56 protein-coding genes are annotated in these 54587 nt (G+C 46.0%); 20 read left to right on the top strand and 36 right to left on the bottom strand.

All coding sequences use genetic code 11. The annotated features are described in order from the left end of the window. Positions 1 to 49 precede the first annotated feature (49 nt). From ACEVG1_RS18635 to ACEVG1_RS18560, 16 genes are all read right to left on the bottom strand, one after another. Positions 50 to 427 (bottom strand): hypothetical protein, encoded by a 378-nt coding sequence (locus ACEVG1_RS18635; protein WP_374745238.1) that lies wholly within the window; start codon positions 425 to 427, stop codon positions 50 to 52. A 194-nt stretch (positions 428 to 621) separates the two neighbouring features. Further along, positions 622 to 1272: an alpha/beta hydrolase gene (locus ACEVG1_RS18630; RefSeq protein ID WP_374745237.1), complete on the bottom strand. Its 651-nt coding sequence runs from the start codon at positions 1270 to 1272 to the stop codon at positions 622 to 624. Between the two features lie 107 nt (positions 1273 to 1379). Then, positions 1380 to 1958, bottom strand: a complete 579-nt coding sequence (locus ACEVG1_RS18625) for a hypothetical protein (protein ID WP_374745236.1) — start codon at positions 1956 to 1958, stop codon at positions 1380 to 1382. Next, the gene (locus ACEVG1_RS18620; RefSeq protein ID WP_374745235.1) at positions 1955 to 2674 is read right to left on the bottom strand and encodes a phytanoyl-CoA dioxygenase family protein; all 720 of its coding nucleotides are present in this window, start codon (positions 2672 to 2674) and stop codon (positions 1955 to 1957) included. The genes ACEVG1_RS18625 and ACEVG1_RS18620 overlap by 4 nt, the downstream gene beginning before the upstream one ends. Beyond that, complete coding sequence (locus ACEVG1_RS18615) at positions 2646 to 3197, bottom strand: hypothetical protein (RefSeq protein WP_374745234.1); 552 nt, start codon at positions 3195 to 3197, stop codon at positions 2646 to 2648. The genes ACEVG1_RS18620 and ACEVG1_RS18615 overlap by 29 nt, the downstream gene beginning before the upstream one ends. Positions 3198 to 3264: 67 nt before the next feature. Further along, the gene (locus tag ACEVG1_RS18610; protein WP_374745233.1) at positions 3265 to 4065 is read right to left on the bottom strand and encodes a hypothetical protein; all 801 of its coding nucleotides are present in this window, start codon (positions 4063 to 4065) and stop codon (positions 3265 to 3267) included. A gap of 22 nt (positions 4066 to 4087) precedes the next feature. Beyond that, positions 4088 to 4492 carry a hypothetical protein gene (locus ACEVG1_RS18605; RefSeq protein WP_374745232.1) on the bottom strand — a complete coding sequence of 135 codons (405 nt, stop codon included), beginning with the start codon at positions 4490 to 4492 and terminating at the stop codon, positions 4088 to 4090. A 24-nt stretch (positions 4493 to 4516) separates the two neighbouring features. Further along, positions 4517 to 5020 (bottom strand): hypothetical protein, encoded by a 504-nt coding sequence (locus ACEVG1_RS18600; RefSeq protein ID WP_374745231.1) that lies wholly within the window; start codon positions 5018 to 5020, stop codon positions 4517 to 4519. 701 nt (positions 5021 to 5721) lie between these two features. Beyond that, on the bottom strand, positions 5722 to 5997 hold the full coding sequence (locus tag ACEVG1_RS18595; protein WP_374745230.1) for a hypothetical protein: 276 nt from the start codon (positions 5995 to 5997) through the stop codon (positions 5722 to 5724). Positions 5998 to 6154: 157 nt separating this feature from the next. After that, a complete protein-coding gene (locus tag ACEVG1_RS18590) occupies positions 6155 to 6673 on the bottom strand; it encodes a hypothetical protein (RefSeq protein ID WP_374745229.1) in 519 nt (172 codons plus the stop codon). A 168-nt stretch (positions 6674 to 6841) separates the two neighbouring features. Next, positions 6842 to 7372, bottom strand: a complete 531-nt coding sequence (locus tag ACEVG1_RS18585) for a hypothetical protein (protein ID WP_374745228.1) — start codon at positions 7370 to 7372, stop codon at positions 6842 to 6844. Between the two features lie 912 nt (positions 7373 to 8284). Then, positions 8285 to 8596 (bottom strand): hypothetical protein, encoded by a 312-nt coding sequence (locus ACEVG1_RS18580; protein ID WP_374745227.1) that lies wholly within the window; start codon positions 8594 to 8596, stop codon positions 8285 to 8287. Between the two features lie 189 nt (positions 8597 to 8785). Then, positions 8786 to 10405: an AAA family ATPase gene (locus ACEVG1_RS18575; protein WP_374745226.1), complete on the bottom strand. Its 1620-nt coding sequence runs from the start codon at positions 10403 to 10405 to the stop codon at positions 8786 to 8788. A 680-nt stretch (positions 10406 to 11085) separates the two neighbouring features. Further along, a complete protein-coding gene (locus ACEVG1_RS18570) occupies positions 11086 to 11613 on the bottom strand; it encodes a hypothetical protein (protein WP_374745225.1) in 528 nt (175 codons plus the stop codon). A gap of 201 nt (positions 11614 to 11814) precedes the next feature. Continuing rightward, positions 11815 to 12693 carry a TIR domain-containing protein gene (locus tag ACEVG1_RS18565; protein WP_374745224.1) on the bottom strand — a complete coding sequence of 293 codons (879 nt, stop codon included), beginning with the start codon at positions 12691 to 12693 and terminating at the stop codon, positions 11815 to 11817. Between the two features lie 138 nt (positions 12694 to 12831). Continuing rightward, positions 12832 to 13212 carry a helix-turn-helix domain-containing protein gene (locus ACEVG1_RS18560; protein ID WP_374745223.1) on the bottom strand — a complete coding sequence of 127 codons (381 nt, stop codon included), beginning with the start codon at positions 13210 to 13212 and terminating at the stop codon, positions 12832 to 12834. Positions 13213 to 13398: 186 nt separating this feature from the next. On the opposite strand from ACEVG1_RS18560, the gene ACEVG1_RS18555 reads away from it, so the two are divergent. The 4 genes from ACEVG1_RS18555 (at position 13399) to ACEVG1_RS18540 (ending at position 20032) form a co-directional block, all read left to right on the top strand. Next, positions 13399 to 13536 carry a hypothetical protein gene (locus tag ACEVG1_RS18555; protein WP_374745222.1) on the top strand — a complete coding sequence of 46 codons (138 nt, stop codon included), beginning with the start codon at positions 13399 to 13401 and terminating at the stop codon, positions 13534 to 13536. 538 nt (positions 13537 to 14074) lie between these two features. Further along, on the top strand, positions 14075 to 17332 hold the full coding sequence (locus ACEVG1_RS18550) for a SusC/RagA family TonB-linked outer membrane protein (RefSeq protein WP_374745221.1): 3258 nt from the start codon (positions 14075 to 14077) through the stop codon (positions 17330 to 17332). 17 nt (positions 17333 to 17349) lie between these two features. Continuing rightward, a complete protein-coding gene (locus ACEVG1_RS18545; protein ID WP_374745220.1) occupies positions 17350 to 18702 on the top strand; it encodes a RagB/SusD family nutrient uptake outer membrane protein in 1353 nt (450 codons plus the stop codon). Between the two features lie 4 nt (positions 18703 to 18706). Beyond that, on the top strand, positions 18707 to 20032 hold the full coding sequence (locus tag ACEVG1_RS18540) for a TlpA family protein disulfide reductase (RefSeq protein WP_374745219.1): 1326 nt from the start codon (positions 18707 to 18709) through the stop codon (positions 20030 to 20032). A 63-nt stretch (positions 20033 to 20095) separates the two neighbouring features. Here the strand turns inward: ACEVG1_RS18540 and ACEVG1_RS18535 are convergent, their stop codons facing one another. Together ACEVG1_RS18535 and ACEVG1_RS18530 are read right to left on the bottom strand one after the other, a co-directional pair. Continuing rightward, positions 20096 to 20329, bottom strand: coding sequence for a hypothetical protein (locus ACEVG1_RS18535; protein WP_374745218.1), 234 nt, complete (start codon positions 20327 to 20329; stop codon positions 20096 to 20098). 352 nt (positions 20330 to 20681) lie between these two features. Next, the gene (locus ACEVG1_RS18530; protein WP_374745217.1) at positions 20682 to 21623 is read right to left on the bottom strand and encodes a helix-turn-helix transcriptional regulator; all 942 of its coding nucleotides are present in this window, start codon (positions 21621 to 21623) and stop codon (positions 20682 to 20684) included. A 307-nt stretch (positions 21624 to 21930) separates the two neighbouring features. On the opposite strand from ACEVG1_RS18530, the gene ACEVG1_RS18525 reads away from it, so the two are divergent. The 4 genes from ACEVG1_RS18525 (at position 21931) to ACEVG1_RS18510 (ending at position 25024) form a co-directional block, all read left to right on the top strand. Continuing rightward, entirely contained in the window at positions 21931 to 22101 is a 171-nt protein-coding gene (locus tag ACEVG1_RS18525) for a hypothetical protein (RefSeq protein WP_374745216.1), read from the top strand. Between the two features lie 114 nt (positions 22102 to 22215). Next, positions 22216 to 23070 carry a hypothetical protein gene (locus ACEVG1_RS18520; protein ID WP_374745215.1) on the top strand — a complete coding sequence of 285 codons (855 nt, stop codon included), beginning with the start codon at positions 22216 to 22218 and terminating at the stop codon, positions 23068 to 23070. Positions 23071 to 23129: 59 nt separating this feature from the next. After that, the gene (locus tag ACEVG1_RS18515; RefSeq protein WP_374745214.1) at positions 23130 to 24230 is read left to right on the top strand and encodes a sensor histidine kinase; all 1101 of its coding nucleotides are present in this window, start codon (positions 23130 to 23132) and stop codon (positions 24228 to 24230) included. Positions 24231 to 24265: 35 nt separating this feature from the next. Beyond that, the gene (locus ACEVG1_RS18510; RefSeq protein ID WP_374745213.1) at positions 24266 to 25024 is read left to right on the top strand and encodes a LytR/AlgR family response regulator transcription factor; all 759 of its coding nucleotides are present in this window, start codon (positions 24266 to 24268) and stop codon (positions 25022 to 25024) included. Here the strand turns inward: ACEVG1_RS18510 and ACEVG1_RS18505 are convergent. After that, entirely contained in the window at positions 25008 to 25256 is a 249-nt protein-coding gene (locus tag ACEVG1_RS18505) for a hypothetical protein (protein WP_374745212.1), read from the bottom strand. The two genes, ACEVG1_RS18510 and ACEVG1_RS18505, sit on opposite strands and share 17 nt — an antisense overlap. Positions 25257 to 25763: 507 nt before the next feature. On the opposite strand from ACEVG1_RS18505, the gene ACEVG1_RS18500 reads away from it, so the two are divergent. The 5 genes from ACEVG1_RS18500 to ACEVG1_RS18480 all read left to right on the top strand — a co-directional run bounded on the left by ACEVG1_RS18500 (position 25764) and on the right by ACEVG1_RS18480 (position 29629). Next, a complete protein-coding gene (locus ACEVG1_RS18500) occupies positions 25764 to 26114 on the top strand; it encodes a helix-turn-helix domain-containing protein (protein WP_374745211.1) in 351 nt (116 codons plus the stop codon). A gap of 193 nt (positions 26115 to 26307) precedes the next feature. Continuing rightward, positions 26308 to 27627, top strand: coding sequence for an ATP-binding protein (locus ACEVG1_RS18495; protein ID WP_374745210.1), 1320 nt, complete (start codon positions 26308 to 26310; stop codon positions 27625 to 27627). A 164-nt stretch (positions 27628 to 27791) separates the two neighbouring features. Further along, on the top strand, positions 27792 to 28217 hold the full coding sequence (locus ACEVG1_RS18490) for a hypothetical protein (RefSeq protein ID WP_374745209.1): 426 nt from the start codon (positions 27792 to 27794) through the stop codon (positions 28215 to 28217). A gap of 38 nt (positions 28218 to 28255) precedes the next feature. Then, positions 28256 to 28882, top strand: coding sequence for a CHAP domain-containing protein (locus ACEVG1_RS18485; RefSeq protein ID WP_374745208.1), 627 nt, complete (start codon positions 28256 to 28258; stop codon positions 28880 to 28882). A gap of 108 nt (positions 28883 to 28990) precedes the next feature. Continuing rightward, positions 28991 to 29629, top strand: a complete 639-nt coding sequence (locus ACEVG1_RS18480) for a hypothetical protein (protein ID WP_374745207.1) — start codon at positions 28991 to 28993, stop codon at positions 29627 to 29629. A 1615-nt stretch (positions 29630 to 31244) separates the two neighbouring features. Here the strand turns inward: ACEVG1_RS18480 and ACEVG1_RS18475 are convergent. The 3 genes from ACEVG1_RS18475 to ACEVG1_RS18465 all read right to left on the bottom strand — a co-directional run bounded on the left by ACEVG1_RS18475 (position 31245) and on the right by ACEVG1_RS18465 (position 34792). Continuing rightward, the gene (locus ACEVG1_RS18475) at positions 31245 to 31607 is read right to left on the bottom strand and encodes a PleD family two-component system response regulator (protein WP_374745206.1); all 363 of its coding nucleotides are present in this window, start codon (positions 31605 to 31607) and stop codon (positions 31245 to 31247) included. Positions 31608 to 31610: 3 nt separating this feature from the next. Further along, entirely contained in the window at positions 31611 to 32738 is a 1128-nt protein-coding gene (locus tag ACEVG1_RS18470; protein ID WP_374745239.1) for an ATP-binding protein, read from the bottom strand. Positions 32739 to 33205: 467 nt separating this feature from the next. Continuing rightward, positions 33206 to 34792 carry a chemotaxis protein CheB gene (locus ACEVG1_RS18465; protein WP_374745205.1) on the bottom strand — a complete coding sequence of 529 codons (1587 nt, stop codon included), beginning with the start codon at positions 34790 to 34792 and terminating at the stop codon, positions 33206 to 33208. 385 nt (positions 34793 to 35177) lie between these two features. On the opposite strand from ACEVG1_RS18465, the gene ACEVG1_RS18460 reads away from it, so the two are divergent. Then, entirely contained in the window at positions 35178 to 35753 is a 576-nt protein-coding gene (locus ACEVG1_RS18460) for a ferritin-like domain-containing protein (RefSeq protein WP_188748960.1), read from the top strand. Between the two features lie 222 nt (positions 35754 to 35975). On the opposite strand, the gene ACEVG1_RS18455 is transcribed toward ACEVG1_RS18460, so the two are convergent. The 3 genes from ACEVG1_RS18455 to ACEVG1_RS18445 all read right to left on the bottom strand — a co-directional run bounded on the left by ACEVG1_RS18455 (position 35976) and on the right by ACEVG1_RS18445 (position 38914). Then, positions 35976 to 37100 carry a fatty acid desaturase gene (locus tag ACEVG1_RS18455; protein WP_374745204.1) on the bottom strand — a complete coding sequence of 375 codons (1125 nt, stop codon included), beginning with the start codon at positions 37098 to 37100 and terminating at the stop codon, positions 35976 to 35978. Positions 37101 to 37162: 62 nt separating this feature from the next. After that, the gene (locus ACEVG1_RS18450) at positions 37163 to 37672 is read right to left on the bottom strand and encodes an RNA polymerase sigma factor (RefSeq protein WP_188748953.1); all 510 of its coding nucleotides are present in this window, start codon (positions 37670 to 37672) and stop codon (positions 37163 to 37165) included. A 177-nt stretch (positions 37673 to 37849) separates the two neighbouring features. After that, positions 37850 to 38914, bottom strand: a complete 1065-nt coding sequence (locus tag ACEVG1_RS18445) for a response regulator (RefSeq protein WP_374745203.1) — start codon at positions 38912 to 38914, stop codon at positions 37850 to 37852. A 326-nt stretch (positions 38915 to 39240) separates the two neighbouring features. Here ACEVG1_RS18445 and ACEVG1_RS18440 point away from each other — a divergent pair, with 326 nt between their 5' ends. Further along, a complete protein-coding gene (locus ACEVG1_RS18440; RefSeq protein ID WP_374745202.1) occupies positions 39241 to 39777 on the top strand; it encodes a hypothetical protein in 537 nt (178 codons plus the stop codon). Positions 39778 to 39865: 88 nt separating this feature from the next. Then, positions 39866 to 40078 carry an SHOCT domain-containing protein gene (locus ACEVG1_RS18435; RefSeq protein ID WP_188748947.1) on the top strand — a complete coding sequence of 71 codons (213 nt, stop codon included), beginning with the start codon at positions 39866 to 39868 and terminating at the stop codon, positions 40076 to 40078. Positions 40079 to 40273: 195 nt separating this feature from the next. On the opposite strand, the gene ACEVG1_RS18430 is transcribed toward ACEVG1_RS18435, so the two are convergent. The 5 genes from ACEVG1_RS18430 to ACEVG1_RS18410 all read right to left on the bottom strand — a co-directional run bounded on the left by ACEVG1_RS18430 (position 40274) and on the right by ACEVG1_RS18410 (position 46725). Beyond that, entirely contained in the window at positions 40274 to 41761 is a 1488-nt protein-coding gene (locus tag ACEVG1_RS18430) for an alpha-amylase (RefSeq protein WP_374745201.1), read from the bottom strand. Beyond that, a complete protein-coding gene (locus ACEVG1_RS18425; RefSeq protein WP_374745200.1) occupies positions 41761 to 42540 on the bottom strand; it encodes an acyl-CoA desaturase in 780 nt (259 codons plus the stop codon). Before ACEVG1_RS18425 ends, ACEVG1_RS18430 begins: the two co-directional genes overlap by 1 nt. Positions 42541 to 42727: 187 nt before the next feature. Further along, positions 42728 to 44956, bottom strand: a complete 2229-nt coding sequence (locus tag ACEVG1_RS18420) for a glycosyltransferase (RefSeq protein WP_374745199.1) — start codon at positions 44954 to 44956, stop codon at positions 42728 to 42730. A gap of 411 nt (positions 44957 to 45367) precedes the next feature. Next, on the bottom strand, positions 45368 to 46228 hold the full coding sequence (locus ACEVG1_RS18415; RefSeq protein ID WP_374745198.1) for an RNA polymerase sigma factor RpoD/SigA: 861 nt from the start codon (positions 46226 to 46228) through the stop codon (positions 45368 to 45370). A 305-nt stretch (positions 46229 to 46533) separates the two neighbouring features. Next, positions 46534 to 46725: a cold-shock protein gene (locus ACEVG1_RS18410; RefSeq protein WP_188505341.1), complete on the bottom strand. Its 192-nt coding sequence runs from the start codon at positions 46723 to 46725 to the stop codon at positions 46534 to 46536. A 96-nt stretch (positions 46726 to 46821) separates the two neighbouring features. On the opposite strand from ACEVG1_RS18410, the gene ACEVG1_RS18405 reads away from it, so the two are divergent. Next, positions 46822 to 47322, top strand: a complete 501-nt coding sequence (locus ACEVG1_RS18405) for a hypothetical protein (RefSeq protein ID WP_374745197.1) — start codon at positions 46822 to 46824, stop codon at positions 47320 to 47322. Positions 47323 to 47746: 424 nt separating this feature from the next. Here ACEVG1_RS18405 and ACEVG1_RS18400 read toward each other — a convergent pair whose 3' ends face one another. The 4 genes from ACEVG1_RS18400 to ACEVG1_RS18385 form a co-directional block, all read right to left on the bottom strand. Then, positions 47747 to 48349, bottom strand: a complete 603-nt coding sequence (locus tag ACEVG1_RS18400; RefSeq protein ID WP_374745196.1) for a hypothetical protein — start codon at positions 48347 to 48349, stop codon at positions 47747 to 47749. Continuing rightward, the gene (locus ACEVG1_RS18395) at positions 48321 to 48719 is read right to left on the bottom strand and encodes a DUF6508 domain-containing protein (protein WP_374745195.1); all 399 of its coding nucleotides are present in this window, start codon (positions 48717 to 48719) and stop codon (positions 48321 to 48323) included. Before ACEVG1_RS18395 ends, ACEVG1_RS18400 begins: the two co-directional genes overlap by 29 nt. Positions 48720 to 48725: 6 nt before the next feature. Further along, positions 48726 to 49046, bottom strand: coding sequence for a hypothetical protein (locus ACEVG1_RS18390; protein ID WP_374745194.1), 321 nt, complete (start codon positions 49044 to 49046; stop codon positions 48726 to 48728). 76 nt (positions 49047 to 49122) lie between these two features. Continuing rightward, positions 49123 to 49803, bottom strand: coding sequence for a uracil-DNA glycosylase family protein (locus tag ACEVG1_RS18385; protein ID WP_374745193.1), 681 nt, complete (start codon positions 49801 to 49803; stop codon positions 49123 to 49125). 481 nt (positions 49804 to 50284) lie between these two features. On the opposite strand from ACEVG1_RS18385, the gene ACEVG1_RS18380 reads away from it, so the two are divergent. The 3 genes from ACEVG1_RS18380 (at position 50285) to ACEVG1_RS18370 (ending at position 53318) form a co-directional block, all read left to right on the top strand. Further along, entirely contained in the window at positions 50285 to 51394 is a 1110-nt protein-coding gene (locus ACEVG1_RS18380; protein WP_374745192.1) for a hypothetical protein, read from the top strand. Between the two features lie 157 nt (positions 51395 to 51551). Next, the gene (locus tag ACEVG1_RS18375; RefSeq protein ID WP_374745191.1) at positions 51552 to 52700 is read left to right on the top strand and encodes a tyrosine-type recombinase/integrase; all 1149 of its coding nucleotides are present in this window, start codon (positions 51552 to 51554) and stop codon (positions 52698 to 52700) included. A 78-nt stretch (positions 52701 to 52778) separates the two neighbouring features. Further along, positions 52779 to 53318 (top strand): hypothetical protein, encoded by a 540-nt coding sequence (locus tag ACEVG1_RS18370; RefSeq protein WP_374745190.1) that lies wholly within the window; start codon positions 52779 to 52781, stop codon positions 53316 to 53318. Between the two features lie 272 nt (positions 53319 to 53590). On the opposite strand, the gene ACEVG1_RS18365 is transcribed toward ACEVG1_RS18370, so the two are convergent. Then, positions 53591 to 54160 (bottom strand): hypothetical protein, encoded by a 570-nt coding sequence (locus ACEVG1_RS18365; RefSeq protein WP_374745189.1) that lies wholly within the window; start codon positions 54158 to 54160, stop codon positions 53591 to 53593. A gap of 93 nt (positions 54161 to 54253) precedes the next feature. Further along, entirely contained in the window at positions 54254 to 54547 is a 294-nt protein-coding gene (locus tag ACEVG1_RS18360) for a hypothetical protein (protein WP_374745188.1), read from the bottom strand. Positions 54548 to 54587 lie beyond the last annotated feature (40 nt).

Here is a 54587-nt window from a genome sequence, read left to right as displayed (position 1 = left end):
AAACCTGAAAGACCTATACCCACAGAACTATAAAAATAATCTTCAGGAATCAAACCTGTAGTTGGTCGGGCGGATACAGATAACCGCCCAGTGTACCGCCAAGGGAAGCGGCGATGAGGAACACCGGCAGAATCATTACCAGGCAAGGCCAGCCCTCGATCGCGAGAACGAAAGTGATCAGGAAAAACACCAATACCGGAATCCAAGGAGCGAATATTCGATATACCAGTTTGCCGGCTGACCGATCTCTTGAAAAATAGACTGTCAACATCCCCACTATACACGGCAATAAGAAGAGGAAAGTCACAGACATCATTTTGAAAGCACCTTCCCAGTCTTTCACACCGAAAACAAAACGCATAATAAGTGCATAGGCTGTCGGAATCGCTATGATTTTTAAGCTATTTATGGTTTTCTTATTATTCATTCCGTGCATCTTCTTGTTTTACTTCCAAATCTCCGCATCCAGCGGTCGATCCGGTAAGGCTGATTTCTTGAAACGTCCGAACATCATCAAGGTTATGGAGTAAAGATAAGCAAACCAATTTATTATGCCGCCAAAAGCGTATATTTGATTCATGAAGCCATTCCTTAAGTCGCATGTCAGTTTTTTCGAACTGGTCACCTTCCAGCTGTTTGTCCTAATCCAGCTATGATATCACTGATTTCCTTTGCCCGGTTTACTGCCATAAAGTGCGAGCCGCCGGGTATCACATAGTCTGCCTTTACAAAACGGTAGGGGAGTATACGGTCAGCGATGCCGTGTATATGTATGGTATTAGCCGGTACAGCGGTGTTATTCCAGGTGGCGATGCTATTCACTGCCCATCGGAAGAACGTCGGATCCGTATCGGCAAGTATGTCCGCCAGCAGTGACTTTTCCTCGGGTGTCTCTGCTCCGAACAGCCAATAGAGCCACCGATTCGCTTTAGTTATCTGCGAAGCAGGGATCAGTCGGTGCAGGCTCAAGCCACCCAGCCATCGATAATAGCAAGGTATTTCGGCCTTACTTTTAGCGGATGATATCAGAATTACCTGTTCAGCCTGCACGTGTTTACCTACTTCCAAGGCCATCATACCGCCAAAAGAAAGCCCCACCAGTATCGGTGAGGGCGATGTAATCTGAGCAGCGATTCGCTCAGCATATCCAGCTATTGATTCGTTTGGCAATGGAGGTACCCAGCTAATATGGCGGGTTTCGCCAGGGAATTCCATCCCCTGAAATGCCCGGTGGTCTGCGCCTAGTCCGCTAAAAAGATAGTAGGTTCTCATTTGAATTTACGAAATACTCAAGCATATTCCGAAGGCTATGATATGTTTTTCAAAGATAAAAACAAAAGCCCTTCGACTCATCGCTCAAGGAATCAAGCCTTCATAGTTCATCTGTTGTCTATGGTCACCTTGAATGAAACGCTATCCAAAACAGCGCCATCATCCGATAATAAGTAAAGCCATTTGGAGCCATGCCTATCACTTCGTTGCCGAATCTCAAAGTAAGGCGTCGTAATGATCCGGCCAAATGTTTTGTCCAATGTAATCCGGTTGCCATCGATTGTGTAATTGCCGTAACTGTAATCGCTAGAACCGATCACGTGGTTATTCAATACATAAGACCCATCGATTTTAAAATCGATCGAGACCCCATTGATGTCGCCATCATAATCTGCGCGTACCCAGGTGGCTTTATTAAAACGCGCTTGCACGCGATATTCAATAGCTAAAATCGTTATTAGAAAGGCGATGCCCAGAAGCGCAGGAAACAAAGCTCCTATTTCCCGTGTAAAACGGTAATTTCTGATGTCGGCAATAAGCGTCCAAATCAGTACGATCGTCCCCGCAATTAGCAAGAAAAACCAAATTAACGCATCGTCGACAAACTGCTCGTATTGAAATTTAATGGTGTAATGTACCAGTGGTATCCCAATAAGGCAGATCAGTGCCAGCCGAATTGCTTTCATAGTTTAACGCGTTCTGACCACCTCAGTCCTGCCGGTAGCTCACCATTGGAAAACTCAATATGAATCACCCGCCTTTTCTTTCCGTTGGTTGTTCTGCTCGAGCTATGCAAGAGTAGCGGCTTCATGATCATCACTCCACCTTTCGGTACATCGCAAACCGACTCCCGTTCGTTAGACCAATCGATGTTTTCCGGCCGGTAAATACCCTTCAGGTGGGAGCCGGTGACGACTTTCAGCGCCCCATTATCTGCATCCGTGTCGTCCAGATGTATCCGGATGGTGAAATTGTTTTCCAGCATATCAAGTGGCGGTTGCACCGCAAACTGGTTCTGCTTAACCGTCCAAGGGCCGAAGCCGGGAATATCCAGTCTTCTATCAACGGAGATTGTCAGGTCTTGGTGATAAGCCACATACCAATTTGACCCTTCCGGCTTATCGAAATAAATGCTCTTCACCACGAAGTAATCCGGTCCGAACATGGTCGAAATGAATTTCCGTAAACGGATATTGAAAACGAGGTCCATGGCTTCCGGCAGTTCCTTTAGGAATTGGCGGATCGCAAACAGGTCGGCTGATTTCCGGAAAGTCTCCTTTTCCGTATCCGCACGGTTAATCAAGTCAATCATTGCATCAACCTCTTCCGATGTGTATACACCCGGTATTGTTGTGAATCCCTGCGTTTCGATATCATTGTGGAATGTCTGATACGGTCTCACGTTGCTTTTTTAAATTATTCATGAATATTTTGATGTTGTGTCTGTTCCAGCCGTAGGAAATAACCGATGGGATGGTATCCGGATCACAGATACTGTTGATCAATATTTTGTCCTTTTTCCGTTTGATTGTTATCAATTCACCCCAACTTGAAGAGCAATTCCAATACCTCCCCGCTCTCACATAGGTCTTCCGTTTTGTAAGGATTCTCCACTTTAAGTCCTCGCTTGTCTTTTCCAATGCGTTATCGAATTGCTCATCAGTGCATTCGATATTGAATACCTTAAAGCGGAGCCTCGCTCGCTGTATGAAGAAAGAGATAAGTGCCGTTCCAATAAATATCACGGCGCTCCAAAGCAGTTCCTCTTTTGTGCGAACCAGTTTATAACTGTCACCCAGATACATTCTGATGGTATCGATAACAATAAAGACGGGTGGGATGAGTAAAAATGGCACCACAGAAAAATGCCAGAAAAGCTGCTGCTTCGTTAGCAGTATCCGATCGGCTGCCTTTTTTTTGTTCATGTTTTTTTCCAATTCAGTCCAAAATATCCTAGTTTCCGAAGGTTTTGTCCTGCACAAACTCATTTGCCTACGGACATGGTTCGTTATGCAAATCGCCAGACACGCCCATTATTCCTGCATTCGAATGATATGCATACTCCAGCCGGATGATTTTGTGGCAGTGTACTTGAAGCAAAAAAGTAAAGCCTGGCATTGTTTGCGAAGTATTTCCCTCACCATCACCGAAGGAATTGAAATATCCCGGCAGTGCCCGAGTCAACGGCTCGAAATCATCTCCAGCGTTAAACTGTGGAATGGTCTCCACGACGATGTCCCGCCGAACACCATCGGGCATCCATCGAAACGCTGCAGCAGGCCAGATATTGGGAAACACATAAAAAAATGCTGCTAAAAATAAGGCAGGGTAGAGTAGAACCAACCATCTCGAAGGGTTAGTGCCACAAAAGAATACCACTATTTTTTTGCTTTTAATCAATGTGATATAGGTAAGGCCAAAGGAAAAACCCACCAAAGCGGCGATACCAAATACCGCGTGGAAATCCGATTGCAGAAACAACCATCCGATTATGATCATGAATACCGCCATACCATATGCCATGGTAACAAAGGGGAATACCCACCTGTTAAATACCCACGTATCATGCCGCAGTTTCGTCATTGGCCACCGGACGAAAATAGCCCAAGCTAGCAGCTCTGCAATGCCAGACCAGAAAATGATGACCTCGAATTCTTCAACGTATCCTTTTTCAATTACGCTCGATACAGCATGGCCGATCAGTCCGACAGAATACGCAATGGCCATCGATAAAAAGGAAATAAGTGCTATCCCTTTCTTTAATGCGTTTTCATTGACTGCTTGAGGTTCCATTCCGTTTTACATCGCTAACTTTTTACTCAATTTCGTTACGACGACACTCCACCACCTGTACCGTCCTATTGACACAAATAACTAATACAATACCGATCAGACCGGTTACCAATTTTGTCAAATAGTGTTGCCAGTCCACATCCGGAAAGCCGTTTACAGCATCTTCCAGCAATCTCCCGAAAAATTGCAATCCAGACGCTATAGCAAGAAATACGATTGCCCAAATTTTTATCCCGATTCTGGCGTATTGATGTTTCATGAAAATAAGCCCTAATAAAATCGACTGAATTGTTATCGGTAGTAGACCAACCAATCGTCCGGTAGTTACGGTTGCATAAAGATTCCAAAGGAGCAATCCGCCGATTATTGAGATAACTGCCCAGTATGCCGTTTTGTCAGTAAAATGTGATTGTTTTATCCTACTCATGCGTTTACCATTTTTAAATTTGATTCAATTTTCAAAAACGCTCAGTTCCCGTTCCAATTGCCGTTCAAATCGGTCCACGTAAATGAATGCCAAAAGGGCAATGACGTTAATTCCTATCGTTAAATCATCGTTTCCGCCATTTAACACTATTGAAAAACTAGGGATGTTTGTGGAGAATGTCGGAGTATAGGTGTTAAAATCATACCCGAAGATTACTCCGAGCCCCGCGCAAACCTCCCAAGTGTATCCCATGACTGAAAATTGGAGCGTTTGAAGAATCAAATTAAGTTTAGTGTTCCATAGGCCTTTTTCAAGGGATCCTTTGAGCAGTAGCCGTGCGCAGAAGATGTTGTAGACACAAAATCCGAAAATAAGGGTATACAACAGTAAAATCCCACCGGTCAGTTGAATAATATGTGAAAAGGACCATATGGCGACTCCCAGGCCTACTACTCCACCCAATAATAGATAATAACCTAACCATCTAAGCCGAATCGCTTGATTTTGAATAACTCTTTGGCTACCCATATTTCAATTTAAAAATGATTAAGGTTCCCTTTCGACCTCACTTGTTTCCTTGTAATTAAATTACGGATTATCTTAGGTCCGGCTACATAATCGACTTTTATAAAGGTACAGGGTTTGAACAAAATATCCAAATTCGACGCTGGCTTGTTTTCAAAATCTCCGTATCCAACTAATCAAGCGCTGGATCTTTATCATTGCTTGCAAAGTGACGGTTTTCGATAAACAGGCAATATAATGAAATTCACTATATTTATCGCTAGTAAGTTCAATCATGTCCACTCCGAGAAAGGTCAAACGCTATGGTCGAAGGCATAGCTTTAAAGCTAATGTAAGACAGAAGGGTTCGACATCTTTTTTAATACGAATCCTCATTTTTTTCGCAATAGGCTTATTTCTATACCTGTTAGCTACCCGCGGAGGTAACGGCGCCAGTTGGTATCCAGGTCAACCATTTAATTTACGTTGATTCTTTTGGACATTAAGTCTGTCAATAGTTTTTAATTCAATCTACAATTAAAGAATCTTTTCAATGCTCGGCTTTGGAATGCCTGGTAAGCATGTCTCTGCTGGCAATCTTCGCATCCACAGTCATCCGCTGGATGTACGCAATGGCAGCCGCCTCTACAACCATTGGGATATCTGTCATACAACATTTTGATTTCCCAATTTGGCTTATTAACCTGTTTCATAACCATTATGATTTACTCTTGGTTTATATCGGATCTTTTCGAAAGTACATAAAAGAGGTACCTCGTCTTATACGGTTGGTCAATTGCGATCTCAATTTTGTCAAACTCCGAAATGTATTTATTACCGGTAAGTATATTGTAGTCACGGAAAGGCCGGTCATAAACCTCTTCCCAATCGTCATAGCTCGCAATATATTTAGACAGCCTATTCCTGGGTTTTATCCCCCACGTATCATCAAATGCATTTTTCTCTCCGGTGTTCCAGCTTGCTACAATCAATATAAACATATCCGATTCTCTTGCTGCATAGTCATTATCAATGAAGTATGTGTAATTTGTCAACGTAATGGTTTAGGTCTTTCATTTTAAAATATTCTGTCAAAGTTCCTTCTTTTGTTTGTCGGTCTGCTCAACTTGCGCCAAACGCCTGTTATGTGCCGCCTTTCTATCGTCCACACATTTCATATAAGGTGTTTAATCCAAGTCCTTCGTTGTCGTGTTCTGTCCAAAAGTCTGTAATCTTATAAATTATTTCGGTCTTTGCATTTTCAGGTCCAAATTGATAGTCTGTTAGAAAATATATTTTTTTGATCGGTGAGTTGTCAAGGGCAATTTTTAGCAACTTGTCAATGTCGGGTTTGAATTGTTCCAAGAACTTAAATCTAAATTGCTGGTTTGCTCCACTATGGTATGTCGGGTCATTTTCGTCATATTCAGGAATAATTATGTCGCCTGGCTCAAAACTCCAGTCAACAATTGCTCCTGCAAAATAGCCCGCGTTTTCATCGTGTTTACAATCAGGATTACCAATGTGCAGAATTACACCGTTTTGTTGTCGAAGCAAGTCATCAAATAGTCCACGATGACTTTCGAGTTTGTCTTCTTCGATAATTGCAAAGTCAAAGTCCGCTTGGTTAAGCCCAAGTCTTTTTGAGTTGATTGATGCTATTTCTATTGTCGGCATTATATCCGTTTGCTGTTAGTTTGTCGGTTCTTTTAAGGTTGTGCATAACGCTTCGGGTATTGCCGCAGTGGGGGATTTTTTGCACAAATGTTCAATAGATAGACTGCCGTTCGTTTATGCACAAAAATTTCATAGAAGCACGTCAGCCCCCATTGCGGTAATACCATGTTAGCGGCTGCCTTGTTGTTGTGCAGATATTTCTTCAAACCTTTTTCCTAACGATGTCAAATTATTAAACCAATTCGTATAAGATTGAGATTTTTCATCCAAGGTTAGCTTTTTAATTAATCTATCATACCACATTTTATACACTCGTCCAAAGAGTTTATAGGCAAGTTCGGTATCAACCATATTTCGTTCGCAGTAATACTCTAAACTCTCAAAGAAATGTAGAACGATTGAAACTTTATTATCATAGTCAGTTGAATGCAATAAATCATGAACAGTTGTTATGCTGTCAAACTTTCCCTCATCAAGTTTTCTCCATGCCTCATATCTACAGGCAAACATTTCAGGCAAGTCAAGTTGCTTTTTCAGTTCCAAACAAAAATTTCGTTTGATATCATCTCTCTGAATACTTAGAACTTTAAGAGAAGTTCGTGCTGCAATAATTGCTCCTATGAGGGCTGCTGTTAATGTTACAAATTGAGCAATAATCTGAATTTTGTCTCCTGTTGTCAGGTCTGAAAGTAGTATCATAATATTTTGAATTATCTGTGTTGTTTGTTCGGAGTTTTAAGGTTGCCGCTAACGCCCGGAGGGATTTCGTCACATCGCCTTATTATGCGCAATTGACATTATTTAAGGTATTGATCATTCGCTTGCTATTGTGTTTAAATCAGCAAGATGTGTTTCGTTTCCCTATTGCACATTCCGTATTAGTTTTTCATGCGCTGCCTCTTCGGTTATCCAGTATGCGCACTGCGCATACTGGATAATTCTCCCATACCAGCCCGCCAAAGCTAATTAAGCCCAAGGGGAGCCCTATACGGTTTCCCGTAAGCTAAAGTGGGCGGTTACACTTGTGCCCTTTCGGCATTACCCTGGCCGCGTATTCGTTATTATTTTGTTAATGTCCGGTTTATCATCTTGGTTCGGTTACATTTTTAACTAGTTGATTACCACAATCCCGATAAAGGTAATTTATTCCGTCCGAATTATCAATAGCCGGTCAACCCGGTCAGCGTTAACGGAAAATCCCACACCCACAGCATTTAAATAAGCCAAGAGGCAACAGCATTTATAGGTAGCCGATGTGTACGGAAATCTTTTTTTTAAAGCAAGTTTCCAATAAAACAAATGGGGGATTTCGACGTTTAGATACTAGGTTTAGGTTGATAGCCCCTAACCCCATTGGGGCGGACCCGTTATCTCACAAAGGTAACGGGTTTCTTTTTATCACCCCATTGTCTTTTTAACATATCTTAACAATCCCGCTGTAACAAATCGGGGCCACTATGCGTTATATAGTCAGTTAATAAAATTTATAAAATTGTCTTTTCATAATTTAGGTTTATAATTGGTTAGTTAACAAGCCCCGATTCTCCCCGTTTCGGGGTTTTGCCTTTTGGGATTTTATAGCGAATGCAGATTACCTGCAATGTTGGCTGCTTACTCTATTATCTCAAAGTGATTCAGCCACTCTTTTTCGACGTCAAACCCACCGTCTTTGTTTTTATTGATGAAAATCGCATGCTGAGTCTTATCCAAAAGGACGGTAGCCGGAATGAAGTCGTTGTCGTAAGGTCTTTTGCTGAAAACGATTAAACTGTCTTTCAGCTTATACCGGCCATGGTAGGTTGTAGCGTATCCAAACATGCCATAAACATGGTTTTCCACCCGGCCGTTTTTGCGGAATACGAGTTTATAATGAAAAAGGTCATCTTTCAGAATAGCCGTCATCACCCGTTTGGACTTCAGCAAATCCGATTCGGCAACGTTTAATAGGATAACGAGTGAGCCATATCCAATCCGGGTGTGGTTTTTCTTTTTTCAGAAAACTTAACACCGTACGGCCTTTGTCTGTGATGGAAAATCACGAGAGACGCTGCGCTTAACTCTCGCGCTAGTGGGGGCTGTAATTACTTATCAATTAGGTTGATGTTAAGCAGGTTAAAAAATGACGCTTTCTAGTTCTTTATAAATGACCATGTCTGGCGTAATGACTTTGGATAGGTTAAGTTTGAATTTCTCGTTGCCGATACTCGTTTTTATCCTGCAAAAATTTCTAAAATGAGAAATACTATCCTTAACGTTTTGATCAATTATGCTTTTCACGAAGTTATCGAAGGCTGTCTCATCAAACGTGTAACCTAAAGCAGAGTTGACTTTACAATATTTCTGGAGTACCTCCTTGTCAAATAAGTAATTCTCTAGTTCCCATCTTTTTAGCATTCTATAAAAATCTGGGTTTTCCTGTAAGTAAGCTGCTCTACCGCTATCGTCAATATATTTTCCAGAGCCCGTATCGCGGTCTTTCAAAACTAGGATTTCCACATCTTTAAACACTTTAGAGAGAATAGCAATGCCAATATCACTCCTCTGATCCAATTCAGTGTTGCCGCCGCTGGATATAAAGAGCGTGTCTGGATACTTTTCAGAAAATATGTTATTAAGCACGTTTGCGTCAAATCCTTTTTCCGTTCCACCTTTGCCCGGTTGTCCAATGCCTTCACAATATACAATCCTTTTAGGTGCAACTAATTCCGTTAAATCATCAAGCGCTGTAGAGAATATTGCTTGCCAATTTGCTCTCGTCATTTCCATTGGCTTGAGCGTTATCGATTCCGACGCCCATTTGATATCACTTTTAAAGTGAATAATTTGGCTTTGGTCCCCATAATCTTCTTGTAGGGACCTCAAAAATCCAATACTGTGTGTAGCTATCCACACTTGGCAGGTCGGACCAATTAGTCTATTAATCTCGATCAAAAGCCTTCGTTGTACGGCCGTGTTTAAATGTAATTCCGGTTCGTCGATTAGAAATATAGTATCGGTGTAGTCATCTCGTCTCAGGTATAAGTCTAAAATGATATCCACTACTTCTTTTTCCCCAGCTGAAAGGACATTGTACTCAAATTCGTCACTGTGGTCGGGTTTACGGAAGAACAATGTTCCTTTATCAGCTTCTATTTTTCCAATGCTCGAAATTTCCAAATTTAAGCAATTCGTCAATGATGAATTTAAGTCTCCTATTATCTTTTCTTTTGTAGAATTATAAGTGGCTGTATTAGGATTATCCTCTAAGTAGGTATTAAATGCAACATATAATCGTCTATAGTTTTCAACCATTCTGTCATCTAAATCCGCAGTAGTGCTTGCACCGATTTGATTTAGTTTTAAGTCTTTTAAGGATTTTGATTCTGCTATTTTAAGATCGCTATTGTACCTGTAAGGGCTTCTAAAGGAGAATATTGTGGTTAAGCTTCCCGCTTTTTCTCTCTCTTGAAGTAAAGAATTAAATTCCCCATCAACAAACTCAATCTTTATGTCCTCTGGGGTAATATGCTTCCCATTCTTATTCGAATGATATTCTTCTCCTTTTTTACTACCCACTCCGATTCGACCAACAAACATGGTGTTTAGCTTGAGCATACTATCTAATACACTGCTTTTGCCGCATCCATTTGGTCCGACTAGCGCTATAATTCTTTTTGGAGAGTCCCCGAGATCTATTGTTAAGTCGTGGAATCTTTTGTATCCGTTTTTGAGTTGTAATTTGCGTATTCTCATAAAAGATGTGTTGAGGAACCGTAATTGGTCTATGCTTACAAGGAAGTGATTAAAAATGAGTATAGAATAAAGTATTGTCTATAAATTAATGTTTTTTGGTAGTTACAGTATACCTTTGGCCTATTAGCATATTATCTTGTCATTGTATATAACTCTGTTCTTCTTTTATATATTTGTCAATTACCTTGATTAGCCACCCTGCATTACCCAATTCATGATGTTGCAATACTATAGGGGTTGTCTATTTTTATTTCTGCTTTTTATTGGAATAGGTCTCCCTTCAAGTTCATTATAAATTGCAAATAGTGATGTGTTTTTTGCGCCAATTGATTTTTAATTTTTTAATTCTTGTAATACATAGGACTTTCCTTTTTCTGAAAAAGGGATAGCTTTAATTTATATTTCCTTGGAAGCAATTGTTCAATGCTGTTTAGCCCCCTTAACCTAGTCTCAAAGTTCCCTCGATTTACTGTATGATTTCTTTCCAGTTCATTTTAAGGCTAATTTGACTTTAAATAAGCTCCACTTTTACCATCCCACGTTTCTTCTTACGGGGCTCCATCTTTCTTTATCTTCGGCGTAACTTTTAGTGTAAGCAGAGCCATTTCATGGTAAAGAACGTCAAAAGCCTTCGAGGAAAGGAATTGCTCAATTTCTCATAGTAAAGAATTGATTATTAATTAACTTTCTGAATATTTGGCGTGATCAATTTTGATAGTTTTCTCGGCCGCGTGTTCACTACGTTTTCTTCCGATGTAATTGAATCTCGAATGTAACATAAGAAAATTTGTTTCTATGGGAACTTTAAATATATAGGAGTATTTTGCCTCTGTTCCTGGATCAACAAAGAAATGCCCTCGGCCAGCTGGTAAGTATGAAGCTGTCAACAAATGATTTGGAAAATTAATTTGCCCTCCCCATTCCTCGCTTGTCTCAACGCCGTCGTTAACGAAAACAGCATCTAGGTCAAGCTTCAGCTCCTCCATTTTGTGTTGCGATTTCCCCCTATTTTCAACTATTGCTATCAGTTCCACAATATAGAAATCATTCTGCTTTCCAATAACATTAATACCGGCAGAAAAGTTAAGATTTGGAAAACGTTCTTTTTGTAATACAAAACGATATATTACCCAAAAACCGACAGCAATAAAAGATAATGCCGAAATAATGTTATAAATAATTTCTGTCCATGTTTTAATAATTTCCATGATGTAATTAGATTATATCTTCTTCTTATATTCCTCCAATGTCGAACTGTTTAGCTTTCTTCTCCTTGGTTATTAATTAAGTAAATAAATACTATTAATAGTTGTTGTTACTTAATCCCTATTATTCAGTATCAGTTCTCGTATTCGTTACGGTTTTTGTCTTAACCTATACAACCTCTCGCCCCCTCTTCATTGAAATACCTAGAACTGATCAACCACGCCTTTCATGTCAACATATATTCCAACAGCTTGCATTTCTTTCAATAGTTTTATCTTCCAACTGCCGCTTGCCTCGTATTTTTCATATAGAATTCCCTGCAAATCAGAGGGTACCTCAACCCCGTCTTTTACAATAAGCCTAATCCTCTCTTTTCCTAACAATCCAATAAAATAACCTATTTCTAATATAACATTTTGACGCGCTCGCTTTGCTTCATTCTCCAAAATATCATCCGGCGTAAGAAGAGCAATGGCATATCCGGCTTTATTTGTTTCGTCCAAAAGCTTGTCTATAATAGTTCTGCCCCTGTCGGCCTGCTCGTGCAAAACAATACTGTTTACCGCAGCACGATTTAACAATAACTGAACCTCCATTTTTAATGTATTGTCGTGTCCATGTATTATGAAAACCGTATCGTTGTTAGTCTTTTTTGCCGTTTTTGCTTCAATTTCGGGATTTGCTTCGATGATATCTTCTAACGCTTTGCCAAGATAGTCTATGAACGAATTATTGAATTTGTAAATCGAATCGTTAAAATTCCTTTCCTGAAATAGTTCGGTTGAAAAATTAATAAGCCAATCCTGATCATTTTGCGCAATGCATCTGTAGACGTTGTAGATTAACGATTTAGTATCATCTATGTTCTTTGGCAAACTCCAATCGTAACTATTTTCTTCAATCCCTTCAATCCATTCAGACCATTTAGACCATTCTGATTCATATTTGTCAAAAACAGGATTATCCTTCACCTCCAAGTCTAAATAGCCAAAAAGCTGTGATACAACACTGTTATATGTTCTGAGTTCTGATTTCGCTATTTGCTGAAAAAGAAACTTGACATTTTCTGGATTAAGAGCCATTATGTATAACTTTTGCTGCCGTTTCCTGTTAAGAATTAGTCGATTGTATCCTCGTTATTTTGGTTTACGGCGCTTACCTTTTTTGATGCTATTTTAATTAATTTCATTTCCGAATCATATCGAGCACGCCCATCTGCATTATTCCACTCCCGATTTTTCGATGGGCTCTATCTTGATCACTTCCACATCTTTCCCTTTGGACGGTGTGCCGTCTTTTTTCTTCTTAGGCGCAACTTTCAACGTCAGCCTAATCATATCATGTTCTGGCGTAGGAAAATCAAAAAGTTTCGACATCGACTTGAATTTAAAGACTTTTGCCAAAAGTGTCAAATGGCGGATACCGTATTTGTGTCGTTGGATGAATGATTCTACATTGCCTACAAAACTTAGCGTTACCCCCATTTTCTTGCTTAAATCCTGTTGGCTCCATCCTTTGGCTTCTCGCAGTTTCTTAATATGAAGAGTAAATAGATAATCCAAGTGGGACATTTCTTTGAATACAATCTTTTCGACAGCCATTATTTTTATTTTTTTAAACCAACATGTTGGTTTATTGAAAACTATTTATTACGTTTGCATTGTTAACTAATTCAAATAGTTGCATATGGTATTACTGCATAGAACAATGAGATAGAAGCGGGTCTTATCAGCCCAAAATATTGTCCACTCCCTTCGTGGGAGCGAACAAACGAAGTCGCTCGTTTGATGAAAAGACCAAGCCATCCGTGCGAGTTGACCGTAGGTTCGTCCGACATTGCCAGAAATAGGTATCTTTGCGATGCCATCTGGCAGGACGTCCCCTACGTGATGCTTTCGGACGGAAGTCGTTACCTTTCGGGGTAATGGCGGGGTTGGCTTGGTCGCTATTCCCTTCAGACGAAAGTGTAGGGGGCGTTTCTTTTTGTTTCCTATCCTTTCAGTACTTCGTTTTCAACACCAAAAATTATGAAAACGATTATCACTAAACCATTCAGGCGTCCGTATCGCAGCTTATTTGCGACAGAAATCGCAATTTGCGATACCAAAGAGGTAAGCTTCCAATCCCTTAAAAATCTATATAAGAACGTCAAGCGCAGCCCTATATAGGACAACCGAAAATATTGCAGCCAACGGAAGCGCATAGGGAGAGGTGTATTAAAAGACCCAATCCCCGAAAGCACGGCCAACCAAAAGGCTCAGCTTCTCTGCTGCTACCGACCCCAATGCTGATAGAAAAACCCATTATCGTTCAGGTTGGTGAAGGTGTTTATTTTCGGTTACTATGCAATAGCTAAAAGTAGACGCTTTTTTCCATACTTGCAAATAATGACGTAAGATTTCTTCGCATTGGGTGTCGGTTCTGAGAATGAAATTTTCTTAAACAACTAATTATCAATGCTCAATGAAATTAATTTTACGTATAGGGGAGGGGTATGCCCTTTCAAAAATATATAGCAGCCTCCTGGCTGTAGCAATGATCATGTGTTTGTATGCCCGCGCACAGCGCCCCGACACTTCGGGGCCTGTGCTGTCGGGTATTGTCGTAGACACCGCAGGTGTAGCTATCCCCGGTGCCACGGTAGCGATTAAAGGCACATCTCTCAAGAGTTTGACGAATGATAACGGTCGGTTTACTCTCCGGGCATCGGGGCTATCGGGCACGTTGGTGGTCTCTTACCTGGGGCATCAAACCGTACGCGAAAAATTTGATGCAGAACAGGGTAGGGAGTTCCAATTCGTCCTCGTACCTACGGAAAACATGTTGGAAGAAGTGGAGGTGTCCACTGGCTACCAGACCATCCCGAAGGAACGCGCCACCGGGTCATTCGATCATATAAGCAGTTCGAAATTCAACCACAGGACTTCCGCCAATATCATTGCCAGAATAGAAGGCTTAACCCCCGGCACGAACTACCTGGACCGGAGCGGAGCGATTGTAAACCATGGGGCTTCCACCGTTATATTGGTTCGGGGGCAAGCGGGCTTTACCGCAAACAGCCGACCGCTTATCGTGCTGGATAATTTTCCATATGAGGGAGATATCAATAATATCAATCCGAACGACGTACAGGATATCACCATCCTGAAGGACGCCGCGGCCGCGTCTATCTGGGGAGCGAGGGCAGGCGGCGGCGTTATTGTCATCACCACTAAGAAAGCCCGTTATGGGCGTCCCATGGGTATTTCGGTTACCGCGGGCATCAGTGCGGCGGCAAAGCCCGATCTCTATTATAGGCCCATGATGGATGCCGGTGCATTCATTGAGTTCGAACAATTCCTGTTTCAGAATGGATATTATAACTCCAGATTGACCAATACCCGTACTTATCCCTATGTAAGCCCCGTTGTGGAATTGCTGGATAGCCATCGGAGTGGGGATATTGGAGACGAAGAGCTGGAAGCGCAGCTGGATTTTTACCGTACGCGGGATATACGGGCTGACTACCTGAACCACATCTACCGGCCGGAAACGAAACAGCAATACGGCATTTCGATAAGCGGCGGTAGTGAGCGGATGTCGGTCACCTTGGCCGCCGGTTACAACAAAGACATCCACCATAAGGTGACCTCGGGATATCAACGGATCAACACCCGGGTTGCGGTCAATGTTAAGCCGATTAACAGGCTCGAAGTGGCCGGAAGCGTGCTTTTGACAAACTCACAACGGCGGGATATAGGAACGGGTTCGAATATCACCTACGAACATACCGCTCCATTCCTCCCTACGTATCTGAGTCTTTTCACCGAAGACGGGGAGCTTGCTAATGTGGGGCGTTCATTCCGGCCTTCGTACGTACAAGCGGAGCAACAGCGGGGTATTTACCTTTATCGTGGCTTCAATCCCATCGAGGAGATAGGGGAGAGCGAGTTGCGCATCGGGGCCAATGACCTCACGGCGAATATCGGTGTCAAGTATAATTTCCTCCCGAACCTTTCGGCAGCGATTCACTATCAATATGATTATAACAACACCGAAATGGATGACATAATGGGTGAAAATTCATTTTTCATGCGTGAAATGATCAACAGATTTACGGTGCCGGATGAGGATGGGATACCGATCCATTACCTTCCTGTGGGCGACCGGTTAGGTGCCACCCGGGAGAAGAGGCGAAACAACCAATGGAGGGGCCAACTCAACTACGGTTTCGAGCGCGGTGACCATGCTGTCAGTGCGTTGGCGGCGGTCGAATCACGCGATAACTATACATTTAGCCACTACGACCTATATTACGGGTATGATAGGGATGCCAAGACACGTGCGGTGGTAGATGTGGTGAACCCCCAACCAACCGAGCGGGGAACCAGCCAGCGTATCGAATACTTCAACTCGGTAAGGGAAGAAATTCCCAGATATACTTCCATACTGGCAAATGCAGGTTACAGTTTCCGTAAGAAATATGACCTTACCGCCAGCGTGCGTAAGGACGCCTCAAACCAATTCGGCGTCCGCACCAACCGGCGCGGTACGCCGTTCTGGTCGATCGGCGCGGCATGGACCGCTTCAAGTGAAGAGGCGTTCCGGCACCTCCCCCTATCCCATCTCCGTTTGCGCGCAACATACGGTTACAATGGCAACACCAATAACAGTATACCTGCAATACCCGTGATCAGTAGGCGGGGTTTGGGTTCTGTTAACCTCCTTCCGTATGCAACGGCAGGGGTGCCACCCAACCCATCGCTGCGATGGGAGGAAGTGCGGACCATCAATTTGGGAGTGGATTTTGCAATTTTGGACGAAAGGTTGTCAGGAACTTTCGAATATTACTTCAAATCATTCAATGACTTGATATCCTCCGCTCCGATAGACCCAACAACGGGTTACCTGTCATACAACGGCAATAACGCCGATGTGTCGGGGCGGGGCTTTGACCTGTCACTAAATTCAGTGAATGTAAAAAACAGGCAGTTTCAATGGGGAAGTGAACTGATACTGAATTACAACAGGCAGGAAATAGAGCGGTATTACAATAATTCGCTTACGGCGTCAAACCTTATCCAATCGAGCTTCCCGTTCGTAGCGGGTATGGACCGGTTTGCACTATTTGCCTATCCGTTTGCTGGCCTCGATCCGGCAAACGGGGATCCGCAGGGATATCTGGATGGGGAGGTCACAAAGGATTACTCGGCGCTGTTGCGGGCAGACATTGAAGACATCAAATATATGGGGCCTTCACAGCCACGTTACGTCGGCTCTTTCGGAAACCATTTTAGGTTCAAGGACCTTGAACTGGCTATCCGTCTGCTCTACAAATTCGACTATGTCTTTTTTAGGCAGGGACTGTCTTACCAGTTCTTGAGGGACCAGAACTATGGTAATCCGGATTTTGATAAGAGATGGCGGGTTTCCGGAGATGAATTGCATACCCATGTACCATCGATGGTATATCCCATCAACATCCGCCGCGATCAATTCTACAACCAATCGGAGGCACTGGTGGAAAGGGGCGACTTCATATCGATCCAGGAAGTATTCCTGGCTTATAAACTACCGCCATTGGGAGGCAGCTCGGCGAGAATACGGTTGCACGCAACGGCCAGTAACCTCGGTATCCTATGGCGGGCAAACAAGCTGGGCATCGATCCACGGATCGCCGATGGGCCCGGAGCGCTTCCGTTCCCGCTTCAGATCGCCGTGGGCGCAACATTGGATTTTTAACGCTAAATGAACCAACAATGAAAACTAACATCGTTATTGCCGTTTTAACGGCGGGCCTGCTGTTCTTTTCGGCATGTGAAAATTTCTTGGCCAAGAAGCCGAAAAGCGATCTTGTGACCCCAGAGAGCATAGACGATTGCCAGTTGCTGCTTGACGACTATTCCACGATGAACACAGGATATCCCAGTGATGGGCAAGCCTCTTCGGATGATTATTACCTGTCGGAAGCGTCTTGGCAGTCGTTATCGGAAAATGCAAGATCAACCTATACCTGGAATCCGTTGGGCGATCATGACCTGCCCCAATGGTATTACCCCTATCGGGTTGTTTACAATGCGAACCTCGCATTGCAAACACTGGCAAAGATAAAGCCGCTACCTAGTGAAGTGTATCGATATAACCATGCCAGGGGTGGGGCACTCTTTTTCCGGTCATATGCGTTTTATTTGACCGCCGAAATCTTCTCCCTGCCTTACCAGCCATCGGGCGATAATTCCGCACCGGCCATTCCGCTGAGGCTGACGCCCAATGTGAACGAGGCATCGGTTCGTGCAACGGTCCAGCAAACTTACGATAGGATCGTTGGCGATCTGTTGGAAGCTGCTGAACTTCTGCCGGAGAAGACCACGGTCGCATCCAGACCCGGCAAACCCGCCGCTTATGCGGCATTGGCTCGCGTATTTCTGTCTATGGGTAGATTTGAAAAGGCGTTGGAAATGGCAGACAAAAGCCTAAGCGTTTATTCCGAGTTGCTGGATTACAGGAATGTAGATGCCAATGCTGCTATTCCCTTCAATCGGTTCAACGAAGAAGTGTTGTTTCAAGCGACTAGCACCATGGGTGTGCAATTCGGTTCGAACCGGGCGCTGATAGGCGAAGATCTGCTTTCGCGCTATGAGGCCGGGGATTTGCGATCCACATTGTTCTTCAACCGGAATAGCGACGGCACATACGTTTTCCGGGGTAATTATGACGGCGGCAGCGGACAGCCTTTCTTTATTGGAATAACGACACCGGAGGTGTACTTGATACGGGCGGAATGCCATGCCAGGCTTGGCCATGTGGCTGCCGCTACGGAAGATTTGGAAACGCTGCTGAACAAACGGTATGCAACCGATGTCCAACTGGGCTTAACGGATCGTGAAGAAGTGCTTAAACGCGTACTTGAGGAGAGACGTAAGGAACTGGTGTTCCGCGGCACACGCTGGTCGGACCTGCGGCGATTGAATCGGGAGGAAGCCCATAAGTTGACCCTTCGAAGGACGGTAGGCAATCAGGAGTATATGCTATCTCCGGATGACGCCAGGTATGCGTTGCGTATACCGTTGGAAGTCATAGAACATTCATCTTTGGCACAAAATAAACGATAGGGATATGGTTAGGTTAATATGGATTATGTTATTACTGGCAGGGGGTACACCCGTATGTTTCGGCCAGCTTACAGCGCACCGGGTGCAATTGGGGCAAAAGGTGCCGGATTATGTGGTGTCAAATATCCTGAATAACGGAGTACCCAATGTAGGGAACGTAAACCTCAACAACGATCAATTGCTTATCCTCGATTTCTGGGACACGGCCTGTGCGGCGTGTATCAAAGCAATGCCGAAAATGGAGGCGTTGCAAAATCAGTTTGCCGGATCGGTTAGGGTATTGGCGGTAACGCACGAAAGCCGGAGCAAGATTGAGAAATTTTGGAAAGCCAATTCTTTCCTGAGTAAAATCCGTATCCCTACGGTGGTGGAGGACAGCGTACTGTCTCGACTGTTTCCATATGTTGCACGGCCGCATCTGGTCTGGATCCGGAACGGTATTTTTGTCGCCCAAACAAATGGTGACTACGCAACTGGCGAGTATATAGAGGAAGTTTTGCGGGGAGGTCGATTGGATTGGGCGATGAAGAATGAAATACCGGACTTCGACTATTCGCAACCGTTGGTATTTGCGCGGACCCACGCCGGGGATACGCCTGATTTCAAAGAATATGATGTGTTACTGGGCCATCAAAGCGGTGTGCGCGGGCATTTGGGTATTTATCGCGATACGGTATCCGGTACAATACGGGGAGTTGTGTTAAATATGCCAATTGCCCATGTATATTTTCAGCTACTGAGAAAATCAATGGGTTGGGATGCCTTCTCCTCGCTGAAGAGGCCGGCAACCTTCATCACACCGAATCAACTGATGGATTGTGACGATATCCCATATCACCATCTTTTTTATGATCGGCAAGTGGATAGGAACAAGCCTGAATGGGATAGGGACAATGAAATCTCATTTGAAACCATGTTTGTGGATTCGGGCCAGACCGACAGTGCCGTCTATCGCCGAATGCTGTCTGAACTGGATCGGCGATTGGGGTTCGGTATCCGTTTCGAAAGGAAGCGTATCAAGTGCCTCGTATTGCGCGACTATGCGGACGGAGGATATGGGGGCACTCAATTCGACATGTGTGGCGTTGGCGATACCGCGGCATTTAGTGGGCCAATAACTAACCTCATTTATGAACTGAATCAATGCAGGTTGGTTCCACCTGTTTTCAATGAAAGTGACCGGCTATCCGGCCAATCCAACGTTGAACTCGTGCTGGCACCGGATAGCGATATTGCAAGTATCAATAGGCAATTGGAACGCTATAAGGTGCAATTTGTGTTGGCGGAAAGAGAGGTGGATATGATGGTTGTGGTAAAACCAACCTCCTAAAATAAGAAAGGGCACCGGCAGCTGATAACCAGCCCGTAGGTGCCCTTTCTTAACCAATGAACGTCAGTCGCGTGTTCCGATTAGCAGCACATTGGTGTCGGGAGCACCCTGAGCGATCGCATCCAACATTTCATCCTTCAATGCCTGTGTGAGCACGGGATGTCCAGTGGTATCATCTTCTGCAAAAATAGCGCAGAGCAAATCATCTCCCCCGCAGGATGGCGTACCGGTTTGCTCGGTATAGCTCGCTGGATTGGTGGCCGGGCCACTATTGTATTTGAACCATTTGTCAGCCATGGTATTGGGAGCTTTTATACATCAAAAAGCAACAAAAACTTTAAGTAAATAAAAAGTAACAATGCGTTAGTCGGTCACCGGCTGACCAAGCCGCGGATGCCCCGGTATCTGGTACGGAAGCACCCGAAATATTACCCCACGGCCCTACGCCGGAATAGGGCAAATCGACGATTACCAATGGATATGTGATAGATCGGCCTACTGGCCGGTCTGCGTAGCGTTTTAGTGAAGAAGTTTATATGAGTCATATTGTTAACCATCAACTTGCACTTGCAAAAATACCCGCTATCGAACGTTGCTGTTGGTAGATATCCGCTAGATCGGTGGTAAATATCCGCACGGGCGCGGCGCATCATCCATTCCTTACTTCGCTCGGCGCCACGCCAAAGTATTTCCGGAATAGTTTATTGAACGCCTGCACGTCTGAAAACCCCAGTTGGTACGCTACCGACGATACGCTTGCTCCTTCTTCGCTGAGCAGTCGGTAAGCGGTATCCAGCCGCTGCCGCATGAGGTAAGCCTGCAGGGGCTGCCCATAATGCTTCTTGTGTGCGCGGCTGAGGCGATCGGCCGTTACCCCGAAATGGTCGGCGATTTCCGCTACCGTGAGCGGATTACCGTCTAACCGCAAGCTGTCTTTAATATGGTTCCGTGCCGAGCGGGCCAATTCGAGCGTCTCCGAACTTGCTTCGCGTTCCTCATAGAGTTGCCGGGTAACGTGGGTGATCCGCGCAATGGGCCAATAGATTTCGGCATCCATCAGCATCCCTTCCTTAACGGAAAGGTGGGCCAGTGTAAGCAGGTGCCCGCGGATAGCTGGGATAATGGGTGCCGGAAAGGGCTGCCTGAGATACCCCAATGCGCCGCGGGCATACCGGCGGGTCCACCCCCAATCCAATACGAATGCAAATAGCAGGTGCCGGCCCGGTTGCACGATTACCACATAGTTGCCCGACCCGGAAAGCACACGGATATGCTCATCGGCCGTGAGCTGCAATGCCTTTCGCCCGCCCTGGTCGTGGATGGCGAATGCACCCTGCAACGGGTAAAGCCAGCGCAGGTCGCGCCGTAGGCATTCCAGCCCAAACCGGAGTGGCCGTTTGGTGAATACCTCAACGAGATAGACATAGGCGTGGCGGGCATCGTAGGTCTGCAAACTTACCCACCAACCATCACCCTGCCAACCTCGCTTATGCGAATAGGGTACGTTGTGGCTGGTGCCGGCCGGGAGCCGGGCCGAGGCGATAGCTCGCGGATGGTGATCGGAAAGGTATATGCGCAAAGAAGGTAACATGGTAATACGCTCGGCCGATTGGCTGCTCAAACAGGTCAAAACTAACGCCTTAAAAGCGCCTATCCTTGTGAAATCGACGGAATAACCGTCCCTTCCGATGAAGCTGCCGAACCGGCCGTTGAACGCTAAGCCGTACGAATAGCGGGCTCGAACACCCGATAGGTCGATTCCATCGAAATTCGTTGGAATACCATCCTACCTGTTGCAAGTTTGAGAAGTCGACATCGCGTTTTCAACCGTGGGCCCACGGTTGCAGGGGATTCCGAAAACCTGGAAAAGAGTAGGATGGTTCATAAACAATGTTCAAATGAAAACGAATATGCCCGACCAAGAGGTCAACGGAAAGCAAGGGTTTTTTGCAAAGCCGTTCTATCACAAGGAACAGCAGGATGGCGTGCAGCGCATCGTGCCGTTTCCGCCGTTCCCCGATAAGTGCCCCTTCCTGGCTTGGGGTCCGCCAGACCTAATCGGTACCTGATGATGCCAAGGGCGCCCTCAGGTTTTCCGTCGGCGTTATCGGCAGGCTTGCAGGGCGCCCTTTTTAACCCGTGTGTGAGGCCAGGTTTTATAACAATCGAAAAATATATCCAATATGAACAACTATATACAAACCCGTAAGATGATCCACGACGAAGTCGAGCAACTACCCATCATTGATTCCGTTCAATGGCACTATAAATTTTCGGCATTCAGCGCCAGCCTACGGTGGCTCATGCCCTATATCCCCCAAGAACAGCACGAGGCGCTGTTCCGCCAGACCTTGCTCAACCAGCGGCTGGCCAATCTAGACGAATATTATTTCAACGAGTTATCCATACAGCTGCAAGCTGACAACGCCGTAGACCTTGCGGGCCTTACCAGCCGGCCATCCATCGTGTGTACCTACCACCTGGGCTCGTATCGGCTGCTGCCGCATTGGCTGATGGCCCGGGGTGTTTCTATCTGCACGTTGCTGGCCACCGACGTACTGGAGGCACAGGGTGAGGGTATGCTAGCCCTGGCGGCAAATACCTGCCTGCGCAATGGCGCCACGTGCACCTTGATAGATGCCCAGCGCCCCAAGGCCGGCCTGCAGATGCGGACCGCCCTGCGCCAAGGCAAAACGATCGTTGCTTACCTGGATGGCAATACGGGCACATTGCCGAATAATAGGAGCACAAATGCCATCACCATCCCGTTCCTCCACGGCGAAATGCGCGTGCGTACCGGTTTAGCGACCTTGGCAAACATTGCGCGGGTACCGTTGTATAGCATGGTTAGCGAGCCCGTAGTGGGTAGGGAAGCAACCATCCGGTGCTTGCAAGTCATCGCCCCACCCAAGGGAAAGGAACGGCCAATTTTTGCGTATACGGCAACGGACGAGCTGTATGGCGATCTGCAAAGTGTGGTGAAACGACACCCGTGGTGGTGGGATGGCTGGCTGTCTGTGCACGAACAGTTATACTAGCGATGTTTGCATACTTAGGCGATAATTCGTATTATCCGGCGAAAAAACAGCTACTCTTTATGCCGTCAATACAATGGTCGCGATCTAGCGCGACAGCTAAAGACCATATTAAGCCATGGATAGCGTATTATGTTTTTGCGCTGGTTTTCAACGAAATTGGTCCTTACCCTGTCAATTTGCTGGGTTATAGCGCATACTTTCTCCTGGTAATTGGTTGCTTCTATCTATTGGTGTGGCTGCTGTACAAATACAAGGCTCCCACCGAGACGCTGCGGCTGGCCAGCATTGTTATATTCATTTTCTTTGTGGCTAGTGCAGCGGCTTGCGGCCTGATATACGGCCTGTTGCCCCGGGCCGATATCTATTTATACAACCCCGACGTGCCATTCCATTTCGGTGCGCTGGTACAGAATGCTTGCCGTAATTACCTGCCGCTGTTGGTAGCTGCCATAGCCTACCACCAAAGCCGGATGAAAGCGATAAAAAACGGGCAGTTGCTGGCGGCGCAACGTAAGCACGCGGAGACCGTGGAAGAGCAATTACGGCTGGAGCGTGCGCAGCGCAAAATACTCGAAGAGAACCTCTCCATGCAGAGCTCCTTGATCACCAACCAACGGGGCTCACACTGGCTACATAGCATATTCAACCACGTGAAGGCCAGCTTAGTGCACAACGATTATGCTTCACGGATCGTAAGCGCCTACATCAGCTCGCTTCGCTATTTATACGAACACGGCGGAAGCAAAACGGTGATGGTGCTGCTGGACGTAGAAATAGATTTCATCCGCAAAATGCTCTTCCTCAATAAGGTGGCCATACCCGATGCCACGGACGTGGTGCTCACCGTTGGCCGCCATCTGGTAGCCCGCGAAATACCGCAATTGCTATTTGCCACGTTGGTTGAGAATGCCCTCCGCTATGCAGACCAGCACGACCCCGACCAGCCTATACGCATGGAAATCTACAGCGATCCGGAATGTCTCCGTTTCAATTGTTGGAACAAGAAAAAGGATCCATCGCTGCGCCCGGTGGAATCAAGCTCCGTAGGGCTGGCAAACATCCAGCGGCAGCTGGACCTGAATTTCCCAGACCGCCATGCACTGGACATCGATGATAAACCCACTTACTTCGATATAGAAGTGCGCATATACTACCGATAAGAATAAATGAACACTACCAAAAAAACCGTATGATGATGGAGACGATAAGATGTACGATTGTAGACAACGATCCGGATTCCATTGAACTCATCAAGGCCATGATTCCGAAAATACCCGGCCTGGCCGTAGAAGCCGAGTTTACCGACGCCCTGCGGGGCCGTGACTACTTGATCGAACAGGGTACCGACCTGCTTTTTCTAGACATAGACATGCCCGGCCTGAAGGGCACCGAATTGCTCAGGCTCCTCGATAGACCGCCCGTTACGGTCTTGTGCACGGGTTTTGCTGATTTCGCCTTGGAAGCGCATGAATTGCACGTGGCAGATTACCTTCTGAAGCCGATTCCGTTTGACCGCTTCTGCAAAGCGGTGGCATATGCAAAGAAGCAACTCGGCAGGCCGGATTTTCAGCAACCCGAAGTGATGGAAGACAATGTGGCCATAAAAGTGGCCGAAGGTAATTTTTCTTTCTTGCCCACGGCCGATATCAACTACCTCTCGGCACAGGGTGACGACACGTTCATTTCCCTGGCACCGGGGAGTTTGCGTGGGGAGTTTCTCGATGATAGCAAAACAGAGAAATTCATCCTGGCGAAAGCAGGGCTGGGTAGGATAGCCCAGAACCTGCCACCCAAGCATTTTTTCCAAACCCACCGGAGCTATATAGTAGCCATCAACCGGGTGGCAAAAGTGGATAAAACCGCGGAGCTTATCACGCTTTCCATCCCCGATGGGAAGACCGTCAGTATAACCCACGCAAAGAAAAAGGAATTACTGGCTATGCTTGGCTGGTAATCTGCAGCAGGTAAAGCCGTTGGTGCCGTTCCAGAAAACCGATGAGTGCCCGGTAACATTCGGTTGAAAAACCGGGCATGGCCAGTAGTTCCTGCAGGGAATGGTCGAGCAATTCCCGCAGCGTACGGAACCCATGGGATTCCGCGAATCGCTTTAACGGATCAGCAATCCCCTGTTCTTTAATCGGGTTATCCAGTAGCTGCCGGGTAGGTATGAATTCAGGTATGTTCATAAAAATACGCGGGGCTTGTCAGCTCTCGCTATCCAGGGTTACGACGCCCTAACACAGAAGAAACTGAGGCCCGCGCGTAGCACGGACGATCAGTCTGTCTTCCTCTGTGTTGTTCAATGTCGTAATTTGGATAACGGGATAAACAGATGCCGCCTTATATGTTCAGTATCCTATAGCAATATCAACAGTCATTTAATTAATCAATTATCAATACAATCCAAACAAAGGTACATCAAATTCCCCTATGGAACCGTCATGATTTTCAAAATCAGACAGCGAAACGATTAAACGGCTTCAGCCATCTTGAATGCCGTTGAAGTTAAACACAAATGAAACCGAGCTCTCATCAGCCGATAAAGAAAAATAATTAGATGAAAAATCATGACAGCTTCATCACCGAAGAAAAGCAAATTTAACTAGATGAAACCGAGATGTAAATAATATTGACACACAGGGCAATCATTGTTTACATCGAGCTCTCATCAGCCGATAAAGAAAAATAATTAGATGAAAAAAGACATCTCCCTAATCCGTGAAACGCTCATGGATATACACCGCCTGATGGAAGAGTTGGTTGCACTTCAATCGGCCGATAGGCAGTGTTGCCGGGCGGTTACCATGCCCTTACCGCAGGTAGACCCCCACGGGCCCGAACCGGATGAAAAACTATACAACCGCAAAGAAGCGGCAGAACTTTTACTGGTAGACCCGCGCACGGTAACCCGCTACCGCGCAAGCGGCAAACTCAGGTTTGTTTATAACGACGACAACCAGATACGCTACCGCGAATCGGACCTCGAAGATTGCTATTACTGGAAATGGGGCAAACGGCCACCGGCCTGTACACCCGATGCCTGACTGCTGCGGGACTGCTGCGTTTAGCGGAGCACGATCCCGGCCCTTTGCTGGCGGTCCGCTGGCAGTGCACCGCACCGATACAGCAAAGTGACCGCACCGAAAGCGCCGGCATTAACAGGTGATGACGTGCTATTTTCACACAATAACTAGGAATTATGTGAAAAAAATCACATTTTTGGCACTTATTACAGGAATGAAAATACAACGCAACATCCAGCAGCAGCTGGCCGCATGGAAAAATGATCCGAATCGGAAGCCGCTCGTATTGCAAGGCGCCAGGCAGGTTGGTAAAACGTGGTTGTTAAAACAATTGGGCAAAAGCGAATTTGAAGACGTAGCCTATTTTAATTTCGAGGAACAACCTGAGCTCAAGCAATTTTTCGAAAATACAAAAGACGTTCAGCGAATTGTGCAAAACCTTTCGTTGGTGCACGGTAGAAGCATTGTGCCACAAAGAACGTTGTTGATTTTTGATGAAATACAGGAATGCAACGATGCATTGAATACACTTAAATACTTCTGCGAAAACGCCCCTGAATATGCGATTGCGAGCGCCGGGTCGCTATTAGGCGTAGCGATGTCTAGGGGGCAGTCATTCCCTGTAGGTAAGGTGACCTTTCTCCAAGTCAATCCCATTAGCTTTGCCGAATTCCTGTCAATAGATAGCCCACAGCTATTCGATTACCTGGATGGTATCGAGAAACTGGAACCATTGCCCGATATTTTCTTTAATCCGCTCGTAGATAAACTTAAAACCTATTTTATATCCGGAGGCATGCCCGAGGCCGTAGCCACATTGGTAGCAACGGGCGATGTACAGGCCACACAGCAGGTATTGCAGGATATATTGAACGCGTATGTGCTCGACTTTTCCAAACACGCAGACAACAAGGATATACCGAAAATCCAATATATCTGGTCTTCCATCCCATCGCAATTGGCCCGTGATAATAAAAAGTTCCTGTACCAAACGGTTCGTGAAGGCGCGAGGGCAAGAGACTATGAAGATGCGTTGCTTTGGCTTTCGCATGCCGGGCTTATCCACCGCGTGTTTCGGAGCAACAAACCGGGTTTGCCTTTGTCGGCTTATGACGATTTATCCGCATTTAAAACATACCTCCTGGATGTCGGGCTACTGCGTCGGCTCTCCTTGTTGGACCCCATTGCCGTAAAGGAGGGTAATCGGCTATTTACTGAATTCAAAGGGGCGCTGACCGAAAATTTTGTGCTGCAGCATCTGGTAGCTTGTTTTGAAGGCACACCTCGGTATTGGACATCAGGGAATCAAGCTGAGGTCGATTTTCTGTTGCAGGTGAAAAATGATATCGTTCCCATTGAAGTGAAGGCAGAAGAAAACGTGAGGGGCCGAAGTCTCACGATCTACAACCAGCATTATGCCCCACCCGTACGACTTCGATACTCCTTAAGAAACCTGAAAATGGACAACGGCATGTTAAACATTCCCTTGTTCATGGTGGGGCATACCGAGAAATTGCTCAACCTGTGCCCCTAATCGCTCTTTTTTGCCGGTAACCTAGACCTTCCGATAGGGACATTCCTGTCTCCCCAACTGCCGTTTGGTGACAATCCACCGCCCATCGCGTGACAACGAGGTGACACGCCTATTTTGTTGCTTTCCAGATCGCTACGTTTGCCCAAAACGAAAGGAGTACAACAATGGAAACAACATTGCACCATCGGTGGCGGAGCCTGGAGAAGCCCGCCATCTCCCTGAAAAATCCGTATGGCACCCGCTGGCTATGGCCATTATGGCGCCAGTTGCAGATGGCGGTGGCCTCGTTTGGCCTGCTCGCGCTGTTCTTGCACTGCGATCCGCTGCTGCGCTGGTTTGACCCCACCGCGGCGGTGGTGGATGCCGGCGCGCTCAGTCTCGTGCTACTGGCCGTGGTGGCCTTGGGCACCTTCCTCACCGTATCGCGCTGGCTGTTGGGCCTCCTTTGGCCCGTGATGCGCAACTACCAACGCAACCATTTTTCAAACAATTTCAAATCCTTACACCCATGGCAAAAGATCACCTTTTACCTCGTTATCTTCTTCGGGCTGCTGTATGCGTTTGTGTGCTGCTTGGCTTCGGTGTTTTAGGGGCGGGCTATGGAACGCGGATAACGCGGATAGGGCCGATGGACACGGATTTTTTAATTGTTGAAAGCCTGCAAGGCTACCCTGCAAATCGCCGGATTGACATCGTTAATCAGCGCTTGTCTGTCGAATCAGTGTCATCAGCGTTCCATCATTTACGTGAAATCTACATGGCCGAGATCGGGGTGCGTGAAGCCACGGGCAACAATGACGGCAGCCGGGTAGGGGAGTACCTCCGCTACTGCGGGCTGGACGAAGGTTACGCCTGGTGTGCCGCCTTTGTGAGCTGGTGCCATGGGCAGGCGGGCTACCCCGAACCGCGCAATGCATGGGCGGCCGCACTGTTCCCCGCCAGCCGAACCGTCTGGCGCAACGGCGACCCGTTACAAGCAAGCGGGTACCCATCGGCTGCGCACGCGACCCCACGCACAGGCGATGTATTCGGCATCTACTACACCAACCTCAAACGCATTGCCCACGTGGGCTTCGTGGATGGCTGGGACGATGCGTGGTGCATCACCGTAGAGGGCAACACCGGTCCGGATGGCGCTATCATGATAGACGGTGACCCTGCAAATCCCATCCGCGCCGGCCCCACCCGCGAAGGGGTTTACCGCAAGCGACGGCCGGTAACGACCATCCATGCCGTTGCCCGGTGGGCCAAATAAGCCTGCGAATAAGTGGATTAGTGAAATTGCAAGGAGTAGGCAGGCAAAAAGCAAACCGCAAAAAGCGGAAAGCAAATAGCAAAAAAGCAAATAACAAAAAAAGAAAAAATGAGAACACCAAAATTAGTAACCAACTATAGCGGCATGAGCGATTCGGACCTCGCATCATTGGCCACGCGCACGGCGGACGCCCTGCGCACGAACACCAACTTCCCCGACATGGTTCCGGCGTTTGCCGATTACGAGCCGGTAGCGCTCGACTATATCGCCAAGCAGGCCATCACGGCTAACGGCCGCGCCAGCGGACAGCAGAAGGAAGAGAAAGACGAAGCCCGTAACGCATTATTGAAATCCATGCGTGCCGTGGCCGGCTACATCAATAACTTCACGAATGTAAGTTCGTTGCAGCTGAGCTCGGGATTTATCCCCGTTGCCGACCCGAAAGGGTTGCAGCCGCCCCGCGCATCGTCGTGGACACGCATCCGCCCATCCAACCGGCCGGCAGAGATCCTGCTGGAGTTTGAGGCCATCCGCGACGCGTACCAGTACGAGATGCAGATCGCGTCAGAACTGGGCGACGACGGTGAGCCAACGTGGGAATCGTTACCGTTGATATCCGATTCGCGCAGCAACTTCTATGCGCCCGTAGAAGACGGTGTCACGTATTACTTCCGTGTGCGTTCGCATAACAAGCGTGGAACGAGTAGCTGGAGCCCCGTGGCCATGCGTAAAGTTTGGGTAGAATAAGCAGCGATCCGATGAACAAATGGATGATACCGTTGGCAGGCCCCGTAATATTCGGGGCCTGTTTTTTGGCCATTTAAGTAAATGCAACGATGCGTGCAGCATAAACAAAAATGCACGGGGCAGATAGCTGGCCGCCGGAAGTGCATGCGGACGCGGTGGATTCATTTCATTCCACCGCGTTTTTGTTTTATCTACACAGGAATAGGTGTCGATGCGTATAAGAAGGATCATGTTGCTACGCGGCGACGGGCTATCATGTATACGGAGCGAACAGTTGGGAAGAGGAACCAACGGGTTTTGCATCAAAAACATAGGATTATGCGCGATAAATAAGATGTTGACGAAAGGCGGGAAACGATTGAGCCGGGAAACTAAACGGTTTGCACATCCATCAACTGACTAGTGCCGTGTTTCCAGGTACCGGCACAAACCAACCATAAACAGGATAGCGGGCGTTTGCTGTTTCCACGGGCGTAGAGCGTTGTAACGGCATTGAAAGGATACGGGAACAGGTATCAACGATATGTTTCTGCGGGGAAATTGTCCCGCTCGAACATAAAAGGGAGCGCAAGCGCGGCGTCAGTTAGTGCATATGGCATCGAAAGAAAACCAAAGGACGGGATGGGTAATTAAAACCACCGGGATAACACGTGATGGGCCGCGGGAAACCAGCGCTTGGGTGGGGGCATCAAACAGGGACAAGGTGAAACAATCTGCACACCACCAATTAAACAAGTAGGTATGCGGAATAGGTGTCTGCCTATAATAACAGAATAAGGTTCGGATAGCGTGGAAGTGTTTGCCTGTAGCATATATGTAAACAGCCTCCGCATAGAAGAAGACGTGTAACCTGGACTGCATCGCTGGGTAAACGGAAAAAAATAATAGATTCGTAAATCCAAGCGGCAAATGAAAGAGATAGAACCATTTGGGCCATTGAACCAAAACGATCGATATGTCTAGTGGAAGCGAGCCAATGATTGCTTTGTCCTGCCTAGCGCCCTTTAAACTGGCGTATGTGAAAAGGGCCGCCCCGCACCTGGAAGAAGGGGAAGCCACTTCAAATTAATTCGCCCTATTTCTAGCCCTACTACATAAAAAAAGCATCAATCATGTGTGACTGATGCTTTTTTAGTAGCCCGTAGGGGGATTGAAAATATGGCTTTAACGTGACATAAAGGCTGTTTTTTGGAAATCGGGGGTTCTTTTCGGGGTTCTTTTCTGAGTAACGATTCAGTAATTCAGTAAAAGTGAAATAAAGCATAATCCAAAGCCATTGGGAGCGAGGTAAGTTCTTTCTAGTCTTTTGATTTCTCCCCTGTTTATGTCTCCATTGGATAAAACTTCTCCAGATTTTTTTAGCAAGAGTTATTTGCCCGACGGCGAGGTCTCCCGTTACCACGGAAAAGTTGAAGGTCGAACCTACATCCCATCCTCAACCTTGCAAAGATTACTAAGGCTACGCTTATCCCTGAACTTTTCGCTTATCAACAACAGGATATTTTATTTTAATTGTTGTGCACCACGTACATCCTTTCTTCAGTCGCATCTTTAGGGACCACCTCACCGAGGAAGCGGTTTCATGCGATAACCCGCTACGGTTTCTGGTAAGGTTTCACGTTAAGAAAAACGCGATCTTTTTCAAAAAATTATCAAGGTCGAAAGGTTTCAGGATGATGTCATCGGGGCCTCCCTCTTGGTCCAACGACACATAAAGGCCATCAGCTGCAGATACCAGTATAATCGGGATTGCCTCCATGCCAGGGGTTTGTTTGATGTGCTTGCAGAGGCTAAGGCCGTCCATATTCCCTATCTTCACATCAAGCAAAATCAGATCGGGGGCAAATTGGGTGGTGGTTTCAAGCACCGATTCGCCATGAAGGAGATTACAGGTTTCATAACCGGCGTCCCCCAGGATTTGGACGAGCAGAAATTGTAGCTCAGTATCGTCATCCACAATCAATATTTTCTTTCCCATAGTTTAATCCTGTTGATCCGAAGCTTTAAGGTATAATGTAAATGTGCTCCCTTTTCCCTGCTCGCTATCTACCGTGATTTTCCCTCTTGCCGCCGTTACGATCCGTTTGGTCAGGTAGAGGCCAATGCCGTTACCTTCGATCTCCTGGTTGACTCTCCCGTGGACGTCGAAGATTTTTTCGGTATTCGTCTTTGCTATCCCGATTCCGTTGTCGGAAACTGTCAACACCATGTATTCGGCGTCCTTACGTGTATTGATCCGGATGATGGGGGCTTGCGCACTTCTGAATTTGATCGCATTCGAAATCAGGTTGTACAACACACTCCTTAGGTTGTTTTTTGAGAAAAAGAAACGGCTGACTTCAAAATCCCGTAGGATGACCGCCCCTGATGGCTTGATTTTATTTTCCAAGCTCCATTCGATATGATCGATGATCTCATCCAATTCGACATGTTCGGCAGTGATGGGTTCACTTTCAATTTTAGCGACATAACCGATATCCTTGATAAGCGAACTGAATTTTTTTATGGATCGGTTGATAACCTCCAGATAGTCGCTCAGTGCCGGATCGGTGATTTTTTGATTCATGATGGTGATGCCCAGTTCGACATTTCCCAACGGACCTAAGAGGTCATGCGAAGCGATATGCACGAAGTTTTCCAGGTCTGCATTGATGCGCTGTAGACGCTCATTCCTTTCATCCAGCTCCAGCTGCAGTATTTTCAATTCGGTGATGTCGTTGAATGTAACGATGGCCCCAGCAATCTGGTTGTGTGTCTGCAAATACGGCATCGTCATCACTTGGTACCATTTGCTGTCTGCTGTTTCGACTTCCTTGGTCAACACGTTTCCCTTGGCAATCACCGCTTTGATATCACCTATGATCGTATCAAATTTGATGTTATTTGAAATATGGTGGAGTGGCCGGCCAATGTCGGTTTCACGTAAATTCATTTGGTCGATGGCACCGGGTGAAAATTTCATCAACAATAAATCCCTATTTACGAATAGCTGGCCAGCGATGTTGCTACGGAAATAATTATTCAGGTCATCATTGAGTTCGAGCAATTCCCTGTTCTTCAGTTCGTAATCCGAATTGATGGTATGGAGTTCTTCGTTTACCGATTGCATTTCCTCATTGGTGCTCTGCATTTCCTCGTTGGCCGAAATCAGCTCTTCATTGTATGATTGCAGGTTTTCATTGGAGGTATCCAACAATTCGTAGACAGTTTTGAGCTTTTCTTTGGCTTCTTTCAGCTGCGCTTCAAGGTCCAGCAGGTATTGGTCGTAATACGCTTTCTCATCAAATACCGGACGCTTACCAGGGAGGGATGCATTGGATCGGTCTTCACAGAACGTAGCCACCACAAACCGTTGCTTGTCTAGAATACGGGTAAGCGGACTGATGGACAGGCTCACGGTCGTCGGTGCATCCCCATGATGGATGACGATGCCGTCTACGGAAGCTCGCTGGTTGGTTTGCATGACACGTGCATGCAACGTGCCGAATGCCAATGCAAGTGGTTTTGGCATGAGCGTGAGGATATCCGAGTTGAAATTCTCCTGGTGCAGGAATTTGGACGAATCGCCATAGGATTTCAGCACCCGATGTTCGTCATCGAGGCAGACAACGAGGTAGTCCATTTGGGACGCCAATTCGTGGTGCATGAGCTCAAGCAGGCCTTGGTTGGAATTGATGGGGTTTTCTTCCCTGACCAGACCATTTGTCCGTTGTTGCCCGGGCATTTCGGGCAAAACAAGCATGTCAAGGGATACTGATTTCCGGGCCTTGAGGTTTCTGTATATCCGCCATTTTTTATGTGTCTCCTCCAAGGAAGAGCTAATGGGGACGGGGTTTCGCTGGCGCCCAAAAATAGATAACCCTGCATTTTAAGGCCAAATAGGAACATGTTGAACACCCTTTCCTGCAAGGATGGGTTCATGTAGATCAAGAGGTTACGGCAACTGATGAAATCCATGTTGCAGTAGGGTGGATTTTTGCTCAGATCGTGCTTCGCGAAGATGACCATCTTCCGTATCGCTGGAGAGACCCTGTAATGGTCGTCTTTTTTTATAAAAAATTTTTCCAATCGGTCCGCGGACACATCTTTTTCGATATCCTGGGGATATTCGCCATTCCCGGCGCGCAGCAATGCCTCTTCGTCAATATCCGTGGCAAAAATTTTCACGGGGTTTCGCTCGGGATCCCATGTATCTTGCTCAGCGATCAATACGGCCAGGGAATAGGCTTCCTCGCCGGTAGCGCAACCCGCTACCCACATTTTCAACGGTTCCCCTGGTGGCAGCCGTTCCAGGATATCGGGCAATACCTGGCTTTTTATGAAAGCAAATGCCTCCATGTTCCGGAAAAACGAGGTCACGCTGATCAGGAAATCCTTGGCCAGGATTTCCACCTCTTGCGGTGTTTTCCGCAGGAATTCCACATAGTTTTCCAGGGACTCGAAGTTGTTCTGCGCGGCCCTCCTCAGTGCCCGCCTCATGAGTGTGGTCCTTTTGTAATCAGTAAAATCCAGCGAGGAGTGTTCCTTGATTAGGTCGGCGATGTCGATGAGATGTTTTTCATTCGCCTGATGGTCTGTTTTTTTGCTGAGCTGATGTGTTACGTATTGCTCGATGGCTTTCGGCATTTTTTCGGGATCCAGTACCTGATCGACCAACCCGGTGGCAATTACATTGGAAGGCATGCTGCCGAATTTGGAGTTTTCCGGATTGCGGGCGAGGACCATCCCCCCGGATTTCTTGATGGTCATACTGCCTTGGGTGCCATCAGAACCCAACCCCGACAGGACGACACCGATTGCCCTGGGGCCAATATCCGCCCCGAGGGAGCCGAAGAACGTATCGATGGTGAGGTGCGGCCCGGCGATATCTTCTTTGCCCTCCAAATACAAACGTCCACCACGGATGGTCATGAACTTGTTGTTGGGAATGAGGTATACCTCATTGGTTTTTACCATCATTCCATTTTCGGCTTCCATGACGGCCAGCTTGCTGTGCTTCGACAGCACTTCGACCATGCGGCTTTTGAAGTTTGCGGATAAATGCTGGACGATGACATACGCAACCCCGTCAAGGGGCGTATGGTCGAAGAATGTATTGATTTCCTCCAGTCCACCGGCGGACGCGCCAATGGCAATGATGTAATCGGGGATTGTTGTTGCCATATTCATTGGTGATCAGGGTGCAATAAAGCAACCTATTTCGTGAATCAAAAGTGGGGCGTGTTCGCGTTGTCGAGGTGAGTCATGGCCGCTAGTTCTACAGCGAGGCCTTTCATTTGGATGACTTTCAAGAATAACCAAACGGGAAGTGTGGAGATAGTTGCCTTTTTGTGCTTCCCTTTATGTAAAAATAGTGTAAATTAACTGGAAATCAAAATTTTATTTCGACAACCAAGACCCAATGGATAGGTCTGTTAGGGTAATCTGCTGCTGGTGGCATCGTGCCAACGATGATGAAAAATATATATTGACTGGCGGTAAACAAATGGCGTTGCGGACAGTTATTTAAATGTACGATCATTAATAAAGATGATTAAAATAAAAGAACATGCAAACGAATGGAAAAGCAACGGGCACCCTAGAGGCTGCCCGCAAATCAGCTAAACCTACTGGAAAGACGGGCAAGATGGAAGACTCTGATTTTCATAAGTTTTTTGTGGATGAACTCAAAGACATTTACTGGGCCGAAAAGCACCTGATGAAAGCCTTGCCCAAAATGAAGAAAGCGGCCACGAGCAAGGAATTGGTAGCGGCATTTGAAAAGCATACCGGCGAAACAGAAACCCATATCACGGCATTGGAGCAGGTATTTGGACTGCTCGATGAACGGGCGGCCGCTAAAAAATGCGAGGCCATGGCGGGTTTGCTGGAAGAGGCGGAGAGTATCATTGACGACACGGATAAGGGTACGCTTGTACGTGATGCAGCACTCATCATCGCTGCCCAGAAAGTGGAACACTACGAGATCGCGACTTATGGTAGTTTACGGACATTTGCCCATGTCATGGGGCATTCCGACGTGGAACAGTTGTTGCAGGATACCTTGGACAACGAGAAGGCAACGGATATGGCACTGACAGCGATTGCTGAAAACTTTGTCAACAAACAGGCCGCAAGCGAGTAAAATCCGGACAGGTCTAGTGCTTATTGCAGAAAAAGCTGTCCCAGTTAATGGCGGGACAGCTTCTTTTTTGTTTGCCCATGTGACAGGTTCCAACTGACAACATTGGACTTGAGGTTTGAAGACGGCAAGGAAAAGGAACTGATCATGCGCATGGGAATGCGCCTGAATAAAAACACAGCAGATATTGTCAATATACTGAAGAGACACCAATCCTGATGGGCACTATGCGGGTTGGAAATCCCTCCGACCCAGTTTTTTCAGCATTTTCGCATGTTGGATCAATGCTTTCAGGAACGTGGGCTGTTCGTGATAGGGCAGGCCAAAGGCGGCAGCCGCGGACCTGACGATAGGGGCAATCTTCGGATAATGCACATGGCACACCCAGGTAAACAGATGGTGTTCGATTTGGTAATTGAGGCCTCCGATAAACCAGGTAAGGAAACGGTTCTTGGGCGCGAAATTGGTGGTGTTGCCTACCTCGTGTATGGCCCAGGAGTCAGCCATCTGACGGGAGTCGGCCGTCGTTACAGGCATGGCGAATGCCGATTCTTCCATGATATGGGAAGGCTGGAAGATGCAGGCGAGGAGAAGCCCGGCCGTAAAGTGCATTATCACAAAGCCCGCCAATACCGTATACCAGGGCATACCCGAAAATAAAAGGGGCAATACTAAGACGTAACCATAATAAAATAGTTTATATAGCGTGATGCGTAAAAGGGCTCCGTTTAGCGAAACCTTGTATTTCGTCAGCAGGCCATGTTTTTTGTACCGGATAGCCTTGAGGTAGTCTTTTGCGGTCATCCAATACAGGGTCATGATCATGTAAAAAAACCAGGCATACCAATATTGGTAGCGGTGAAACCAGTAGTACGGCTGCCGCGGCGAGAAACGCAGGAAAACGACACTGTTAAGGTCGTCATCAAGGCCCGCAATATTGGTATAGGTATGGTGTAGCAGGTTGTGCTGGATTTTCCAGGTGACTGAATACCCGCCAATGATCTCTAGAACGGATCCGATGGTGCTGTTTACTTTTTTATTCGGCGAATAGGTGCCATGGTTGGCATCGTGCATCACCGATGTACCTATGCCAACCATGCCCAGTCCCATCAGGAACCAAAATCCCCAAAACAGCCAGACGCTATTTCCTGCAACGCCCGAGACCATCAGCACGTAGGGCACAACATATAACAGGAGCATCACAAATGTTTTGACCCACATCGTGGTATTGGCATAGGGCGAAATTGCATTGGTTTTAAAATAGCCCTTTACCCCGGATACCACGGTATCGTAGAAGCTGTTTTCACCCTTGGGGGGGAAGCGTACGATATCCAATTTTTTCATGTTCATCTTTTTCTGTGTTTATGGGCCAATAAGAGCAATTTGCCGGCGAATCATCCCTTGGTGGCAGCCTATGGCGCATAGCAGTTTAGCAGTTTCCGAAGCAATATCCTTGCTCCGTGGATTCGGGTCTTAACCGTGCCAATAGGTATTTTTAAATGTTCAGCTATTTCTAGGTATTTGAATCCTTCGAAATGCATAATGAAAGGCGTGTAATGATTTTCAGGAAGTTTATTCAGGGCATGGCTTATATCCTCCATCATAAACTTGCTTTCGGATCCATTGTTTTGTGCATGGAAAGAAGTGCCTTTGTATGCTGTTTCGTCACCATCGTCGCGGAATATCGCATAAGTTCTTCTGACCTTACGGTAATCGTTGATGAAGGTGTTTTTAAGGATTGCATAGAGCCATGCCTTTAGATTGGTCCCCACCTTGAATTTTCCCCGATGCCTAATCGCTTTGTTCAATGTTTCCTGCACGAGGTCACGTGCACTTTCGTCATCGGGCACATATCGGCGGGCATACCGGTTAAGCGAATTGATTTCGCCTACTAGTCGGGTGTCGAATTCGGTGTTATCCATGTGTCTTCTCCTCCTTGCAATCCGTGATTCTTGATCTATCGGTAAGTAAAGGTAGGGTATAATCCGGTCGGTATTGATGACCGTGATCAGCGCGCAACATGATCTTCGTCTTCTAAGAATGCCGATGTTGGGTGTCAAGTTGGTGGGTAACCGCGATGCGCGTGAAAGGGCGACCAGTTAATTGTACAAATGCTCCAGGCCGGAATAATCCAGGATATAAATTTCGCCTCCGTCTATCCTGACCAATCCCTGCGACCTAAAGTCGCTGAGTGTCCGTATCAATGACTCTTTTGCCACCCCGGCCATGGAAGCCAAGGTTTCGCGTGACATGTCGATACGAAAGGAATCTGACCGATCAATGTCATACATTTTGCATACTGCCAATAAGGTGTCCGCTACCTTTTTCCTTAACGAGTGATACGCCATACTTACCAGCCGCTCCTCGCTGTAGTGAATTTGTTTTGCGAGTATTTTCAGGAAGTTTTTCATGACTTCAGGATGCCGCCACAGGAGGTCGTTGAATTCGGAGATAGGGATAATGGTTAGGAAAGTGTCCTCCAATGCCTCTGCTGTTTCATGATAGATGCCGTTTTCAAATACGGCCTTGTACCCCAGAAAATCCCCTTGGCGATAGAGCTGTACAATAAGTTCCCGGCCATCAGCACCCCGCTTTGAAGCTTTTACGCGACCTTTGGTGATATAATAGAGCTTAGACGGGTGGTTGCCCTCCGAGTAGATCAACTGCTTCTTTACATAATGGTTGATGTCCCTACCCCTTTTCAGTTCCTCCAGATGATCCGTGCCTGAAGCAATGCCGGCGCCCTTAGCCCCTACGTTGCTTTGCATGTCGTGCTGAAATAGCCCAGACTTCTTAAGCCGGCTTTCAATGGCACCCAGTAACACGGTGCTGTTGGTGGGTTTCGGGATGTAATCATCCGCCCCCAAGTCCATGCCCTTCCGCATTTCAGCCTCATCTGTCAAGCTCGTCAAAAAAATGAATGGGATATGGCGGAGCACATGGTTTTTTCGGACGATATGCAACACACCCAAACCATCCAACACCGGCATCATCACGTCACATAGGATGAGGTCGGGAGGATTTTCGATTGCCAAGCTGATACCTTGCTTGCCATCAGTTGCTGAATGGACCACATAGTCGGCCATTTCGAGTATTTCCGATATCAATTGTCGGGTCTCCGGGTCATCATCAATAAGTAGGATGGTTTTCTTGTCAGTGTCCATGCGGATTTACTTTTTTTGATGAACCTAAACTGAAGCAATGTGCTAAGCAGCAAAAGGTTACATGTTACAAGAATTGTAGCCGTACGCGCTGCTTGAATGCTTCAAGCAGCGGACATGTTTTCCTTCTTATAAAGATGACAATAATTATTGAATAAATGTGTGCCCAATCTTACCAATTCAACTGGGTCAACGCACAATCAACATTTTTGGCAAGGACACCGCCAGTACCTGCAACTCGGTGAAGGATCATGCATAGGTATGACGGTGATCATCGATAGTAGGCTCGTTTTATAGTGACCTTTGTGCGTTGGATAAAGAAAAATGAAATGAAAACGAACGAAAAATCACAAAGGGATGTATGGCATGCCCTCAAATGGGAACGGTTGCTGCCCGTAGTTGTTATCGCAATGTCAACGTTGATGCTCAGTTGCAACCCGGCACCCGACAGAAACGCACAAAAGACCAGCGGAGATTTAGGAGAAGCAGATCGCACATCGCGAGATACCATAAATGAAATTGAAGCAGCAAGAGCAGACGCTGAAGTAGCGTGGAGGCAGTTTAAAGCAGAATCTGATAGTTCCATCGCAAGTTTGGAAAATGACTTAAGAAAGATGGAGGTGACATTAGAAACGGCAAAAAAGAATGAAAAACAAAGCCTGTATGCCGAATATAGTAAAGTTAAGGATGAAATAACCGTACTCAAGGACAAACTCCATCAGCGGAATGTCGCATTTGAAAGTGACATCAAAGCGTTTGACAATACGGTTTCTGAAAAAACCGAATCCTTTAAACGTGAATTCAAACACGATACAAACGAGCTTGGAAAATCGATAGCAGCCTTGTTTAAGGATAATGTGAAGTAAGCAACTACTTTGGACGTTCTGGGGTCGGAATTAGACGACCAGTGAGACATATTTTAGTGAAGATGAAGATAACATTTAAAGAATTGAAATGATGAATTACGAATATTATTTCTGGGGAATGCACCTCGTATGGTGGTTGATTTGGATTGTGTTGCTCTTTTGGATTTTTGCCATTCCTTACGATATTCCTGGCCAAAGAACGACGAAAGGTACACCGCTCGATCTTTTAAAAAAGCGCTTTGCCTCAGGCCAAATAACCAAAGAAGAATACCTGGAAAAGAGGAAAATCCTGGAAGGATAATTCGCCGCCTACTGCCTCAAGTTGTGTGTCATTCTATAAGAAAGGGTGTTTATTCAGCATGTGGGCAATAGCCCACATGCTGGCTGATCTGCTCGGGACAACCGCCTCTTGGACGCTCGTTTAGATCATGCACCATATAGCCAATCCATTGACAATCTTTTCAACCAAAATATCCCATCTATCCATAACGCGTTTTTATTCCGCAAGAATCCAAACACTCACTGATTTACCGGCTACATGGAATGCTGCTGTGCCGTCCAAATGAACAACCACTTCGCCAGATACATGCCCAAGGCAATCCACATAACGCCGGCGGGCGTGTTGCTTGCCAATGTACATCGTTTTGGACACCGCTGCATCAGTTGAAATCAGCACGGCGCATGACGAGCCCGACCGATTGCGTTCTCCCTCCCTTGTCCAACCGATAGACCGTGCATTGTCAATGTAATCATGTTGCGTACCGTAGGCGAGCTGTTTCCTTACATACAGCAATACGGCAAGTTCATCCACGGGCTGCTGGACAATGTCATGCAGATGGCCGTCGCCCCCGGTGTCTCGGTAAGCACTGCCATAAAGATCGGAATAGAATATACAGGGGTACCCATCTTTCCTCAATAGGATAATCGTGTAGGCAATTGGCCGGAACCAACGTTCAACGGTGCTCTCTGACGCCTGCAGCGGTTGGGTATCATGGTTTTCGACCAGTGTGACGGCCAACTGCGGGCGATTGAGCACCAACGTGCCGTCAAACAACCGCCGTAGATCAACCATTTCAGGACATTTGGAAGCATCCGAAAAATGGCGTTGCAGCGGTGCGTCGAACAGCGACATGCGGCCACCCGTGGTTTCAATAAATTGCAACAGCGCATCGGGATCTTCCGGAGCCCAGTATTCGCCGACGGTGAAAAACTCCCGCTTGAATGCATCCCTAAGGGTATCCAGCCATTGGTTAAGGAATTCCGGATTGATGTGTTTCACGGCATCCAGCCGAAATCCATCGCAACCGACGGTGTTGCAAAACCACTTTCCCCAAGCCGTAAGCTCTTGGACCACAGCTGGGTTACGGAAATCAATATCCGTGAGCATCAGGTAATCGGCGTTGCCGTCATCCCGCCCTGCTACATCCTGCCAACCTGATCCATATTGGTTTTGGATACAGTAAATGGCGGCTTCGCTAGGTAGGGCGTTGTGATCCAGTCCGCTGAAACATTGGTAGTCCCAGATAAACGCCGAATGCTGCCCGTTCCGGCCTGGGAACGTGAATTTGGTATATGCCTCGATGAAATGCGACCCATCTAAGAAATCGTTGCGGCTATGCGGATTTACCCGCCTTACCGCGATGGTTTCCTTTTCGTCTCCGCCCCCCATGTGGTTCAGCACGATGTCGCAGTACACCTGAAGCCCGGCTAGCTTGCTGGCATGCACGGCGCTAAGCAGTTCTTCCTTTGTTCCGTATTTTGTCCGTATGGAGCCTTTCTGGTCAAATTCCCCCAGGTCATAGAGGTCATAAGAATCATAGCCCGATGAAGACGGTCCGTCCATGCCTTTGCCGGCCGGCGGTAGCCATACGGCGTCGATACCCAAGGCTTTGAGCCGACTGGCTTCTGCCTTCAGGTGGTTCCAAAGCGTACCATCCGCCGGATAATACCATTCGAAGAACTGGAACAGGGTGCCATTTTCCATTATTGTACGGGCTTCAGTGCGTTGTCCGGACGAGCTTCCGGTGCCAAGGTGTTTACCCTTGGGAGGTTGATGATCCGCAACCACTTCAATAACAGGATAATGGGGTATACCGGATCGATCTCGTGCCAGCGCCTGCCGAAGTTGGCGGATGAAGGATGTTTATGATGGTTGTTGTGATAAGACTCGCCGAGCATCAGTACGTCAACCACCAGCAGGTTGCGTGAAGTGTTTTTAAGCCTGAAATTGATGTAACCGTATTTATGCGCAAACCAATTGATCACAGCCCCGTGGAAGGCACCCATGGTAATGACGATGGGAAGCAGCAGGAACCACCACAAGCTGCTGGCAAACACCAGAAAAAAGGCAATGTAAGCGACTCCCCACAGCACCCTCGAAAGCGGGGCATTGCCCCACCGATCAAGCCGCTCCCAGTTTGGTAGGTTTTTTGTAAATCGCTCCTCCACCTGCATACGCCTCCTGTCAATGTCGAGGTAGATGTTCCGTGTACGCCACATCATGGCAAAGATATTTGATGAGAAGTTAGGCGAATGGGGGTCCCTTTCGGTATCGGTATACGCGTGATGCATGCGGTGCATGATGGCGTAGGCCCGTGGGCTCATGTAGGAAGAGCCCTGCGTAATATATGAAAACACGAAGAAAAAACGTTCCCAGAACCGGCTCATCGTAAATGAGCCATGCGCTGCATACCGATGCTGGAAAAAGGTCTGCGAAAACAACGAGAGATACCATATCCCTATGAAAAAAAACAAAATGACCATGATAATGGGCTTTAAAATGTAAACGATGGATGCAGAGATCGAATATTAAAGCCCACTTTGGCTGCGGTAGGAGGAAAGTGGTAACCCGGAGACGTGTATCTGTATCTTATTAATTATCATAAAGGTAGGTTATTTAGTTGGAAAAACACCAAACTAATGCCTGTATTTATTTTCTGATCGCGCCCAGTCATGATACGATGCTACCGTAGGGCTTTTCAAAGGTATGTTGCAGCGCCAGATACGAAATAAGATACGCCAGCGTGCTTTCTGCACCCTGGTTACGGTTTACGCCGTCGCGTTGCAATCCATCGCAGCAACCTTGGGTGTCAAAATCATACATACTCACTCGGAGATCATTCTCACCCAAGAACCACATGAATGACGTATACAGCCGACTGAGGTAACGGGGATCTCCTGCATAGCTGTAGGCCTGGAAGTAAAGCAGCACCATTGCCATGGCATCAACGGGCTGTTGTGCGAACGGCGAGGGAATATCGGTTTGCCTGTACCAATTCTCATTGCCGATGAGGCTCAGATGTCCTTTGGAAAGCGTATGCGATTCCAGGAATTCCAGACTTTCAAATGCCACATCCCTGAACGACGCATTGTTTGTCACCTCTGCGGCACACAGCATGGCCATGGGCAGCAGCCCATTGTCGTAGGCCAAAAGCGATTCATACCAATGCCAGGTGTCTGTCCGGTGTAGCTGATAGACATCATTAAGACGTTGGGCCAGCTTCCGCGTTAGTTCGGACATCTCTTCGTTTGACGGATTGTCTTTCAAATAATAATAGAGACCGATAAGCGTATTGGCAATGCTCCGGATGGACTTCAGGTGTTCAAAATGGGGTGCTGCATTGGAGAACAGCCGTTGCACAACCTGATAATAGGCATCCATCGGCGAATAGGCTGTGGCATAGCCGAGCGCCCAGATAGCCCTTCCAAAGGCGTCCTCCGAGCCCACATCATCGAGGAAACTCCGATTGAACCCCATAAAGTTCCGGAAGGTGCCATCCGTGTTCTGCGCATAATTCAGGTAGCCAAGGTAAACAGCGATATATTTGAGCGCCTGCTCGCTGTTGGTCCTCCTATAAGCCATCAGCATCATGAGCAGTGCCCGTGCATTGTCATCAAGGCAATACCCTTCGTTGTAATTCGGAATCCCGAAATTGGCATGCTGGAATATGCCCACACGGTCCGTGAGCCGTTCGATATGGTCGAAGCGCAATGGAGGCAGTATGCTGCGGTCCAATGCCGGATCCTTTTTGAGGATCGCTTTGGGGACGTTGGCCATGAGATCTCTGGTAAGTTCATGGTATCTTGCGCCCGTTTTCGGCCAGGTGATGGTTTTTCCGTATTCTCCCGCCTTGTTGCGTAAAGATTCCAATTTATCGGGGTGTGCGAGTAAATCTACCAATAAGTTGGTCAGTTGCACTTCATCGGCGAAGTTGAACAACTCCCCCCGCCCTTCGGCCAACAGCTCGGCCGCGTGCCAATAGGGAGTGGATACGACGGCTGAACCGACACCGACTGCATAGGACAGGGTGCCGCTGGTAATCTGCGCCTCATTGAGGTAGGGTGTGAGGTAAATGTCGGAAGCGGCGAGGTATTTGAACAAATCGTCTTCCGACGCGTACTGGTTGAGGAATACCACGTGGTCTTCGAGGCCCAGTTTCTTGACCAACCGGTGCAAAAACAACCGGTATTCTTCGCCCGCGTGCTTGACCACATTGGGATGTGTTTTTCCAAGTACAACGTACACGACGTCGGGGTATTTCGCTACGACCCTCGGCAAAGCGCATATAGCGGTTTCGATCCCTTTGTTTCGGCCAAGAAAACCAAATGTCAGCAATACCCTTTTCGTCTCCAGCCCCAACTCCAGCCGGGCTGCCGTCCGATCGTACCGGATGGGCGGCACACCGTGGGGCACCAGTTCGATTTTTTCTGCCGGTACCCCGTACGTTTGCCGCAGTATCTCCGCTGCCTTGAGGGCCATGACGATTAATTTGCTGGCAACCCTGGTGATTTCTTTCATCACCGCCAGCTGATTGTAGGATGGCTTATTGAGCACGGTGTGGAACGTAGCCATCACGGGAACCTCCAGACTATGCAGCAACGTCAGGATGAATATGCCGTTCTGCCCGCCGAAAATTCCAAATTCGTGCTGGACAACACATACATCCACCTGGTTTTGGTTAATGAACTCAGCCGCTTTGAGGTACGTGCCATGGTCGTCCTGGTCGATGATAAATTTCACTTCCGGAGGATACATGTAAGTACTGCCGGGATCATTGATGGCGACGACAAAATTGCCTGATGTCCCGGAACCGTCGCCGGTAGATTGGAAGAGGTGCTGCGTAAATGACCCGATACCGCATTGGCGGGGGGCGTAAGTGCCTATAAAAGCGATTTTCATCTGATTAAATTATTTATGAGTGTAGGTTTTCACCGTTTGTTTGCTTTCAACCGCACTCAAGCGATTGCTTTAATTTATTGCCTTTTATTTATGGCAATTTATACACGTCTCTTGGGTGTAATTATTTAACGGTCGAAAACGCTAGCATGAATTGTTCCCTGGATGTGATGACTGGATTGGTACGGAAGCGGGGAAGAACCAGTCGATCAATACGAAGTTGCTAAATGTAGTCATTTTTGGCTACATATCTGGTATTTCATTTAAATACCTTATCTTACAAGAAATAAACTATACGATCATGACAAAAGATAAAGGATCAAAGAAAGAAGGCGGCAAAAAGGCCGCCGTTAAGAGTTTAAAGGAAAAACGGGCAGGCAAGAAGGAAAAACAGGCAGAGAAGCGCAGGAAAGATTAACTCCTGAAGTGGATCAGCTTTTTCCCTTCCGTAGAATGCTGCAACCAAGCCAATGCCTTGGTTTTGATCTGCCTCACACGTTCGGTGGTTAACCCGAGCTGCCGGCTGATTTCTTCAAGGTTTTTCGGTTCAGCCCCGCCGAGTCCGAAAAATAGTTTCAGCACCAGTTGCTCCCGTTGGGGGAGCCTGCGTATTGCATCTCCGACAACGATTTCCAGTGAGTCGCTCATCGCCCGATGGTCCGTCGGCACCCCGCCGTCCGGCAACGAATCCAATAAGCTCATTTCGGGCGAGTGAAGGGAGGGAGCATCTACCGAAACCTGCTTATTGCCGTTTAACAATATGCGGGCCAATCGCTCAGACGAAACGCCAAGCACCCCGGCCAGCTCCTCCACGGTGGGTTCACGCTCCAACTGCTGCTCCAGCTCGGATTGCGACCGCTTCACTTTGACCAAATCAGCAATCTGGTTTAATGGCAAACGGACCGTGCGCGACTGCACGGAAATGGCCGACATAATGCTCTGCCTGATCCACCAGACGGCATAGGATATAAATTTGAAACCGCGTGTCTCGTCAAACCGTTTCGCCGCTGTGACCAGCCCAAGGTTTCCCTCGTTGATCAGATCTTCGAGCACCACGCCTTGATGCTGGAATTGCTTGGCCACCGAAATCACAAACCTAAGGTTCCCATTGACCAACCGGTTCAGCGCAGCAGTATCTCCCGTACGTATCCGGACGGCCAGCGCAACTTCTTCCTCGCCGGTAAGCATGTCATATTTACTTATATCATGCAAATAGCTGTTCAGGGATCGATTTTCGCGGTTGGTAATCGATTCGGATATTTTCAGTTGTCTCATGTGCTGCTTTCGTGTGAAAGTATGCTGTAAATGTAGGCAATTAAGTCGGACAAATTGGAGAAACCCCGATAATACCCTACCGTTGCGCCATCCCTTCTGAATACCCGTGCTCACCAGGTGTGAGTGTTGTCATGTGCTAACACTTTTAAAAGAAGTCACTGCAATTTACATCATTCAATTTCATCAACTGTAAATAGTAAATAACTAAGATCTGGTTGCACCCTGTAAGCGCGGTGTGGAAAGAACAAAAAAAACCACCAAGGATTAGCCCTGGTGGTCTTCATACAATATCTGAAAAATAGAAATTAATTCAATTTTACGTTTACTGCGTTGAGGCCCTTTTGGCCCTGCTCGACTTCAAATGAAACATCATCATTTTCGCGGATCTGGTCTTTCAACCCGGAAGAGTGAACAAATACCTCTCGTCCACCGTCTTTGGGGGTGATGAAACCGAAACCCTTAGTCTCATTGAAAAATTTTACTACGCCTTCTTGCATGGCTTTTGAATAAAAAATTAATTGAATTATTAATTGGCTTAAAGGTAAGAATAAAATATTGTAATTCAGCGGTTTTATTTATTAAAATCGGAAGGAATGGCATGCTCCTTAGGCATATCCATGCAGGTCGGCATTGCGGCAAGACATCACAATCACCGTAGAAGCGACAGCGCTGGAACGTCAGAGGCCATGAGCGTAGGGGTTCCGCAGGTGGAGGAAAAGCTTATCAACGACGAGATTGACGGAACAACGTATAAGAAATGGGTGAACCGATATTCACAGGACAAGGCAGTCCTTAATGAGCAAATAGAACAGACCCTAAATAGTAATGATGAAAAAGAGCTAACCAAACTTATACAGTTTTTGCCGAAAGTAACCGGGCTTAAAAACCTTTATAAAGAGATGCCCCTGAACCGTAAGCAGGCACTTATAAAGGGGGTGTTCAAACTTGATTTGACCTATTTTGATGGCAAGTTTAGAACACCTTACATAGAACCGGCATTTGCCCGTAATGCACTAATAGCCAAAGAAAAAGGACTCCTTGAAATAGAGGAGTCCTATAATTTGAGGGATAAAATCCCGAGCAGTAGCCCGTAGGGGGCTACTAAAACCGCTGTATTTCGTCAAATTCCCCGTACAACCTTGTAAGAAATGCCTTTGTAGGGGAAGTAATAGGGGAAGTTGCTTGTAAAAGCACATGATTTCTGTCTATACCTCCGCAAATCAAATACATACATAATTTTAGACAACCTCGCTTGGGTATCGTTGTGAAAAAATACTACTTCTTCATGAAGTCTTCAACGAATTGACTCAAAATTTCGTTATTGGCCTCCAGCAGGTCGTTCTGCTCTTCTAATAATTCATTGGTCATCCTTTGATTCGAGACTATTTCGTTAATCTTCCAATACCACATGATAATTTCACGGAATATAAGAAATACAACCATTGCGACTCCAAACAGAACAAGTACGTCTTGTAAATTCATAAGTATTAAAAAATAGTGGTTTATAATTATCTTTTGCTAACGCTTTAGGTGTTTCTGATACTCCGATTTACCGGCCTCTGTTAATTCACGCTCGACCACGGTAATCTCAGCAATGCAACCGTTTGTAAAAACAACCGTTCCCGGATAAAAGACAACTTGCATCAGCTCAAAATCCCAGGAAAGGCTATTTTTAACGTCATCTATCCCATTTTCATGGTGCAGGATGAAATGAGGTTTTATCAGATAAACATCACTTCCAATTGTTTCTTCCATACTCCGGAATGTGAACCCGATGGTTTTAGGCCGTCTGCTCCTATGTTCAAGGTTTTCAAGGTATGATATTCCGAATACGTGTCTTGGATTGGAATAAAGGGAAGCATAGCAAAATGTTCCTGACTGCAAAGCCCCCTCGGAAAATAGCACTTTGTGGTCTTGCTGGTTTGAAATAAACCAGACCTTTCCGTCCGGTACTTGTCGATGCGCCCTTGAAATAACAATTTCTTTCGCCTCTTGGCCAAAGGATTCGGTCGATAAGCCAATGATGAGTGACAAGTAAATAATGTGCCTTGTAATAAACCTCATTGGCAAGTCTGATGATTTATGCCAATGCCTAAACCGCATCAGTAAAATTTGCACCATGTACATTGGCTTTTAATGCTTTTAGGATTTTCAACACGGTGCCGTTGGAAAAGGAAGTAGTCAAAAGGCCCTCAGTAAACCTATCTGCTCTAATGATTGCTGCCAACAACTTACATAGCGTGATCGTATCAAGTTGAGAATAGTCATAATCGCTACTGCTAACCATAGCCTCCCCCTCTCTCCAAGCCATCCAGTCAAAAATCGGATTGATTCTCAACTCACTGATGATGCCAACGGTTCTGGACACAATTTCGGAGAACTCTTCAAAAACTTGCGTTCTCTCAATCTCCGGTATGAGTTTAAAAAGCCTATCCCAATCCCGTGCTGATAGTGTATCAAGATGTTGTGGTAATGCTTCCAGTTCAATCATAGTTTCTTAAAACCCTGAAAACACGTTTTGCAATCTCCAACGCACGTAAAAGCCGTCATCCGCTTCGTCCTTATCATAATAAACGACGACTTGGTATTCTTCATCGTTGGACAGGACAAAGAAGCCTTCATATTTGTATTCCGATGCTTTGAAGAGGGAAAAATCAATGACTTTTAAATCTTCGCCCATCTCAGCATATTTGCTTTCAATGATTTCTTTCGCATCTGCTTTAATTTGCTGACGGGATTTGGATTTGCTTTCGCTGCAACTCGTTGAAATCAAGCCGACCAATAGAAAGGCTAAGAAAAGGTTCTGAATTTTCATCATGTTATTTGGGGTTAATACGCGGTTTCATTGTGCCAAGCGTGAACGATGTATAAAACAATACCATAGTTTGAGATGATTAAGAAGCCTTTATCAAATTGCTGATTTGCTTCCAATCTTCATTTTGCTGTTGCAACGAACGTCCTACCCTGCCTAATGGAGAACAATGCTGCACCACAAACAAATTCTTGCCGTCAGGTAGGCCTATTTTTGTTCCCGTGACCTCTCTCATGCTGGCAGCAGGTTTGATGCCGTAAATGCCGCAAACAGCCTTGTAGGCGGTCTTTCCCATCGCAATGATATGCTTGGGCTGAACGATGTCAATAAGTTCCTGCAAATACACCCTGCTTTCCCGTATCCAAATGTTCTTTACAGGCTTGCTCATGTGCTGGATGTCACTTTTTTTGATACCCAATATTGCATTGGTAAAGAACAAGGGCAATTCGCTTGTTCCTGCATACGAGATTTCTGCAATAGGATGGGCTAATATCTTAAAAAAGTCTATCAGGGCTAAATTCGTTGAGCTGCTTTTTTCTTTCTTCCAGTCTTCCTGTAGATTATTTTTTAATGATTCTGAATCGGCAAAGTCCTGCCCTATCAACATGATTTCGGCATTAAGGTTTCCCTGCCATAGTTCCCATGGATTGATAACATCAAAGTTGAAGTTTTCAATTTCGTGTGGGTTCAGCAATTCCGGTGTGGAGAATCTGTGGTTTTTGAATTTTGCCACCAGATTTTTGTAGCGAACGGTTTTGGGCATGTGGTAATTTTTGAACGGTTAGTAAAATAAAACAGGGCGCAAACCTAAATCTTTCGCCGTTCAAGGCTTACCACAGCCCCTTAATACAAAAGACAAGGCTGCGCCCATTTCTGGGCGTATCCATGTCATAAGTTGTATTAAGTCGTGTTTTGTGGTAATTCTGAACGACAACGTTATGATAATACGCTATATTTTGTATGTATTCTTTCCTACATAGTTTTCGTTTTGCTGACTAAAGTACCACAATTCCAAGTATTCTTCAAACTTTCAATATAAACCATTTAGGAGAAATTCAGGTCTCCCCCATCCGGTTCCGTCATCGAGGTACACAATTTTAAAAGTAAAACTCACCTTGGCTTTGTTACAAAAGCTAATAAGTTGTTAACAATAGCAGGTAAGTTACCAACAACTCTCGCACAAACAAAGTTAGCACCATTTCGAAGTGTTGTATTAGTGTTTGGCCTGTATTACAATTGTAATTATGAACAAATTAAATTTTTTCGATGAAGTTTCCAAGATGGGGGCTTCTGCAACAGAGCGGTCAATTCTGCGGTCAGTTTTGGCAAAGGGGGGTGCTCAAGGGCAATGTGACCTGTGTGATGATGAACTGGCGGAAGCAATTGGAGTAAAATCAGCGCAGGTTGAGATAGCTATCCCCTCTCTCATAGATAGAGGGCTTATGGTTATGGTAGCAGATGACGGAGTCAGACGATTGGAATTGAGCGATTATTCAAAGGAACGCATTAATAAGATTAATATTATTAATAATATTATTATAGAAAAAATTAATATTAATAAGACTATTAGTAATAGTCCATTAATTAATAAACACCATCCACTTACAGAAAAAGACTGCAAGAAACTCGCTAAGCAATACTCTGTAGATTTTTCTGCATTCGACTATTTGGATTTTCCCAGTATTATAATCACACATATACAACTTCGGGTTAATATTTTCAAAAAAATAAAGACAAGGAGGCAACTTGGACTATTTGTTCGTTGGATACACAAACATCCAGATATTCGACCGTCCATACCCTTTGGTTTGCTGGAAGAAAATGAACCTCAGCACACCCTTGAAAATATGTTCAGGTTTATTTGTGGATTTGCACCAAAGCAATTCAAGGAAGAAGCTGATGAGGAGGAAGTCAGGCGTCAGCAACAAGAAAAAAAAAGACAACGACTAGAGCAGAAAACGTTCGAGAGTTCGATAGTTGATGTTACCTCAGCCCCTGAGTACGTGAAAAAAGACGCTCAAGGAAACAAAGTGGTTTCGCTTATAGGGACAATTAAACATGTCTATTGGGGAGGAAGTCCCAAAATGTGCAATTTGGTCATAGCGGTTGATGGTTATGATTATGATGTACCTATGACAATTTCTTATAAACACAACAAAAACCTGATGTCAAGTGATGAACACTATGCTGGTAGACGAATTAGGGTTTGCGGTAGGCTTGCTTTTAGTAAATACCATATGGACAGATTCAGTATTCGTAATAAAATTGAAAGTATAAACCGAGTTACTCCAATTGAATTTTTGGAAAGCGATGAGGATACATTTGAATTAAACACTCGCCTCAAAAGAGACTAAAAGGGGTTTTGTGGCTGATAAAAATAATCTTCCAAAGCTATTGTAAGTTATCAAGCGCCTGTATTAAAGGTCTTTATTCTTTGCATAAATTTTTGGAGATTTCGCAACAAAAACTAAGAATATGAAAATTACATACAGATTATATCCGGTAATGCGGATGGATAAGAGGAAAGCAGATGGTTCATACCCGATATACTTTTTTCTGCGGGTTGGGGCAAAAACGATGAAAATCCCCAGTGGAAAATCCGTGATGTCATCAGAATGGAATAGGAAAGAGAACACTGCCAAGAGCAATTCCAGCAAAGGGATCGCCTTGGCCTCGTATCTGAACAAACGCATCAATGATTTCAACGCGCATATGCTTTCCCAAGAGGCGATGGGAAAGCAAGTCACCGTCAAATTGGCTATGGCATTCTTTGATACCCCCAACAAAGCGGATTTCTATACCTTTTGGAATGGCCAGATTAGGCTGTACGCGGGGGAGAAGAAGTACAATACCCTCAAAAGCTATCTCACCACGTACCGCATCCTCCAGACTATCAGCCCCACATTGTCGTTCGGGGATATTGATTATGCATTCCTTGAGAAATTTGACCGTCACATGGCCACTGTCCGGAAAAACAGTGCAGGAGGGCGTTTCACCAAGCATAAAGTGCTTCGGGCCATGATCAATCAGGCGGTGCTCAAAAAGTACATGAAGGAAAACCCTTACAAGTACTTCAAATTCAAACCAGCCAAAGGCAATAGGATGTTCCTGTCCATACAGGAAGTGGAAAAGGTCATCAAGTTGGAATTGCCGCCCGATAGCGGTAATCTGAACCATGCACGGGATATGTTTGTGTTCAGTTGTCTGACGGGGCTGAGGTTCAGCGATGTTGTGGGGTTGAAGTACAGGAATATCAAAACCAATCCTGATCGGATTGAATTGACGATGGAAAAAACATCAAAGTCGATTGTAATACCCGTGCTTCCGAAAGCAAAGGTAATTGTGAACAGGTACCGGAAAAACTGCATTCCCAATGAAGACAAGAATGTGTTCCCCAATATTGCCAATGCCACGATTAACAGCAAACTGAAAGACCTGATGAAACTTGCAGGCATCAAAAAGCACATATCATTCCATTGTGCAAGGCACACCTTTGCCACATCGCTCCTGCATTCTAAAACGAGCCTTCCACATCTCCAGATGTTGTTGGGCCATTCTAATATTCAGGATACGATGATATATGCTAAGACATTGCAGGAAGACATATTTGCATCGATGGACAACCTGAATACCATGTACGCACATCAGGAAGCAGTTTAACAACAATTCAATAATTATCCATGCCTTTACATGCTACGAAGAAAAGCAAGCCAAGGCATGGAATAAATGGTCAATAACATGATGAAATATTTTACCAAACGATGGAATCTTTATAAGGGAAAGAAAAGGCTCAACCTCTTAAAGAATGAGGTGACAGGGCTATATGTGAATCAGGAACTCTTCGCGTTCCTGCAAAACCTGACAAACCTCCTCAAATCAAAGGACGAGAAGCTGTATTACCTCCAGTTCTGCAAGAAAACCATTTTGCAAATCAGACGGTTCCCTGACCGGAATCATTACGAAGCGTTCAAGGAGGAATATGACTTGTTCTTTAGTGCCATCAGAAAGGAACAACAGCAGTATAATCCCATCCGGTGGATTGACGCGGAACTGGAGTTTTTACAGACGGCATTCATAGGAAAAACACCCACATCGGAGCCAATCGACGAAAAGCCCCGTAGGGATTGGATGACCACTGCAGAGATGGAGCAACGACTTGGCACGAGCAAGATGGCTTTGCGCAGACGGATGGCAGAGGGTATGCCCTTTACCAAACTGGGCAACCAGTTAAGGTTTGACCCGAACCTGGTAGATGCTTGGTTGCTTGCTCAGAATTAATCCGTTTTTGATGCATTTTAAGCCCTTAGAGAGGTGGATGGGGTACGCGACAGAGGGTTCTCCTGATTTTCGGTTTTTCGTTCGTCTCTCAAGGGATTTCGGTGCTTCTTTTCGATTTATACGGGAAAAGATGGAAACCATATGGGGAAATACTAGGACAGACCTAACCCATCTGCTAGTGTTATATCAGGCGTCTTCATGTTACTCAAGCTACACTTATCCAAAGTTCGCACCGCAGCGGTCACATGTATTGCGCAGGAGTTTATGGCCGTTTAATCAAAAAACTTAGGATCAGAAACGCTTGCCAAGTTTTTTCTCATAAAGCTAGAGTCATCGAGTTCTTTCAGACTATTGTAAGTTTGTGTCTCATCCAGCATGTGCCTTTTTAAAAAGTCCATAAATGTCCTGTCTCTTTCCTCATCATTTAGTAGGTTTTCTTTGGCAAAATGATCGGCAAAATCTGACGCTGCTCTCGTTATGGCCTTGTTATATGATTTTACAATCAATTCGCTTATTTTTGACTTAACCCACAAAACGGTGGCGAAGGTGAAAACGTAGATAGACGTCCATATTAAAATATCTCCCCATAACCATCTATTGTATAAACTCGATGGGTCTTTATCAATTGTTTGCAGGCCTTCAACAAAAATATATCCAATTTGAAGTAAGCCGAAAAATGCCATGAATAGGGTGCAGGTTCCTATTCCTAGTAATATTTTGTCCCATATAGAGGTTTCCGACGTTCCGGGTTCATTTACTTTCTTTAAGAGAAATGGATAGGCTTTAACCGAACCTATGACCAATGCGACAAAGAAAATTAGTTTGATGTGGAAAATGTCCATGATATTGTAAAGATTACAGAAAATTAATATTTTAAGGATGACGCTCTCAACGAATTTATCTGCTTGTTGTGAGGTTGTTTGTCTGTTAGCAACCTACCACGCTATTTCATATGTTTTATAGTTTATCGCTTTAGCGTATGATGTGGTCGTTTCAATATAGGCTTTTGGAGATTTTATCTCCATGCTTCTAAAAATAGCTTGTTCCAATTTGATAGTGGTTTCTTCAACCAAATTAGGCTTAATGGCCAAATTCATGCCTTCCGGATCCCATTGAACGCTCGAATATATAATCCCTCCTATATCGACTTCGTTCAGACTTTCCCGTGGCGCCATTTTTTTCTCAAATATATAGGGCACCTCTAAAAACTCATTGATTTGAAATAACATTTGATATTAGCTTGATTTTCAGTATATTTAAATCATGAAA

The sequence above is a fragment of the Parapedobacter sp. 2B3 genome (assembly GCF_041925275.1).
Classification (GTDB): domain Bacteria; phylum Bacteroidota; class Bacteroidia; order Sphingobacteriales; family Sphingobacteriaceae; genus Parapedobacter; species Parapedobacter pyrenivorans_A.
This window is presented reverse-complemented; position numbering and strand designations above follow the sequence as displayed.

Coding starts and splice junctions, on each gene's coding strand:
- ACEVG1_RS18375 (WP_374745191.1), top strand. CDS start 51,552: ATGGATAAGAGGAAAGCAGATGGTTCATACCCGATATACTTTTTTCTG.
- ACEVG1_RS18610 (WP_374745233.1), bottom strand. CDS start 4,065: ATGGAACCTCAAGCAGTCAATGAAAACGCATTAAAGAAAGGGATAGCA.
- ACEVG1_RS18485 (WP_374745208.1), top strand. CDS start 28,256: ATGGACACGGATTTTTTAATTGTTGAAAGCCTGCAAGGCTACCCTGCA.
- ACEVG1_RS18560 (WP_374745223.1), bottom strand. CDS start 13,212: ATGGCTGTCGAAAAGATTGTATTCAAAGAAATGTCCCACTTGGATTAT.
- ACEVG1_RS18635 (WP_374745238.1), bottom strand. CDS start 427: ATGAATAATAAGAAAACCATAAATAGCTTAAAAATCATAGCGATTCCG.
- ACEVG1_RS18470 (WP_374745239.1), bottom strand. CDS start 32,738: ATGCAATCGGTAAACGAAGAACTCCATACCATCAATTCGGATTACGAA.
- ACEVG1_RS18410 (WP_188505341.1), bottom strand. CDS start 46,725: ATGCAAGAAGGCGTAGTAAAATTTTTCAATGAGACTAAGGGTTTCGGT.
- ACEVG1_RS18500 (WP_374745211.1), top strand. CDS start 25,764: ATGAAAAAAGACATCTCCCTAATCCGTGAAACGCTCATGGATATACAC.
- ACEVG1_RS18475 (WP_374745206.1), bottom strand. CDS start 31,607: ATGGGAAAGAAAATATTGATTGTGGATGACGATACTGAGCTACAATTT.
- ACEVG1_RS18540 (WP_374745219.1), top strand. CDS start 18,707: ATGGTTAGGTTAATATGGATTATGTTATTACTGGCAGGGGGTACACCC.
- ACEVG1_RS18505 (WP_374745212.1), bottom strand. CDS start 25,256: ATGAACATACCTGAATTCATACCTACCCGGCAGCTACTGGATAACCCG.
- ACEVG1_RS18405 (WP_374745197.1), top strand. CDS start 46,822: ATGGCATGCTCCTTAGGCATATCCATGCAGGTCGGCATTGCGGCAAGA.
- ACEVG1_RS18510 (WP_374745213.1), top strand. CDS start 24,266: ATGGAGACGATAAGATGTACGATTGTAGACAACGATCCGGATTCCATT.
- ACEVG1_RS18480 (WP_374745207.1), top strand. CDS start 28,991: ATGAGAACACCAAAATTAGTAACCAACTATAGCGGCATGAGCGATTCG.
- ACEVG1_RS18400 (WP_374745196.1), bottom strand. CDS start 48,349: ATGGTGCAAATTTTACTGATGCGGTTTAGGCATTGGCATAAATCATCA.
- ACEVG1_RS18490 (WP_374745209.1), top strand. CDS start 27,792: ATGGAAACAACATTGCACCATCGGTGGCGGAGCCTGGAGAAGCCCGCC.
- ACEVG1_RS18550 (WP_374745221.1), top strand. CDS start 14,075: ATGAAATTAATTTTACGTATAGGGGAGGGGTATGCCCTTTCAAAAATA.
- ACEVG1_RS18590 (WP_374745229.1), bottom strand. CDS start 6,673: ATGCCGACAATAGAAATAGCATCAATCAACTCAAAAAGACTTGGGCTT.
- ACEVG1_RS18465 (WP_374745205.1), bottom strand. CDS start 34,792: ATGGCAACAACAATCCCCGATTACATCATTGCCATTGGCGCGTCCGCC.
- ACEVG1_RS18430 (WP_374745201.1), bottom strand. CDS start 41,761: ATGGAAAATGGCACCCTGTTCCAGTTCTTCGAATGGTATTATCCGGCG.
- ACEVG1_RS18360 (WP_374745188.1), bottom strand. CDS start 54,547: ATGTTATTTCAAATCAATGAGTTTTTAGAGGTGCCCTATATATTTGAG.
- ACEVG1_RS18605 (WP_374745232.1), bottom strand. CDS start 4,492: ATGAGTAGGATAAAACAATCACATTTTACTGACAAAACGGCATACTGG.
- ACEVG1_RS18420 (WP_374745199.1), bottom strand. CDS start 44,956: ATGAAAATCGCTTTTATAGGCACTTACGCCCCCCGCCAATGCGGTATC.
- ACEVG1_RS18625 (WP_374745236.1), bottom strand. CDS start 1,958: ATGAAAGCAATTCGGCTGGCACTGATCTGCCTTATTGGGATACCACTG.
- ACEVG1_RS18385 (WP_374745193.1), bottom strand. CDS start 49,803: ATGCCCAAAACCGTTCGCTACAAAAATCTGGTGGCAAAATTCAAAAAC.
- ACEVG1_RS18495 (WP_374745210.1), top strand. CDS start 26,308: ATGAAAATACAACGCAACATCCAGCAGCAGCTGGCCGCATGGAAAAAT.
- ACEVG1_RS18615 (WP_374745234.1), bottom strand. CDS start 3,197: ATGAACAAAAAAAAGGCAGCCGATCGGATACTGCTAACGAAGCAGCAG.
- ACEVG1_RS18530 (WP_374745217.1), bottom strand. CDS start 21,623: ATGTTACCTTCTTTGCGCATATACCTTTCCGATCACCATCCGCGAGCT.
- ACEVG1_RS18525 (WP_374745216.1), top strand. CDS start 21,931: ATGAAAACGAATATGCCCGACCAAGAGGTCAACGGAAAGCAAGGGTTT.
- ACEVG1_RS18600 (WP_374745231.1), bottom strand. CDS start 5,020: ATGGGTAGCCAAAGAGTTATTCAAAATCAAGCGATTCGGCTTAGATGG.
- ACEVG1_RS18370 (WP_374745190.1), top strand. CDS start 52,779: ATGATGAAATATTTTACCAAACGATGGAATCTTTATAAGGGAAAGAAA.
- ACEVG1_RS18395 (WP_374745195.1), bottom strand. CDS start 48,719: ATGATTGAACTGGAAGCATTACCACAACATCTTGATACACTATCAGCA.
- ACEVG1_RS18445 (WP_374745203.1), bottom strand. CDS start 38,914: ATGGACACTGACAAGAAAACCATCCTACTTATTGATGATGACCCGGAG.
- ACEVG1_RS18380 (WP_374745192.1), top strand. CDS start 50,285: ATGAACAAATTAAATTTTTTCGATGAAGTTTCCAAGATGGGGGCTTCT.
- ACEVG1_RS18460 (WP_188748960.1), top strand. CDS start 35,178: ATGCAAACGAATGGAAAAGCAACGGGCACCCTAGAGGCTGCCCGCAAA.
- ACEVG1_RS18520 (WP_374745215.1), top strand. CDS start 22,216: ATGAACAACTATATACAAACCCGTAAGATGATCCACGACGAAGTCGAG.
- ACEVG1_RS18585 (WP_374745228.1), bottom strand. CDS start 7,372: ATGATACTACTTTCAGACCTGACAACAGGAGACAAAATTCAGATTATT.
- ACEVG1_RS18595 (WP_374745230.1), bottom strand. CDS start 5,997: ATGTTTATATTGATTGTAGCAAGCTGGAACACCGGAGAGAAAAATGCA.
- ACEVG1_RS18570 (WP_374745225.1), bottom strand. CDS start 11,613: ATGGAAATTATTAAAACATGGACAGAAATTATTTATAACATTATTTCG.
- ACEVG1_RS18545 (WP_374745220.1), top strand. CDS start 17,350: ATGAAAACTAACATCGTTATTGCCGTTTTAACGGCGGGCCTGCTGTTC.
- ACEVG1_RS18575 (WP_374745226.1), bottom strand. CDS start 10,405: ATGAGAATACGCAAATTACAACTCAAAAACGGATACAAAAGATTCCAC.
- ACEVG1_RS18425 (WP_374745200.1), bottom strand. CDS start 42,540: ATGGTCATTTTGTTTTTTTTCATAGGGATATGGTATCTCTCGTTGTTT.
- ACEVG1_RS18565 (WP_374745224.1), bottom strand. CDS start 12,693: ATGGCTCTTAATCCAGAAAATGTCAAGTTTCTTTTTCAGCAAATAGCG.
- ACEVG1_RS18365 (WP_374745189.1), bottom strand. CDS start 54,160: ATGGACATTTTCCACATCAAACTAATTTTCTTTGTCGCATTGGTCATA.
- ACEVG1_RS18390 (WP_374745194.1), bottom strand. CDS start 49,046: ATGATGAAAATTCAGAACCTTTTCTTAGCCTTTCTATTGGTCGGCTTG.
- ACEVG1_RS18555 (WP_374745222.1), top strand. CDS start 13,399: ATGAAAAGACCAAGCCATCCGTGCGAGTTGACCGTAGGTTCGTCCGAC.
- ACEVG1_RS18455 (WP_374745204.1), bottom strand. CDS start 37,100: ATGAACATGAAAAAATTGGATATCGTACGCTTCCCCCCCAAGGGTGAA.
- ACEVG1_RS18515 (WP_374745214.1), top strand. CDS start 23,130: ATGCCGTCAATACAATGGTCGCGATCTAGCGCGACAGCTAAAGACCAT.
- ACEVG1_RS18440 (WP_374745202.1), top strand. CDS start 39,241: ATGAAAACGAACGAAAAATCACAAAGGGATGTATGGCATGCCCTCAAA.
- ACEVG1_RS18435 (WP_188748947.1), top strand. CDS start 39,866: ATGATGAATTACGAATATTATTTCTGGGGAATGCACCTCGTATGGTGG.
- ACEVG1_RS18415 (WP_374745198.1), bottom strand. CDS start 46,228: ATGAGACAACTGAAAATATCCGAATCGATTACCAACCGCGAAAATCGA.
- ACEVG1_RS18630 (WP_374745237.1), bottom strand. CDS start 1,272: ATGAGAACCTACTATCTTTTTAGCGGACTAGGCGCAGACCACCGGGCA.
- ACEVG1_RS18450 (WP_188748953.1), bottom strand. CDS start 37,672: ATGGATAACACCGAATTCGACACCCGACTAGTAGGCGAAATCAATTCG.
- ACEVG1_RS18535 (WP_374745218.1), bottom strand. CDS start 20,329: ATGGCTGACAAATGGTTCAAATACAATAGTGGCCCGGCCACCAATCCA.